This window comes from Bradyrhizobium ferriligni, from assembly GCF_056837965.1.
Window position 1 is genome coordinate 1 of the sequence record NZ_JBXEJO010000063.1, and the last position, 57,044, is coordinate 57,044.

General features: G+C 65.8%; 50 protein-coding genes and 1 tRNA gene. 22 read left to right on the forward strand and 29 right to left on the reverse strand.

The window, feature by feature from the left end; all coding sequences use genetic code 11:
• The first annotated feature begins 43 nt into the window (after positions 1-43).
• Positions 44-355 carry a hypothetical protein gene (locus AC1VNY_RS30870; protein ID WP_482407989.1) on the forward strand — a complete coding sequence of 104 codons (312 nt, stop codon included), beginning with the start codon at positions 44-46 and terminating at the stop codon, positions 353-355.
• Positions 356-431: 76 nt separating this feature from the next.
• On the opposite strand, the gene AC1VNY_RS30875 is transcribed toward AC1VNY_RS30870, so the two are convergent.
• The 5 genes from AC1VNY_RS30875 to AC1VNY_RS30895 form a co-directional block, all read right to left on the reverse strand.
• Positions 432-1,193, reverse strand: a complete 762-nt coding sequence (locus AC1VNY_RS30875; RefSeq protein WP_482407990.1) for a hypothetical protein — start codon at positions 1,191-1,193, stop codon at positions 432-434.
• Positions 1,194-1,206: 13 nt separating this feature from the next.
• Positions 1,207-1,782 carry an invasion associated locus B family protein gene (locus AC1VNY_RS30880; RefSeq protein ID WP_482407991.1) on the reverse strand — a complete coding sequence of 192 codons (576 nt, stop codon included), beginning with the start codon at positions 1,780-1,782 and terminating at the stop codon, positions 1,207-1,209.
• Positions 1,779-5,969, reverse strand: coding sequence for a beta strand repeat-containing protein (locus tag AC1VNY_RS30885; RefSeq protein ID WP_482407992.1), 4,191 nt, complete (start codon positions 5,967-5,969; stop codon positions 1,779-1,781). Before AC1VNY_RS30885 ends, AC1VNY_RS30880 begins: the two co-directional genes overlap by 4 nt.
• Positions 5,970-6,305: 336 nt before the next feature.
• Positions 6,306-7,193, reverse strand: coding sequence for a helix-turn-helix domain-containing protein (locus tag AC1VNY_RS30890; RefSeq protein WP_482407993.1), 888 nt, complete (start codon positions 7,191-7,193; stop codon positions 6,306-6,308).
• Between the two features lie 913 nt (positions 7,194-8,106).
• Positions 8,107-9,021 (reverse strand): LysR substrate-binding domain-containing protein, encoded by a 915-nt coding sequence (locus tag AC1VNY_RS30895; protein WP_482407994.1) that lies wholly within the window; start codon positions 9,019-9,021, stop codon positions 8,107-8,109.
• Positions 9,022-9,137: 116 nt separating this feature from the next.
• On the opposite strand from AC1VNY_RS30895, the gene AC1VNY_RS30900 reads away from it, so the two are divergent.
• Complete coding sequence (locus AC1VNY_RS30900; RefSeq protein ID WP_482407995.1) at positions 9,138-9,707, forward strand: GNAT family N-acetyltransferase; 570 nt, start codon at positions 9,138-9,140, stop codon at positions 9,705-9,707.
• Between the two features lie 410 nt (positions 9,708-10,117).
• Here AC1VNY_RS30900 and AC1VNY_RS30905 read toward each other — a convergent pair.
• Both AC1VNY_RS30905 and cpdR read right to left on the reverse strand, forming a co-directional pair.
• Positions 10,118-10,192 (reverse strand) — tRNA-Val (locus AC1VNY_RS30905).
• A 78-nt stretch (positions 10,193-10,270) separates the two neighbouring features.
• On the reverse strand, positions 10,271-10,630 hold the full coding sequence (cpdR, locus tag AC1VNY_RS30910) for a cell cycle two-component system response regulator CpdR (RefSeq protein WP_016843340.1): 360 nt from the start codon (positions 10,628-10,630) through the stop codon (positions 10,271-10,273).
• A 305-nt stretch (positions 10,631-10,935) separates the two neighbouring features.
• Here cpdR and AC1VNY_RS30915 point away from each other — a divergent pair, with 305 nt between their 5' ends.
• The 3 genes from AC1VNY_RS30915 (at position 10,936) to AC1VNY_RS30925 (ending at position 14,101) form a co-directional block, all read left to right on the forward strand.
• Positions 10,936-11,823 (forward strand): N-formylglutamate amidohydrolase, encoded by an 888-nt coding sequence (locus tag AC1VNY_RS30915; RefSeq protein ID WP_482407996.1) that lies wholly within the window; start codon positions 10,936-10,938, stop codon positions 11,821-11,823.
• Positions 11,824-12,393: 570 nt separating this feature from the next.
• Positions 12,394-13,173: a histidinol-phosphatase gene (gene hisN, locus AC1VNY_RS30920; RefSeq protein ID WP_482407997.1), complete on the forward strand. Its 780-nt coding sequence runs from the start codon at positions 12,394-12,396 to the stop codon at positions 13,171-13,173.
• Positions 13,174-13,255: 82 nt separating this feature from the next.
• The gene (locus AC1VNY_RS30925; protein ID WP_482408023.1) at positions 13,256-14,101 is read left to right on the forward strand and encodes a tripartite tricarboxylate transporter substrate-binding protein; all 846 of its coding nucleotides are present in this window, start codon (positions 13,256-13,258) and stop codon (positions 14,099-14,101) included.
• 8 nt (positions 14,102-14,109) lie between these two features.
• Here the strand turns inward: AC1VNY_RS30925 and AC1VNY_RS30930 are convergent, their stop codons facing one another.
• Positions 14,110-15,003, reverse strand: coding sequence for a LysR family transcriptional regulator (locus AC1VNY_RS30930; RefSeq protein WP_018269712.1), 894 nt, complete (start codon positions 15,001-15,003; stop codon positions 14,110-14,112).
• Between the two features lie 92 nt (positions 15,004-15,095).
• On the opposite strand from AC1VNY_RS30930, the gene AC1VNY_RS30935 reads away from it, so the two are divergent.
• On the forward strand, positions 15,096-15,848 hold the full coding sequence (locus tag AC1VNY_RS30935; RefSeq protein WP_482407998.1) for a sulfite exporter TauE/SafE family protein: 753 nt from the start codon (positions 15,096-15,098) through the stop codon (positions 15,846-15,848).
• Positions 15,849-15,878: 30 nt separating this feature from the next.
• Here AC1VNY_RS30935 and AC1VNY_RS30940 read toward each other — a convergent pair whose 3' ends face one another.
• Positions 15,879-16,514 (reverse strand): LysE family translocator, encoded by a 636-nt coding sequence (locus tag AC1VNY_RS30940; RefSeq protein ID WP_482407999.1) that lies wholly within the window; start codon positions 16,512-16,514, stop codon positions 15,879-15,881.
• A 237-nt stretch (positions 16,515-16,751) separates the two neighbouring features.
• Here AC1VNY_RS30940 and AC1VNY_RS30945 point away from each other — a divergent pair, with 237 nt between their 5' ends.
• Together AC1VNY_RS30945 and AC1VNY_RS30950 are read left to right on the forward strand one after the other, a co-directional pair.
• Positions 16,752-18,551: an adenylate/guanylate cyclase domain-containing protein gene (locus AC1VNY_RS30945; protein ID WP_057016253.1), complete on the forward strand. Its 1,800-nt coding sequence runs from the start codon at positions 16,752-16,754 to the stop codon at positions 18,549-18,551.
• A gap of 60 nt (positions 18,552-18,611) precedes the next feature.
• Complete coding sequence (locus AC1VNY_RS30950) at positions 18,612-19,271, forward strand: hypothetical protein (RefSeq protein ID WP_482408000.1); 660 nt, start codon at positions 18,612-18,614, stop codon at positions 19,269-19,271.
• Between the two features lie 63 nt (positions 19,272-19,334).
• Here the strand turns inward: AC1VNY_RS30950 and AC1VNY_RS30955 are convergent, their stop codons facing one another.
• On the reverse strand, positions 19,335-20,282 hold the full coding sequence (locus tag AC1VNY_RS30955; protein ID WP_038384346.1) for an alpha/beta fold hydrolase: 948 nt from the start codon (positions 20,280-20,282) through the stop codon (positions 19,335-19,337).
• Between the two features lie 221 nt (positions 20,283-20,503).
• On the opposite strand from AC1VNY_RS30955, the gene AC1VNY_RS30960 reads away from it, so the two are divergent.
• Positions 20,504-20,980 carry an Hsp20 family protein gene (locus AC1VNY_RS30960; RefSeq protein WP_038384347.1) on the forward strand — a complete coding sequence of 159 codons (477 nt, stop codon included), beginning with the start codon at positions 20,504-20,506 and terminating at the stop codon, positions 20,978-20,980.
• Positions 20,981-21,062: 82 nt separating this feature from the next.
• Here AC1VNY_RS30960 and AC1VNY_RS30965 read toward each other — a convergent pair whose 3' ends face one another.
• Positions 21,063-21,872, reverse strand: coding sequence for a hypothetical protein (locus AC1VNY_RS30965; protein ID WP_482408001.1), 810 nt, complete (start codon positions 21,870-21,872; stop codon positions 21,063-21,065).
• Positions 21,873-22,346: 474 nt separating this feature from the next.
• Here AC1VNY_RS30965 and gltB point away from each other — a divergent pair, with 474 nt between their 5' ends.
• Positions 22,347-27,083: a glutamate synthase large subunit gene (gltB, locus tag AC1VNY_RS30970; RefSeq protein WP_482408002.1), complete on the forward strand. Its 4,737-nt coding sequence runs from the start codon at positions 22,347-22,349 to the stop codon at positions 27,081-27,083.
• A gap of 159 nt (positions 27,084-27,242) precedes the next feature.
• Entirely contained in the window at positions 27,243-28,700 is a 1,458-nt protein-coding gene (locus tag AC1VNY_RS30975) for a glutamate synthase subunit beta (RefSeq protein ID WP_482408003.1), read from the forward strand.
• 178 nt (positions 28,701-28,878) lie between these two features.
• Here AC1VNY_RS30975 and AC1VNY_RS30980 read toward each other — a convergent pair whose 3' ends face one another.
• Positions 28,879-30,567, reverse strand: coding sequence for an outer membrane beta-barrel protein (locus AC1VNY_RS30980; protein WP_482408004.1), 1,689 nt, complete (start codon positions 30,565-30,567; stop codon positions 28,879-28,881).
• Positions 30,568-30,827: 260 nt separating this feature from the next.
• On the opposite strand from AC1VNY_RS30980, the gene AC1VNY_RS30985 reads away from it, so the two are divergent.
• Positions 30,828-31,838 (forward strand): KpsF/GutQ family sugar-phosphate isomerase, encoded by a 1,011-nt coding sequence (locus AC1VNY_RS30985; protein ID WP_482408005.1) that lies wholly within the window; start codon positions 30,828-30,830, stop codon positions 31,836-31,838.
• A gap of 76 nt (positions 31,839-31,914) precedes the next feature.
• Here the strand turns inward: AC1VNY_RS30985 and AC1VNY_RS30990 are convergent, their stop codons facing one another.
• Positions 31,915-32,454 (reverse strand): carboxymuconolactone decarboxylase family protein, encoded by a 540-nt coding sequence (locus AC1VNY_RS30990; protein ID WP_482408006.1) that lies wholly within the window; start codon positions 32,452-32,454, stop codon positions 31,915-31,917.
• 87 nt (positions 32,455-32,541) lie between these two features.
• On the opposite strand from AC1VNY_RS30990, the gene AC1VNY_RS30995 reads away from it, so the two are divergent.
• Entirely contained in the window at positions 32,542-32,901 is a 360-nt protein-coding gene (locus AC1VNY_RS30995) for a winged helix-turn-helix transcriptional regulator (RefSeq protein ID WP_482408007.1), read from the forward strand.
• A 164-nt stretch (positions 32,902-33,065) separates the two neighbouring features.
• Here AC1VNY_RS30995 and AC1VNY_RS31000 read toward each other — a convergent pair whose 3' ends face one another.
• The 3 genes from AC1VNY_RS31000 to hemH all read right to left on the reverse strand — a co-directional run bounded on the left by AC1VNY_RS31000 (position 33,066) and on the right by hemH (position 35,764).
• A complete protein-coding gene (locus AC1VNY_RS31000) occupies positions 33,066-33,512 on the reverse strand; it encodes an NfeD family protein (protein WP_304498608.1) in 447 nt (148 codons plus the stop codon).
• A 41-nt stretch (positions 33,513-33,553) separates the two neighbouring features.
• Positions 33,554-34,558, reverse strand: coding sequence for an SPFH domain-containing protein (locus AC1VNY_RS31005; RefSeq protein ID WP_304498607.1), 1,005 nt, complete (start codon positions 34,556-34,558; stop codon positions 33,554-33,556).
• A 168-nt stretch (positions 34,559-34,726) separates the two neighbouring features.
• A complete protein-coding gene (gene hemH / locus AC1VNY_RS31010; protein ID WP_482408008.1) occupies positions 34,727-35,764 on the reverse strand; it encodes a ferrochelatase in 1,038 nt (345 codons plus the stop codon).
• A 114-nt stretch (positions 35,765-35,878) separates the two neighbouring features.
• Here hemH and AC1VNY_RS31015 point away from each other — a divergent pair, with 114 nt between their 5' ends.
• A complete protein-coding gene (locus AC1VNY_RS31015; RefSeq protein WP_016842609.1) occupies positions 35,879-36,277 on the forward strand; it encodes an MAPEG family protein in 399 nt (132 codons plus the stop codon).
• A 175-nt stretch (positions 36,278-36,452) separates the two neighbouring features.
• On the opposite strand, the gene AC1VNY_RS31020 is transcribed toward AC1VNY_RS31015, so the two are convergent.
• The 3 genes from AC1VNY_RS31020 to AC1VNY_RS31030 are packed head-to-tail and all read right to left on the reverse strand — an operon-like array spanning position 36,453 to position 40,317.
• Entirely contained in the window at positions 36,453-37,580 is a 1,128-nt protein-coding gene (locus tag AC1VNY_RS31020) for a nickel/cobalt transporter (RefSeq protein ID WP_482408009.1), read from the reverse strand.
• Positions 37,577-38,227, reverse strand: coding sequence for a DUF1007 family protein (locus tag AC1VNY_RS31025; protein ID WP_482408010.1), 651 nt, complete (start codon positions 38,225-38,227; stop codon positions 37,577-37,579). The genes AC1VNY_RS31020 and AC1VNY_RS31025 overlap by 4 nt, the downstream gene beginning before the upstream one ends.
• A 2-nt stretch (positions 38,228-38,229) precedes the next feature.
• On the reverse strand, positions 38,230-40,317 hold the full coding sequence (locus tag AC1VNY_RS31030) for a M3 family metallopeptidase (RefSeq protein WP_482408011.1): 2,088 nt from the start codon (positions 40,315-40,317) through the stop codon (positions 38,230-38,232).
• A 130-nt stretch (positions 40,318-40,447) separates the two neighbouring features.
• Here AC1VNY_RS31030 and AC1VNY_RS31035 point away from each other — a divergent pair, with 130 nt between their 5' ends.
• The 6 genes from AC1VNY_RS31035 (at position 40,448) to AC1VNY_RS31060 (ending at position 45,414) form a co-directional block, all read left to right on the forward strand.
• Positions 40,448-40,708 carry a hypothetical protein gene (locus AC1VNY_RS31035; RefSeq protein ID WP_028341358.1) on the forward strand — a complete coding sequence of 87 codons (261 nt, stop codon included), beginning with the start codon at positions 40,448-40,450 and terminating at the stop codon, positions 40,706-40,708.
• 672 nt (positions 40,709-41,380) lie between these two features.
• On the forward strand, positions 41,381-42,523 hold the full coding sequence (locus tag AC1VNY_RS31040; protein WP_461195515.1) for a type III PLP-dependent enzyme: 1,143 nt from the start codon (positions 41,381-41,383) through the stop codon (positions 42,521-42,523).
• Positions 42,524-42,653: 130 nt separating this feature from the next.
• On the forward strand, positions 42,654-43,271 hold the full coding sequence (locus tag AC1VNY_RS31045) for a GNAT family N-acetyltransferase (protein ID WP_482408012.1): 618 nt from the start codon (positions 42,654-42,656) through the stop codon (positions 43,269-43,271).
• Between the two features lie 11 nt (positions 43,272-43,282).
• Positions 43,283-43,450, forward strand: coding sequence for a hypothetical protein (locus AC1VNY_RS31050; RefSeq protein WP_162832417.1), 168 nt, complete (start codon positions 43,283-43,285; stop codon positions 43,448-43,450).
• Positions 43,451-43,541: 91 nt separating this feature from the next.
• Positions 43,542-43,931 carry a RidA family protein gene (locus AC1VNY_RS31055; protein WP_028332860.1) on the forward strand — a complete coding sequence of 130 codons (390 nt, stop codon included), beginning with the start codon at positions 43,542-43,544 and terminating at the stop codon, positions 43,929-43,931.
• Between the two features lie 40 nt (positions 43,932-43,971).
• On the forward strand, positions 43,972-45,414 hold the full coding sequence (locus AC1VNY_RS31060; protein ID WP_212055964.1) for a homospermidine synthase: 1,443 nt from the start codon (positions 43,972-43,974) through the stop codon (positions 45,412-45,414).
• Positions 45,415-45,544: 130 nt separating this feature from the next.
• Here the strand turns inward: AC1VNY_RS31060 and AC1VNY_RS31065 are convergent, their stop codons facing one another.
• The 10 genes from AC1VNY_RS31065 to AC1VNY_RS31110 form a co-directional block, all read right to left on the reverse strand.
• The gene (locus AC1VNY_RS31065; RefSeq protein ID WP_482408013.1) at positions 45,545-46,285 is read right to left on the reverse strand and encodes an acetoacetate decarboxylase; all 741 of its coding nucleotides are present in this window, start codon (positions 46,283-46,285) and stop codon (positions 45,545-45,547) included.
• 119 nt (positions 46,286-46,404) lie between these two features.
• Entirely contained in the window at positions 46,405-46,737 is a 333-nt protein-coding gene (locus AC1VNY_RS31070) for a hypothetical protein (protein ID WP_482408014.1), read from the reverse strand.
• A gap of 81 nt (positions 46,738-46,818) precedes the next feature.
• Positions 46,819-47,535 carry an MgtC/SapB family protein gene (locus AC1VNY_RS31075; RefSeq protein WP_038384367.1) on the reverse strand — a complete coding sequence of 239 codons (717 nt, stop codon included), beginning with the start codon at positions 47,533-47,535 and terminating at the stop codon, positions 46,819-46,821.
• A 77-nt stretch (positions 47,536-47,612) separates the two neighbouring features.
• On the reverse strand, positions 47,613-48,632 hold the full coding sequence (locus AC1VNY_RS31080; protein WP_482408015.1) for a WD40 repeat domain-containing protein: 1,020 nt from the start codon (positions 48,630-48,632) through the stop codon (positions 47,613-47,615).
• A complete protein-coding gene (locus AC1VNY_RS31085) occupies positions 48,632-49,684 on the reverse strand; it encodes a CobW family GTP-binding protein (RefSeq protein WP_482408016.1) in 1,053 nt (350 codons plus the stop codon). Before AC1VNY_RS31085 ends, AC1VNY_RS31080 begins: the two co-directional genes overlap by 1 nt.
• 56 nt (positions 49,685-49,740) lie before the next feature.
• A complete protein-coding gene (locus AC1VNY_RS31090; RefSeq protein ID WP_482408017.1) occupies positions 49,741-50,613 on the reverse strand; it encodes a metal ABC transporter substrate-binding protein in 873 nt (290 codons plus the stop codon).
• A gap of 5 nt (positions 50,614-50,618) precedes the next feature.
• A complete protein-coding gene (locus AC1VNY_RS31095; protein WP_028341367.1) occupies positions 50,619-51,488 on the reverse strand; it encodes a metal ABC transporter permease in 870 nt (289 codons plus the stop codon).
• 5 nt (positions 51,489-51,493) lie between these two features.
• A complete protein-coding gene (locus AC1VNY_RS31100) occupies positions 51,494-52,249 on the reverse strand; it encodes a metal ABC transporter ATP-binding protein (protein WP_482408018.1) in 756 nt (251 codons plus the stop codon).
• 5 nt (positions 52,250-52,254) lie between these two features.
• Entirely contained in the window at positions 52,255-52,446 is a 192-nt protein-coding gene (locus tag AC1VNY_RS31105; RefSeq protein WP_482408019.1) for a hypothetical protein, read from the reverse strand.
• A 979-nt stretch (positions 52,447-53,425) separates the two neighbouring features.
• Positions 53,426-54,343: a LysR family transcriptional regulator gene (locus AC1VNY_RS31110; protein WP_482408020.1), complete on the reverse strand. Its 918-nt coding sequence runs from the start codon at positions 54,341-54,343 to the stop codon at positions 53,426-53,428.
• 166 nt (positions 54,344-54,509) lie between these two features.
• Here AC1VNY_RS31110 and AC1VNY_RS31115 point away from each other — a divergent pair, with 166 nt between their 5' ends.
• Positions 54,510-55,823, forward strand: a complete 1,314-nt coding sequence (locus tag AC1VNY_RS31115) for an MFS transporter (RefSeq protein WP_482408021.1) — start codon at positions 54,510-54,512, stop codon at positions 55,821-55,823.
• An 18-nt stretch (positions 55,824-55,841) separates the two neighbouring features.
• Positions 55,842-56,915, forward strand: coding sequence for a tartrate dehydrogenase (locus AC1VNY_RS31120; RefSeq protein ID WP_482408022.1), 1,074 nt, complete (start codon positions 55,842-55,844; stop codon positions 56,913-56,915).
• Positions 56,916-57,044: the final 129 nt, after the last annotated feature.

Here is a 57,044-nt window from a genome sequence, read left to right on the forward strand (position 1 = left end):
GGTCGTCGGCAGCGTCAGATGTGTATAAGAGTCAGCAGGCGGATTGATTGCCGGCGCAGTCGTCGGCGGCCTCGCCTCGTCAGCCTACGGCTATCCGGGCTATGCCTATGGTTACGGCTACCCCGGCTACGGCTACGGTTATGGCTATTCGCCAGCCTATTACGGCGGCAGCTATGCCTATGATGACGGCTATTACGCTGCGCCGTATCGTTGGGGCGGCGGCTACACCACGACATATTATAGCGGATACCGGCCGGCCTATTACGGCTACCGCTATCGTCACGTGGTGCGCCCGGCATACGCCTATTATCGCGGCGGCTACCCGCGCTGGCATCATCGCTGGCGTCATTGGTGAGATCGGCCGGACCGACGCGGCGCGGCCAGCCGGGCTGACCGGCGACGGCATGGGTCGACCGGGTTGAGCAGCAGCGCTACCCGGCGACCCGCAGCGCGGTCACCGCGACGCAGGCGTTGCCTAACGGAATCAGAACCACCTGTGCGCCGTTCGGCAGCGCCATCGTCGCGAGATCACCGAGCGCGCCGGTCTGTCCGTTGAGCTTGGCGAGCTCGGCGGCAACCGTCGAGCAATTCTCCGTCCGCGGCGTCACCCGCACCAGATTGCCTTCGCAGGACGATCCGACCGGCGCGGCAAACACGATGCCGGCGGCCTGCTGATTGGCGGCGGGGGTGGCCTGGCTGGGCTGGTTGGGTGCGAGCGCGACCAGCGACTGCACCGAATGCGAATTGCCGGCCTTGGCGTCCCACTGCGACTGCGCGGTGTAGTTGGAGTTCATCGCGAGGCCGCGGCCGAGCGTCCCGAACAGATTGGCGCAGGTCACGATGTTGCCCTGCCGCGCGTGCTCGTCGAACACGGTCGGTTGCTGGCCCGCCTGCTGCGGCGGAACGGACGCCGCGGCCGACGGCAGCGTCGGTGCTTCCTGCGGACGCTGCTTGTGCGGCTGCGGCTTCGCGGCGGCGGCGGGCTTCTTGGCCGGCGCGGGCGTCGCCGGCTGCAGCGGCATCGGCTGCGACTGGGCCGGCTGCATCTGCTGGGCATAGCCCACGACGCCGGCTGCACTGAGCGCCGCCACGACGACCGCCGTGAAAATCAGGATGGGGGTCTTCAATCGCATCGGCGTATTCGTCCTCTCGTCCCGCACCTCGATGCGGCGCTCCGGATTCCGGATCCGCATGCAGCTTGTCGTCTCATTTCAGTTTCGCCAGCACGCCGGATAGTCCGTCCAGCGGCGCTTCCAGCACGACCGGCCCTTGCGGCAGCTGATAGGACACGCGGCACGGCGTCGCCGCTCGGATGTGCCGCCTCAGCACGTTGCCGATCGCGACCGTGGCGAAGCAGAAATTGCCATCGCAGCGATCGGTCTGCGCGACGATGCGGTCCGGACTGTCGCCCATCGCGAGTTCGATCTGCGCGCCGACCCCGGCGGCTGCGGGAATCCGCATCGCCATCAGCGGTTTGCCGTCGGCGGTCGCGATCAGCGACCAGTTGAAGGCGATCGTGCCCTGCGCGTTGACGATCGATTGCGTGACGTTGCAGACGCGGCGCTTCGATTTGAGACTCTCGTCGCAGATCAGGGTCCAGTTCTTGAACGGCTGGATCATCCGCCTGAACTCGCCGAGCGTCTCGCCTTCCGGCACCGCGACGTCCGACGGCTTCACGGCGTAGGCGGATGGCGGCGAGCCCTGCGCGGCGGCGTTCGCCGCCGCCCCGAGCCAGATCGCCAAAGCCAGACACGCCAGCCGCCTTGTCGCCGTCAGGGTCAATTGAGGGTCAGGCTCACGCCGGCACTGACGCCCCAGTCGCTGCCGGCGGTGGTCGCCGCCAAGTTGCTGCGCAGCCGGCTGTTCTCGCTGGTGTAGCCGATGCCGAAGGCAAGCGCGCCCTGGCTGCGCCAGACGCCGCCGCCCGCCGAGGCGCTCACCTTGCCGGGCCGGTCGTCATAGCGCAGCGATGCGGCGGCCATGCCGATCGCGGCCGCCCGCCAGGCGTCCTGCCGCACCTCGCCGATCTGGCCGTTGAGCTGCTGGAAGGCACTGTTGAGCTGGTTGACGTTGACCGCGTCGGTGCCGGCGACGCCCGCCGCCACGTTGCTGATGGTCATCGGCCCGCTACTGCCGCTGTTCAGCGTCACCTTGTTGGTGGTGTTGCCGGAGGCATCGGTGTCGTAGCGGATCGAGCTCGACGCAACCGCCTGGAGCTGGCTGACATTGACCGCGTCGGTCGCTGCCGAGCCAGCGGCAACATTGGTGACGCGGCGTTCGGCGCCGGACGAGCCGACCGACACTTCGCCGGTCGCAACGCCCGCGACGCTCTTGCCGACGACAGGCGTATAGGCCGCGTCGCTCAGATTGGCCGTGGTGGTGGCGTTGGCGCCGAGCGCCAGCGAGTTGGCCGCCGTCGCCTTGGCGCCGGCACCGATCGCGACCGAGTTGTCGGCCGATGCGGCCGAGCCGTTGCCCATCGAGATCGCATTGGCGCCGCTCGCGACCGACTGCGGGCCGATCGCAACGCTCTCCGCGCCGGTCGCGATGGAATCCGCCGCGGTCGAATTGGCGTGGAAATATTTCACGCCGCCACCGCCGGTCGAGATGTTGCTCACCGTGGTGTAGAGAGCGGCAAGCGAGGTGTTGGTGGCCCAGAGCTGCGAGCCGTTGATCGCGTCGGTCGAGGTCTGGGTGATCTGGCCCGCGGCCACGTTGGTGATGGTGCGCTCCGCTCCGGCGCTGCCGACACTGACGGTCGAGGTCGGCGTCGTGCCGGCGAAGTTGTAGGTGGTGCCGCCGATCGAGGTGCTCGATGTCGCGACCACCGCCTGTGTGGTCGAATTGGCACCGAGCGCGACGTCGCCGGCCTGCGCCGTCGCCTTGGCGTTCGGACCGAGCGCGACGCTGGTCGGGTTGGTGGTCTGGGATCCGGCGCCGATCGACACCGACTGGACGCCGCTCGCCTGCGCATTGGTGCCGAACGCGATCGAATCGGCGAAGTTGGACACCGAATTCTGGCCGATCGCGATGCCGCCGGGCGCGGTCTGCGCCACGGTTGCGCCAAAGCCCATGCCGATGCCGTTGTCGCCATTGACCACGGTCGCAGGGCCCACCGCGACCGAATTGTTGCCGACCGCGAGCGAGTCGGCGAGCGTCGAGTTGGCGTGGAAGTATTTCGTCGTCGTGGTCGCGAACGACGTCAGTGCGCCGGTCAGCTGGCGCACGGTGACGGCGTCGCTGTCCTGGGTGCCGTCGGCCACGTTGGTGATCTGCCGATAGCTCGTCGCATTGCCGACCGACACCGCGCCGAGCAGCGCGAGATCGGTGGTGTTGTAGGGGATGATGGTGCCGCCGATGGTGCCGGACGCCGGCGCGAGCGCGCGACTGGAGATCGAGCCTGAGCCGAGCGCAACGCCGCCATCGACCGTCGCCTGGGTGTTGAAGCCGAGCGCGGTGGAATTCGTGGCCGATGCCGACGCCGCGACGCCCGCCGCCATCGAGTTGGTTCCGGTCGCACCGTTATTCGTGTAGTTGGCCTGCTGGGTGCCGCCGTCGTTGACGGCATAGTAGTGCGTCAGGCCGTTGCTGACGACGGTCGAGAGGCTGTCGATCGCCGAGGTGGCGGCGAACAGCTGCGAGCCGTTGATCGCATCGGTCGAGCCGTTGCTGACCCGGCCCGCCGCGACATTGGTGATGGTGCGCTCATTGCCGACCGAGCCGACGCTGACCGTCGAGGTCGGTGTCGTTCCGGCGAAGCTGTAGGTGTTGCCGCCAATGACCATGTTGGCGGTTTGAACCGCCGTGCCGGTCTGGCTGCCCGAGCCGAGCGCGATGTCGTTGGCGTTCGCGGCGTTGGCACCGTTGCCGATCGACACCGAGCCGCTGCCGGTCGCGGTCGACACCGGTCCGATCGCAACCGAATCGGTGCCCACCGCGGAGGAATCCGCCAGCGTCGAATTGGCGTGGAAATACTTGATGCCGCCGCCGGCGTTGATGTTGTTGACGGTGGTGGCGAGGCCGTCGACCGCCTGGTTGGTGGCCCAGAGCTGCGAGCCGTTGATCGCGTCGGTCGAAGAGTTGCTGATGCGGCCCGCCGCAACATTGGTGATGGTGCGCTCGGCGCCGAGCGCGCCGACGCTGACGGTCGAGGTCGCCGTCGTCCCCGCGAAGCTGTAGGTGGTGCCGTTGATCACCGTGTTCGGCGTGTTGACGGCGGCAGCGGTGACGCTGCCGGAGCCGAGCGCGACATCGCCGGAGCTTGCCGCCGCCGTGGCGCCGTTGCCCAGCGCGACGTTGCCGGCAAGGCCGGCGGCGCCCGCGGTGGAGCCATTGCCGAGCGCGACCGAGCCCTGTCCGATCGCCTTGTTGTTGTTGCCGATCGCGACTGCGCCGTTGGCCTGGTTGGCGGCGGTGGCGGTAGCGGTGCCGTCACTGTTGGCGATGTTGTTGGCGCCGCCGGTGAAGGCGCCGGTGCCGCTGGCATAGCTGGGATCGCCGATCGCCACGGCGCCGTTGCCAAAGGCGACGTTGTTCGCGCCGATCGAGACGGCCTGCCCGCCGGAAGCCGTCGCATTGGTGCCCACGGCGACAGCATTGGCGGAACTGGCCGCAGCATTGTTGCCGACGGCGATGGCGCTCGTGGCCGACGCATTGGCGCCGATGCCGAGTGCGGTACTGGCGATTCCGCTGGCGCTGGCGCTGACGCCGGCCGCGAGCGAATTGTCCCCTGTCGCGTGCGCTCCAGACCCGAATGACGAGGAATTTTGGCCGCTGGCAACGGCTGTGTTGCCAACCGCAGTGCTGGCGGCGGCACTCGCATTTGAGGCAGTGCCGATCGCCAGCGAACTTGTGCCGGCGGCACTGGCCCCAACGCCGGTCGCCAGCGAACTGATGCCGGCGGATGCCGCATTGTTGCCGATCGCGATGCCGCCTGTCGCCGCAGTGTTGACGACCGCGCCCGACCCGATCGCGACCGAGCCCCCGGTGCTGAGCGCCTGCGCTTGATTGCCCACAGCCACGGCAAAATCTGCGGCTGCGTTGCTGGAGCTGCCTCCGGCGAATGAGTTGATCCCCGACGCGGTCGCCTGCTTGCCAAGCGCAGTCGCACTGTCCGCCGAGGCAACGGATGCCCAGCCTCCGGCCCAGGAATAGTTGCCGCTCGCCAAGGAGCTGACGCCGACAGCGGTAGCATTGCCTCCGGTGGCATTGGCGAAGGTGCCCAAGGCGCTGGTGCCGGCGCCTGTGGCGATGGCTTGAACGCCGAGCGCGACCGAGTTGACGCCACTCGAGACCGTGCCCTGGCCCAGCGCCATCGCGCCGCCAGTGCCCGTTGCCTTGGCATTCAGGCCGAGGGCCACGGAGTACTGCGCTGACGCAACGGATGAACGCCCGACCGCGATGGCGTCGACCTGAGATGCTGTCACGTCCGTGCCGATGCCGATGGCACTCGTAGCAAGCGCACCGGTTCCCGCGGCCGTGCGCGAGCCGAGATAGAGCGAATTTAGCTGTGAAGCGATCGACTGAAAACCGATCGCGATGGCGTTCTGGGCGCCTGCGCTGGTGCCGGTGCCCTGGGCAACGGCATCCAAGCCGGCCGCGTTTGCTCCACTTCCGATCGCGATGGCGCGCAGGCCGCTGGCTGACGAATTGGTATCGATCGCTACGGAATCGGTGCCGGTCGCACTTCCACCACCGAGTTGCACGCTTCCCGCGCTCGCGGCCGAGGCGGTCAGCACCGCGACGGCTAACGCGAGTGCCGTCGCGACGGCCGACCCGCCGATTCCCAGTGACCCGAGGCTTAAGCGATCCCGCTTCACGCCAAGGACACGGTGCGCCTGACGCAGCACGGCCAGCAGCCGTCGCCGCAGCGAAGTGCTGCCCGCATCGCCCGATGCGACCCAGCTCCGGACGAAGCCGGCGCGCCCTCGACGCTTCAGCGATTTTGTTGAGTTGTGTGCGACAGCCATGGTGCGCCCCTTTCGCGACATCTGGTCCAGACGCCGGAGGCGACGCGCCATGGACCGGGCCGCCGCGCGGGCCCGCCGGCCGCACGCGCGAAAAAATAACGATGATCGTGCACACGATCATCGTCCCGTCCTGGCCAACGATGTGTCGAATTCAACGAGCGCATCTTGCCACCCAGCGCTCGCTCGACTGCCCCATCAATGTGCCCCGAGTCGTCATGTTGCAAAATGATAGACACAATTTTGCCAGCGTCACTCAGCAGGCCGTCCAAATAACACGCAGATCGTCTCACAAGTTGAAGGATTCGCTCGATGCACCATGAGTTGTTTTCATACATCTCAACCGGTAGTTGATCGGCGGCGCATGCGTTCGCGCATCTCGCGCGGGCTGACGCCGAATTCGCGGCGGAACGCGCGGGTGAAATCGGACGCCAGCTTGAAGCCGTGGCGATACGCGATCTCCTGCACCTGCCTCTCGGCGGACGAGACAAGTTCTGCATGTGCCGCGCGTAGCCGCTTGCGCAGGATGTAGCCGGCAACGCCGCCGACGCTCTCGAATGCACGGTAGAGGGCAGAACGCGAGATCCGCAATTGCTGCGCAATGCGGTCCGGCGTCAGGTCGAAGTCGGCGAGATGCGACTCTATATAAAGACGCGCACGCTCGAACAGCACCGACTCGATCGCGCCGCGCGCCTGCTCCAGCCGATCCGAGGAGAGCTGGATGCACGCGGCGATCATCTGCGCGGTCGCCCGCCCCGCCTGCCTCAACTCGTCCGCGGACATGAGGATGATACGCGTTTCAAGCCGGTCGAGATAATCGGCCAGCAATTCGATCAGGTTGCCTTCGAGTAGAATATTGCAGACACCGTCGAGCCGATCGGCCACATCGGCGAACGACTGGCGCGGCAAGCCCAGCACCAGGCCGTCATAGTCCGTGATGCTGCCGCGGAAATCCTCGTCGAGCGAGATCAGGAACATGGCGCCCGGCCCGGCGTGAATCCGCCGCTCTGCGGTCTCGAAGCGGGCTTCGCCGGAGCGCACCCGGTACAGCCACCAGATATCGACCGGCGTGCCATGCGACGGTTTGATGACACGGGCGAATGATTGCGCGGCGAATCGCCCCGACGTGAAGACGACATCGGCCATGTTGCAGGTCAGGTACTCCACCAGGAACCCGTGCGCAGGGTTATGACCTTCCGGTGGCGCAACGTCGACCAGCGAAGCCATCCGCGTCTTCCAAACTTCGAACTGCTCCGAGGGCGGATAGTGTCGTGTCGAGAACAGCCGCGGCGGCGCGGGGGTTATATCCCTGATGTTCCGCGGCTCGCGCGGCAGGGGAACGTGTTCCAGAAGCTGCGCTGCGTGTGCCGGCGTCTTGTCGTCTGGTTGCATGTACTTTCGTGCCCCGTTGGCGCGAACGACGAACGTTGGCTCAACGGAAGCGCATTCCCAAGGTTGCGTCGCCGGCCGCTCACAGACCGGCGAATTTCGGGGAGACAAGGAAGAGGCATTTCGGGATTCGGACATCGACGGCTTACGCCGGCCGCTCCCGATAGGGTTGACGCAGGTTCCTCTGGCAGTCGTGCTCGCACATGGCGTTCATCATTGTCGCGTCATTGCCGTGTCCGGCTCGGATGCTCCGTCACGAGCAGGCTTGACTGATCTAGAGAACAATCTGCGCGAGAACCAGAGGGGCGGCAACGCGCGGCGTGCAGAAATCCAAGATTGCATTCATGCGATGCGATCGGGCAACGCATCATCGCAGAGTCTTCAGAAAATTTTCTCGATCTCCGCGCCTGGACGAAACGCATGTCGCCGCAAAGGCGCGACTTAAGCACGGTAGATGACATATCGAGAATCCCGCGCATGATCGCATTGCGAACGCTCTTGCCCAATCATGCGGCAATCCACCGCGTGCGACGTGAATGCAATCCGTACGAATCGAACACGCGCGATACGTACATGCGCGCGCACGCTGCGGCATTCACATGTGAGCGTCGAGATGACGAAAGTCACAAGTGCCCGTCGAATTTTTCTGCGAGCACAGCGCGCTGAGCAAAGCGATTGCGTCGCAGGCGGCTCGCGCCGTCCCGCAAGATCATGCCGAGCGCAACGCGAGAGAAAGCCTTGCCGCTGTCTCTCAAGCCTGCACGCGCGCGGACTTCCTGTAATCAGCGGTTTCGGCGCGCAGCAGATCGCAGAATTGAAGTGCGAGACGGCTTCGCGGCCGCTGCGAAGGAAGCAGCAACATGGTGGCGATCTCCAGCCGTGGCACGAACGGCTTGAGTACGATTCTGGAGCTTGCAAAATCCCGGGCCACGATCGGGTCGACGATCGAGAAACCCAGTCCCTGCGCAACCAGGGCACAACGCTGCATGCTGTACTGGATCTCCGCGACCGTCTTGATCTCGATCTTGGCCTCATCGAGGATGCGCTCAAAGCGGGATCGATGCGGTGCGCTCGGGGAAGCTGCGATCATGGGCTCTCCCCGCAGATCTTGCGCTGCGATCGATCGCTTCGAGCGCAACCGGTGCTGGCGGGGCAGGACGCAGACCGCCTCCGTTGTCATGAGGAGCTCGTCGTCGACCGCGGCAAACCCCGCCTGCGGCCGCGCCAGTCCGACGTCGCATTGTCCCGAGGCCACCAGACTCCAGACGCGCTCGGGGCTGTGGACAGCCACGGATACGACGATGTCGGGATTCTTCCGCAGGAAGCTGCTGACGATCTGCGGCATCAACGAATAGGTGAACGCCGGAAGACATGCGATCCTGAGCGTCCCGCTGCCGCGCTCGCGAATGCCACGCGCGGCGCGCGCCAGATACTCGAGGCCGGCCTGGTTTCTCTCGACCTCGCGCAGGAATATCTCGCCTTCCGGCGTCAGCGTGACGCCGCCTCGCCCGCGTTCGAACAACGCAAAACCGATCTCGCGCTCGAGACGTGCGATCGCGCGGCTGATGAAAGGCTGCCCCACCCGAAGGCTCAAGGCGGCCTTTGTGATTCCGTTGTGGCGCACGACCTCTCGAAACAGGTCGATATGTCTTGGATTCAGGGGCATGACCAATTTGCATATGAACTGGCGTTCGGGTCATTTGACGGCATGCTGATCGGGTGCGTCAATAGGGCATGTACCCGTCGAGCAACCATGCGAGCCTCGCCACCGACCGCATCCTGTTGACCAGGATCACCGGCCCGCAGTCATCGCGCGCGCAGCAGCTTCGCGACGCAGCCATGCTGCGGCGGCTCGATCGCGGCACATCTGACCGCCCGAACACCGCGCGCCTGCCGGCGGCACGGGACCAGGTCGACACCGCAGCCGCGTTCGCAATCGAGGCCGCGGGATCGGGAGACCTGCTCGGCGTTTCCGGGTTCGGCGCGATCGACCGGCACGAAAAGCGGGCTACGTTCGCCCCCATCTGGAGCATCGGACGGCTGGACGAGGCCGTGCTCGTCAGTCACGTTGCACATCTCATGACGCGGTATGCGTTCGAGGTGCTCGACGTCGAGCGGACCGAGCTGCATCTGGACTGGCGCCTGAGGCACATGCTTGATCTCTACGCCGCCCTCGGCTTCCGCTGCGAAGGAAGGCTTCGCGCATATTTCGCGGCCGATGAAGGTCCGTCCGCCGATGCTGCGGTCCTGAGCATGGTTCGCTCCGAATGGCCCTCCGTTGTGCGTCGACAGCGCGGGGTTCTCGCCGGCGAAACGTGGCGCTACCGGCTTCCGTCCGACCGCCCTCCATAGCGGGGGCCAAGCTCGGACAAAAACGATGTCAGCGAATGCGGGCGTATGACTCGCCGGCAGTGCAACACACTCAGTGTCGTCCCTGCGAAAGCAGGGACCCATAGCCACCGAAGGTGATTGTTGCGCGATGACTGAACGACGAATCCCTTCAACAGCATCCGCTGCGGAGTATGGGTCCCTGCTTTCGCAGGGACGACGCCTGGAGGGAGCCGCGGCCCCTGGTTCAAACACTGCTGTCTCTGGAATACCCGCCTGCGCGGATGACATCGCGCTGTTTGACAGGTTGAAGCAGAAACCACGACTTCGTCGTTGTGACGCGTGGCCTGCCGGGCCGAAGTTCGCGGCCACAAGCCCGCCTCCGCCGGTCGGGCTTCGGCGCGGCATCCTTCTCTCGCTGCGCGAGCGAAGGATGGTGGGTGCGACAGGGATCGAACCTGTGACCCCTACCATGTCAAGGTAGTGCTCTCCCGCTGAGCTACGCACCCAAAGCGTATTTGGATCGGGTCCCTATAACGGACGGCGGCGGGGCAGGCAAGGATACAAAGTGAAGGTTTTTTGGCGAATCAGGCCGCCAGCAACTTGTTCACTTCGCTAACCAATTCCCTGAGGTGCACGGGCTTGGCCAGCACCTTGGCGTTTTTCGGCGCCTCCGAATCGGAATTCAGGGCCACCGCGGCAAAGCCGGTGATGAACATGATCTTGATATCGGGATCGAGTTCCGAGGCACGGCGCGCCAGCTCGATGCCGTCCATCTCGGGCATCACGATGTCGGTGAGCAGCATTTCGAACGGCTCCTCGCGCAGCCGCTGGTAGGCCGACATGCCGTTGTCGTGCGGCGAGACCTTGAAACCCGCGTTTTCGAGCGCCTTGACCAGGAAGCGGCGCATATCGGTGTCGTCTTCGGCGAGAAGTATTTTCGGCATGGCAGGAATCGTCGAATCCGGCTTGAGGAGCAGTCCGAACAGTTAGCCCGACAGACGGTAAATTTCGGGTGAAATTTGCGTCAAGCCAGCGGCAAATGCGCGCCACCCATTTGTGGACTGAACCGGACATCGAATCAACCGGGGGCCGCATTTGCTGCTTTTAAGACGCGTTCCAGCTGAAACCACACTCTTTTCACTTGGCAGAATGATCGCGATTACCGACAATGTCTGCCCATAAATCTCCGCTTTTCCGGCAGACTCAGTTGTTGCGGGGCGAGGCGGACGCAAGGGACGGCGCCAAGGGAATGACCGAATTTGCTGGCGAGTTGTCGCCCCCGTTCGAGATCGTTGAGCCGCAGGCCTGGCGCGCGCCCATCATCTTCAATTCCCCGCATTCGGGCTCGGTCTACCCGGCCGAATTCCTCGAGGCGTCGCGAATCGATGTGGTGTCGCTGCGCCGCTCCGAAGACTCGTTCATGGACGAGCTGATCGCGGGCCTCAGCGATCGCGGCTTTCCGATCGTGCGGGTCAACTTCCCGCGCTCCTATGTCGATGTGAACCGCGAGCCCTACGAGCTCGACCCGCGGATGTTCACCGGGCGGCTGCCAAGCTTCGCCAATACGCGCTCGATGCGGGTGGCCGGCGGCCTCGGCACCATCCCGCGCGTGGTCGGCGACGGCCAGGAGATCTATCGCGAGCGGCTCGATGTCGACGATGCACTGCGCCGGATCGAGGTGCTCTACAAGCCCTATCACCGCGCGCTGCGCCGGCTGATCAACAAGGCGCACCAGGCGTTCGGCGCGGTGATCGTGGTCGACTGCCACTCGATGCCGTCGGTCGGCGTGTCGCGTGACGAGCCGCGCCGGCCCGACGTCGTGATCGGCGACCGCTACGGCACCAGCTGCGCGCCGCTCTTGCCCGACCTCGTCGAGGAGATCATGAGTTCGCTCGGCTATTCGATCGGCCGCAACAAGCCCTATGCCGGCGGCTTCATCACCGAGCATTACGGCAACCCGGCGAGCGGCCTGCACACCGTGCAGATCGAGCTCAACCGCGCGGTCTATATGGATGAGCGGCGGCGCGAGCGCGGGCCGCGCTTCGCGCAGGTGGCCGCCGACTTCGCCGCCCTGGCGGATGCGCTCGCGAAAATCCCGTTCGGCGATCTCGGCCCGTTCCAGGCGGCTGCGGAGTAATCAATCCTTCGTCGGGCACTGCGATCCCGACGAAGTCATGAACCAGGAATTCAAGTTGGCGGCGCGATAAAGCGCCGAACTGGATTCTCAGTTCACTTGCGGAAACGACGGCCCAAGAAAAAAGGGCCGCTTGAATGAACAAGCGGCCCAAGTCTAGGGAGGAAACGCCCAAGGAGGGCAGCGATAGCGCAAGGCGCTACCGCACCGCAACAATATGCGACCGCGCTGCACAAAACGCAAGAACTTTCGAAACATTTCTTGGGTAATGTTGGAAAGTCTGGCGAAACTGCAACAGGCCGGCAGGAGCGGCTTTCCGTATGTAGGATCAATACCTTACAAGAGAAGCCCCGATCGGTCGGCGCTCCGCGCATAGCTTGTATACCAGAATTCGCAACTTCGTGATCGGGGCCGAGACCCGGTGCGCTTTCGAATCCGAAGCCAAATCGAAAGTCCGGAACCGCGTCGTCGGGCTGGATAACACTCCGTTAATCGTGCGCGCCGCGCCGGATTGAGCTAGGCAAGAACGCATCCGATTTCTACCGCGTCGTTTGCGCAGTTCAGGGACATGCCGTGACGGTCATCGACTTTACCGCCTTCATCGGCCGCCTCGCGACCGCATCCGGCGAAACCATCCTGCCCTTCTTCCGCACCTCGCTCTCGGTCGACAACAAGAGTTCGAACGATTTCGATCCGGTCACCGAGGCCGACCGGGCGGCGGAAGCCGTGATGCGGCGGCTGATCAAGTCGAACTTCCCCCAGCACGGCATCGTCGGCGAGGAGTTCGGCAATGAGCGCGAGGACGCCGACTATGTCTGGGTGCTCGATCCGATCGACGGCACGAAATCCTTCATCGCCGGCTTTCCGATCTGGGGCACACTGATCGCGCTGCTGCACAAAGGTACGCCGGTATTCGGCATGATGCACCAGCCCTATATCGGCGAGCGCTTCTCCGGCGACAATGGCTCGGCGCATTACTCCGGCCCGTCGGGCGAACGGCGGCTCTCGGTGCGGCGCTGCGCCTCGCTGAAGGAGGCAACCGTCTTCACCACGAGCCCGCTGCTGATGAATCCGGATGACCGCGCCCGCTTCGGCCGCATCGAGAACGCGGCGCGCCTGTCGCGCTATGGCGGCGACTGCTACTCCTATTGCATGCTCGCGGCCGGCCATCTCGACCTCGTGGTCGAGACCGAGCTGAAGCCTTACGACATTGCCGGCCTGATCCCGATCGTCACCGGCGCCGGCGGCATCGTCACCACCTGGGACGGCAAGCCGGCGCAAAGCGGCGGCCGCATCATCGCGGCCGGCGACCCGCGCGTGCACGAAGCGGCGATGAAGCTGCTGAACGCCTGAGTTCCTGGCCTGATTCTTGAGTTGCCGGGCGCCTGATCTACGCCCATCCTGACCGCAACCAGAAAAGTCAGGGATGGGCGACATGACGATGTGCGGCAGGCTGTTGGCGGCCCTTCTCCTGCTTCTCGCGCCCGTCACCGCTTCGGCCCAGGATTTCCCGACCAAGCCGCTCCGGCTGATCGTGCCGTTCCCGCCCGGCGGGCCGAACGACATCATCGCACGGGTGATCGGGCAGAAGCTCTCGGAGCTCGCAAGGCAACCCGTCATCGTCGACAACCGCGCCGGCCAGGGCGGCGTGCTCGGCACCGACGTAGTCGCGAAGGCCGCGCCCGACGGCTACACGGTCGCGATCGCGAGCGCGGGCGCGCTGGCGATCAGCCCGAGCATGGAGAAGGTCGCCTACGACACGCTGAAGGACCTCGCGCCGGTGACGCTGGTCGCGACGGTGCCGGAGATGCTGGTGGTCGCCGCCAACGTGCCGGCGAAGAACATGAACGAACTGGTCGCGCTCGCCAAGGCGCAGCCGGGCAAGCTCAACTTCGCCTCCTCCGGCCCCGGCAGCCTGCCGCATCTCGCCTGCGAATTGTTCAAGCTGACGGCCAAGGTCGACATCGTGCACGTGCCCCATCGCGGCGCCGCGCCGGCGGTGAACGACGTGCCGACCACCGCGGAAGCCGGCATGCCCGACCTGATTATCGAGAACTGGTACGGCATGGTCGCGCCGGGCGGAACGCCGCAGGCGATCGTCGCCAGGCTGAACCAGCTCGCCACTGCGGCGATGGCCGATCCGATCGTCAAGCAAAAGCTCGCCGAGCAAGGGCTGACGCTGGCCGGCGACACGCCGGAGCATTTCCGCGACTTCATCGCTGCCGACATCAGGAAATGGGCGAAGGTGATTCAGGACGCCGGCGTGGTGACGACGAAATGAGCCAGCCGTCAGCGCTGCGCTTCGGCGCGCAGATAGTCCACGAGCTGCTTGGCTGCCCGCGGCAGCGCCTTGAAGCTGCGCGCGCAGATCGTCAGGCGGCGGTTGGCCCAGGCGTCGCGGATCCTTATCGTCGTGATCGGCATCGACGCCGCGCAGCGGCGCGCCGCGGTCTCCGGGATCACGGCGATGCCGACATCGGCGGCGACCATCTGGCAGATCGCATCGAAGCCGCGCAGGCGGGCGCGGAAGCGCAGCCGCGCACCGAGCTTTGCGGCGTGCCGCGAGATATGAACCTGCAGCGCGGACGTTGCCGTGAGCCCGACGAAATCGCGGCCGACCACCTCCTGGAAGTCGATCTGGCGGCGGCCGCCAAGATCGCTGCGCCGCGACGCCACCAGCATCAGGCGGTCCTCGCTGAACAGGAAGCGCTCGACGCTGTCGGGCAGCGCGTGTTCCGCCGCGAAGCCGAGATCGGCGGCACCGCTGGCGATCGCGGTCGCGATATCGGTGCTCTCGCGCTCCTCGACGTCGACGCTGATGTCGGGATGCTCGTGCAGGAAGGCCGCGAGCGCGCGCGGCAGATGCTCCGACAGGCCCGAGGTGTTGGCGAGCAGCAGCACGTTGGCGCGCACGCCGCTGGCATAGGCGGCGAGATCGCTTTGCAGCGCCTCGACATTGTGGATCACGATGCGGGCGTGGCCGAGCAGGCTCTCGCCCGCCGCAGTCAGTTCGACGCCGCGGCGGCCGCGCTTGAGCAGTGCGACGCCGAGCGCCTCCTCGAGGCCCTTGATCCGCTCGCTGGCCGAAGCCAGCGCAAGGTTCGCGCGCGCCGCGCCCTGCGTGATGCTGCGCGCATCGGAAACCGCGATGAACAATTGCAAGTCGGTCAGGTCGAACCGCATGACGTTTCCCGCCCCATACCTTCGGACTACCCGAAGGCTAACTCCGTAACCTCCAGATTGTGCCGTTCGCATCGATCGGTCAATGTGCCGCCATGGTCGACCATCTCCTGATCTTCATCGCCTTCGCCTTCCTGCTCGCCGGCTTCGTCAAGGGTACGCTCGGCCTCGGCCTGCCGACGGTCGCGATGGGGCTGCTCGCAACCACGATGGCGCCGGGCCAGGCGATTGCGATCGTGATCGTGCCGGCGATCGTCACCAATATCTGGCAGACCTTCGTCGGTCCCTATCTGCGCGACATCCTCAAGCGGCTGTGGCCGCTGATGCTCGGCACCGCGGCGGGGATCTGGATCAATGCCGGGCTGCTGACCGGGCCATACGCGGCCTACGGCACCGTCGTGCTGGGCGTGCTGCTGGTGATCTACGCGATCGTCGGCCTGAGCAGGTTCAGCTTCAAGGTCGCGCGGCGCGACGAGAAATGGATCGGCGGCATCGTCGGCGTCATCACCGGGCTGATCTCGGCGGCGACCGGCGTTCAGGTCATCCCCTCGATGCCGTTCATGCAGGCGATCGGCATGGAGAAGGACGAACTGGTGCAGGCGCTCGGCGTGTTCTTCACCACCGCGACCGTGGCGCTCGCGTTCAACCTCACGGCATCGGGCCTGCTGACGGCGGCCACCGCGCTGCCCGGCGCGGTCGCGATGGCGGCGTCGTTCACCGGCATGTTCATCGGCCAGGCGGTTCGCACACGGATGCAGCCTGAGGTGTTCCGCCGCTGGTTCCTGATCTCGATGATCCTGCTCGGCATCTATCTCGCCGGCAGCGCGCTGCTCAAGATCCACGGCTAGAGCGGCACAGCCAGAGCGCCAAGGCGCGCGCTAGCGCGCCTCCAGCGTCGCGACGCGGACGCCGAGATAAATGAAGAGCGCGCCGAGCGAGCGGTTGATCCAGGCGATCACGCCGGCCGATTGCCTGATGCGGCCGGCAGCCCGCGCCGCGAAGGCCGCAAGACCAAGGCACCACAGCGTGCCGCCGGTGATGAAGATCAGCCCGAGCACCAGGAAGGCGAGCGTCTTGTGCGGCGAATCGGCCGCCACGAATTGCGGCAGGAAAGCCAGGAAGAACAGCGCCACCTTGGGGTTGAGGATATTGGTCAGCGCCCCCTGCCAGAACACACGCGAGATCGAGGTCTCGCCGCCCTGCCCCGTGATGTCAGCGATTGGCTTGGCGCGCGCCAGCAGCATCTGCAGTCCGGTCAGCACCAGATAGGCCGCGCCGACCAGCTTGACGGCCAGGAACGCGGTCGACGACGCCATCAGCAGCGCCGACAGGCCGATCGCCGCACCCAGCACATGGACCAGGCAACCGCAGCTGATTCCGATCGCCGCAGCGGCTCCGCCGCGCCATCCGAGCTGAATCGTGCGCCCGATGATATAGGCGGTATCCGGCCCCGGTGTGACGTTGAGCAGCAGCCCGGACAGGACGAACAGCCAAAGCTCGTGAATTCCCAGCATGTCAGCGACGTTAACCTATGCAAGTAACCGGCCGGAAAGGATGATCCGCCGGCCGGCGCCATCCCAGCGACACACGAATTCAGTAGAGAAACGACCGTACCATCCGTTGGTCGCGTGCCAATTCCTGCTACTTGCATTATAGGTGCCTGCAAACCGGGCTTCCGCCGGACCCGGCCTGTCTTGTAAGTATCGGATTCGGTCACCTCGGCTAAGTGGCCATTCCAGGGCACAGGAGACATGGAAAGACGGCTCGCTGCCATTCTTTGCGCTGACATCGCCGGCTATTCCCGCATGATGGGTGCCGACGAGGCGGGGACGCATGCCTCGTTCAAGGCGCACCGCAGCGCGATCTACCCGATCATCCTCAACCATGGCGGCCGAATCGTCAAAAACACCGGCGACGGCTTCCTGCTGGAATTTCCGAGCATCATCGGCGCGATCGAGGCCGCCGTCGCGATGCAGACCCTGATGGCCGAGCGCAATGAACATCTGCCGGCCGACCGCGCCATGCACTTCCGGATGGGCGTCCACATGGGCGACGTCATGGCCGACGAGGACGAGGTGTTCGGCGACGACGTCAACATCGCGGTCCGTCTCGAGACAGTCGCAACGCCGGGCGGCATCGCGGTGTCGGACAAGGCCCGCACCGAAGCGGGACGGCGGCTTGCCGTCACCCTCGTCGACGCCGGCCCGCACCGCTTCAAGAACATCGCCGAGCCGGTCAATGTCTGGACCTGGGCGCCGGCCGGGTCCGATGCCCAGGAGCAGGTTCCGGACGACGGCCCGCATCTGCCGGGGCAATACCGGACCGCAATCGTCGGCGTGCTGCCGTTCGACAATCTCAGCGGCGGCGCCGACGAATATTTCTCGGACGGCCTGACCGAGGACCTGATCCACGCGCTGTCGCTGCAGTCCTTCTATCGCGTGCTGAGCCGCAACTCGACCTTCGCCTACAAGGGCAAGAACGTCTCGACGCGGCTGATCGCGCGCGAGATCGACGCAACCTATCTGATCCAGGGTTCGGTACGGCGCGCCGGCAACAAGATCCGCGTCTCCGCCGAACTGATCGCGCCCGAGAAGGGCGAGCAGCTGTGGACCGGCCGCTACGACCGCGACATGGGCGACCTGTTCGCGATGCAGGACGAGATCACCGCGAATCTCTCCGCCGCCGTCGCGCAGGAGATCTATCGCGCCGAGGCCTCGGCACCGGCGCGCTCGCCGAACGCCGAGCTGACGGCGTGGGATCGCTTCCTGAAGGGTCTGTCGCACTACTATCAGCAGACCAAGGACGATTGCGAGACCGCGATCGCGCTGTTCAAGGAGGCGATCGAGCTCGACCCCGCGCTGTCGATCGCGCGCGCCTATCTCGCGCTGATCCAGATCCAGAGCATCCAGTTCGGCTGGATTCCGAGCACGCGCGAATTGTGGGCCTCGTCGGTCAGCCTGGCCGAGAGCAGCGTGCGGCTCGACCCGCGCTCCTCGTTCGCGTTTTCGCTGCTGGCCTACCTGCACGCGATGCAGGGCCACTACGAAGCCGCGATGGACGCCATCAAGCGGGCGATCGAGCTCAACCCCTACGACATGGGCGCGCGCGGCGTGCTGGGAATCTGCCACATGGTGATCGGCGACCATCGCAAGGCGGTCGATCTGTTCTCGACGGCGGTCCAGCGCGGCAACAGCGACCCGCGCTACCAATGGGCGGCGCTGAACGCGTTCAGCCATTATCTGCTCGGGCAATATGACGCGTCGCTGTCGTGGTCGCGCGAGGGGCTGTATCTGAACCCGAACCATCTGCAGTGCCTTGCGGTGCGCACCGCAGCGCTCGCCCAACTCGGCCGCGCCGACGAGGCCGCGCAGGCAGCCGAGGCCCTGCTCGCCAACCATCCGGAGCTGACGGTCGAACGTCACTTGCGCAATTTCCACTGGAAGAACCCGGCCGACATCGCGCATTATCGCGACGGCCTCTTGAAAGCCGGCCTTCCGTTCGGCAAACTCGCTCTGGTTGCGTCCACATCGAAATTCGCCGTCGACTCCTGAGCGAATTCATCCACCGGTAATGGATGCTTTTTAAGCTGACGCTTTTCAGGATGTGGTTTGATGTCCGATACGGCTGCAAGCACGGCGCCCGCCCCGCAGATTTCCCCTGACAATCCCTGCCCGTTCCTGCGGGCGCTCGTCGCCGGCAACTATGTCGGCGGCCATATCGTGCCGCTGCCCGAACTGACCGGCACCATCGGACGCGCAACCGGCAAGACCGGGTTCGAGGGGTTCACCGCACGGGCGAAGATCTTCATGGTGGCGCAGATCGCCAACGGCCTCGGTCCTTTCAGCCAGCTGCGCAGCCTGTTCCAGGGCGCCATTCTCGACGCGTTGCGCAACGGCCCACTCGACAAGCACGGCGCCGGCTCGCGCATCCTCGACCAGCACGCGGTGGTCCATGAGGACGAGATCGCGCGGCTCGCGACCTTCGGCAAGGATTACAAGGCCCCCGACGGCAGCGTCGAACGCGGGCTGTCGGCCGCCGAGATCAAGACTTTCATGACGGCGAACTTCCGGCGCGCCAAGGACGAGCATCCGCCGTCTTACGGCATCGTGCACTGCTACTATCCGCTCCTGATGCTCGGCGAGTGGCCGGTGCTGCTCGACATCATGGGCAAGGGCGAAGGCAAGGACCGCTATCTCAGCGTCGCCGAGGTCAGGACGCTGTTCGTGGACAAGCGCTTTCCCGATCGGATCGTCGCGCTGCTACAGCGCTAGATTGTTGTTTGACGCGTTTTCTTCACGCGAACCAGTGTCCACTTCGCGCGGAAACGCCATGCCTCACTTGAACAGCGGCGTGCCGGGCACGAACGCGTCGAACGCCGCCCAGAATTGACCGCGGTAGCGGTCCTGCTCCTGCAGGATTTCGTGCTTGGAGCCGGCGATCACGAGATGCGAGCCGGCGCGCAAGTGATAGGCGAACTCCTCGATCGCGGCCGTCGACACCACCTCGTCATTGCTCGCAGCCAGCATCAGGATCGGCTGGCGGATTTCGGACGGATACGACATGCCGCGGAAGGTGCGCATCGCGGTGAACGCGGTGTCGGCCCAGGCGATCGTCGGCGCCGCGATGCCGAGCGTCGGATCTTCTTCCAGGATCGCCGCGTTGCGGGCGTGGCGCACCGGATCGCTGGTCACGGGATTGCCGATGAAGGGCGCGAGGCCGACCAGTTCGTCGCCGCCGCCGGGAACGTAGCGGCCGCCCTGCCCGGCCAGCCGCATGATCCGAAGCAGCGCGCTCGGGAAGAACGACACGCGGCGGCGCGGCAGGTCGATCATCGGCGCCGACAGCACCATGCGATCGAACCAGCGCTTGCCGGCATGCGCGAGGCGCAGCATCACCGCACCGCCCATCGAATGCGCCAACGCGAAATAGGGCGGCGGGCAATCCGGCAGCACCACCTGCTGCACGAAGGTCTCGACGTCGACCTCGTAGTCGGCGAAGTCGCGCACATAGCCCTTGCGGGGATCGCGCAGCCGCCGCGACGAGTGGCCCTGCCCGCGCCAGTCGATCATCGCCACCGCAAAGCCGCGGTCGCGCAGATCGCGCACGGTCTCGAAATATTTTTCGATCATCTCGCCGCGCCCGCCGAACACGCAGACCGTGCCCTTGCGGCCGGGCGGCGGCGCCCAGCGTGCAAAGCGCAACTCGGCGCCGTCTGGTGTCTTGATGGTGCCACTGACAACGTCGTCCGGAACCGGGTTGGCGGGAATCGAGACGAGCGTCATGAAGGGGACCGGAGTGGTGAGACAGGGTGGAGATCAAGGACGCCGGCGCCGAAAAATGCGACGCGGTTTCCGCCTCTTGAACGCGACGTGACCCCTCCCATATCACCTCCGTGCAGGCCGCTACCAGTGTTTCGGAACCGAAACATCAGGCTGCACACATCTAAGCCCGGCCCGATGGCGGGCGGGTAACTGAAACAGTCGCTCAATGGAGGACTATTCCTATGCGTAGCTACGACCTGACTCCGTTTTATCGTTCCACCGTCGGCTTCGACCGCCTCTTCAACCTGCTCGATCAGGTGACCTCGGACGGCAGCCCCGGCTATCCCCCCTACAACATCGAGCGCACCGGCGAGAATGCTTACCGGATCAGCGTCGCGGTCTCCGGCTTCTCGCAGGCCGAGCTTTCGATCGTCGCGAAGGAGAACACGCTGACGATCAAGGGCGAGAAGAGCGCCAACGAGAACTCCGGCAACGGCTCCGAAGTGCTCTATCGCGGCATCGCCTCCCGCGCCTTCGAGCGCGTCTTCCAGCTTGCCGACTTCGTGCAGGTGAAGAACGCCTCGCTCGAGAACGGTCTGCTCCACGTCGATCTCGTCCGCGAGATTCCCGAGGCCAAGAAGCCGCGCAGCATTCCGATCGGCGGCGGCGAGAAGGCCCCGCAGGTCGTTGACGGCTCGGCCGGCAAGGTCGCCGCCTAAGCAACAAACCCCGCGTCAGCAGATATTGGCTGATCGCGAAAACGCCCCGGGAAACCGGGGCGTTTTTTGTTGCCGGTAACCGCTACTCCAATCCCTGCACCTTGGGCATTGCCTGGGTCGGCAGGATCGCGGGCGCAGGCGCCGGCGGCGGAGCCCCCTGACCGACGGTCGGAGCCTCGGCTTGCTGGACGGCTTGCGGCACAGCCTGGGCCTCGGCCGGCTTTGGGGCTGCGGCCTGCTCAGCCGGCGCGGGTGCGGCTGCCTGGGCAGGCTGCGGCGTGGCCGCCTGCGGGACGGCGGCCTGAGCCGCCGGGGCGGGAGCCTGGGCTGCCGCCGCCGGAACCTGGGCAGCCGGGGCTGGAGCCTGGGCCTTGGCTGAGAGCGGGCTCCGTTTGGGCACCGGCACGCGGCTGGCGACATGCGGGATCGGGAGTGGCGGGCGCGGCACCCGGGCCTGGATTGGCCGCGGCATCGGCCCGGCGGGACCGTCGGTCGCGCTCATTTCCTCTTCGTAATTGTCCCCGAGCCGAGAGGCCGGCGTGAAGCGGATGATGTGGCCGTCGCGGGCATCGATCACCAGCCGGCCGTCGTCGCCGCCCTGGTCGATCACCGAGATCGTGTAGACGAACCCGCGCTGCCGGGGCGCGCCAAGCGGCAGATAGCCGTTCTCGCGCAGCACGGTGTAGACCTCGACTGGCGGCAACAGGCTCGGCACACGGCCGTAGCGCGGCGGCGGCGGAACCTCGGGCATGGCGGCATAGGGCCCGTCCATGTCGGATACCCTGACCAGAAGCGGGCTGCCGATCCGGGCGGGCGTCGCCAGCTGGGCCTCGGCCGCGGCTGCGCTGAGCGCGAGGGCCGCGGCAGCAACCGAACCTGTGAACAACTTCATCGCCGTAACTCCTGTCTGCCCGCCCTTGGGAGCGTTCCCGCTCTCTTGCCGGCTTGCCCCGGGGCAAAATTTCAGTTTCAAATTCGGCGGTCCTTGGTCGCTCCTTGGGCCAGATCACGGCGTGTTTGCTTCGAATCAGGGGCGGCGGCGCGGCCCGCCGAGCCGTTCGATCCGAGCATGCGGGCGAGGACTTCCTCGCGCTTGTGTGATAGACAAAAATTTGGCAAGGTCGTGGTTAGGACAGCAAAGCTGTCTCAATTTCGCGGCCATCCCGGCATAGGGATTGCAACGAGACCTCGGCGCCCCGAGCTCCGAGAATGCTGCAGGCAGGGCCGTCCCTCAGGGGACGTTGAAACGCCCGTCGTCTGAATTTAGGAAAATGCGGCTCGCGGCGGACGAGCGGTGGCCCGGTGGGTGCCGCAACGTCCAAGGTGCGCCAAATATGGTGGGGCCCTTACGAAAGGGAGAGGACACATGAGCGGGTCGGAATTCGAGCGCGAAAACATCGTGGCAGGAACGCTGTCGGCGACCGCGGACTCGAAAGCCGCCGAGCCCGCGCGTGAGTTGCATACTTGGCGCCCGGAAGCCGAAGGCCTGTTTGATCCGAGCCTGGAAAAGGATTCCTGCGGCGTCGGCTTCATCGCCAACATCAAGGGCCAGAAGTCGCACCAGATCGTCTCCGACGCGCTGAACATCCTGTGCAACCTCGAGCATCGCGGCGCCGTCGGCGCCGATCCGCGCGCCGGTGACGGCGCCGGCATCCTGGTGCAGATCCCGCACGCCTTCTTCGCGCGCAAGACCGCGGAGCTCGGCTTCAAGCTGCCGCAGCCCGGCGAATACGCCATCGGCGCGCTGTTCATGCCGCGCGATGCCGCCTGGCGTAACGTGATCAAGAGCATCATCGCCGACGAGATCAAGAACGAGGGCTTCAAGCTGCTCGGCTGGCGAGACGTACCGTCAGACAATTCCTCGCTCGGCGTCACCGTGAAGCCGACCGAGCCCTACCACATGCAGGTCTTCATCGGCCGCAATGGTGCGGCCAAGACCGAGGACGATTTCGAGCGCCACCTCTACATCCTGCGCAAGTCGATCTCGCAGGCGATCTATCAGCGCCGCGACCGCGGCATGGCGGGCTATTATCCGTGCTCGCTGTCGTGCCGCACCGTGATCTACAAGGGCATGTTCCTCGCCGACCAGCTCGGCAAGTACTATCCCGACCTGCACGAGGCCGACTTCGACAGCGCGCTGGCGCTGGTGCATCAACGCTTCTCGACCAACACCTTCCCGACCTGGTCGCTGGCGCATCCGTACCGGATGATCGCCCATAACGGCGAAATCAACACGCTGCGCGGCAACGTCAACTGGATGGCGGCGCGGCAGGCTTCCGTGCATTCGGAGCTCTACGGCAAGGACATCAGCCGCCTCTGGCCGATCTCCTATGAAGGCCAGAGCGACACCGCCTGCTTCGACAACGCGCTCGAATTCCTGGTGCAGGGCGGTTACTCGCTGCCGCACGCCGTGATGATGATGATTCCGGAAGCGTGGGCCGGCAATCCCCTGATGGATGAGCAGCGCCGTGCGTTCTACGAATATCATGCCGCGCTGATGGAGCCGTGGGACGGCCCGGCCGCGATCGCTTTCACCGACGGCCGCAAGATCGGCGCCACGCTCGATCGCAACGGCCTGCGCCCGGCGCGCTATCTCGTCACCAAGGACGACCGCATCGTGATGGCGTCCGAAATGGGCGTGCTGAAGATTCCGGAGGACCAGATCGTCACCAAGTGGCGGCTGCAGCCCGGCAAGATGCTGCTCGTCGACCTCGAGCAGGGCCGCCTGATTCCCGACGACGAGATCAAGGCCGACCTCGCCAAGAGCCATCCCTACAGCGACTGGCTGCATCGCACCCAGATCCAGCTCGAGGAGCTGCCGGATGCGCCGGCCAAGGGCGTGCGCTCCAACCTGCCGCTGCTCGATCGGCAGCAGGCGTTCGGCTACAGCCAGGAAGACATCGCGATCCTGATGACGCCGATGGCCGCCACCGGCGAGGAAGCCGCCGGCTCGATGGGCAACGACACGCCGATCTCGGCGCTGTCCGACAAGCCGAAGCAGCTGTTCACCTACTTCAAGCAGAACTTCGCGCAGGTGACGAACCCGCCGATCGATCCGATCCGCGAGGAAATCGTCATGAGCCTCGTCTCGATCATCGGGCCGCGGCCGAACCTGTTCGACCTGCAGGGCGTCGCCTCGACCAAGCGCCTCGAGGTGCGGCAGCCGATCCTGACCGACGCGGATCTGGAAAAGATCCGTTCGATCTCCGACGTCGCCGAGACCCACTTCAAGTCGCGCACGCTCGACACCACCTTCCACGCCGGCTTCGGCGCGGCGGGCATGGAGCAGGTGCTCGACGAGCTCTGCGCGCGCGCCGAGGGCGCGGTGCGCGAGGGCATCAACATCATCATCCTGTCGGACCGCATGACCGGCACCGACCGGATTCCGATCCCGTCGCTGCTGGCCTGCGCCGCCGTGCATCATCACCTGATCCGCACCGGCCTGCGCACCTCGGTCGGCCTCGTCGTGGAATCCGGCGAGCCGCGCGAGGTGCATCATTTCGCCTGCCTCGCCGGCTACGGCGCCGAAGCGATCAATCCCTATCTCGCGTTCGAAACCATCCTCGCGATGAAGGACCGGCTGCCCGGCGCGCTCGACGACTACGAGATCGTCAAGCGCTACATCAAGTCGATCGGCAAGGGCCTGCTCAAGGTGATGTCCAAGATGGGCATCTCGACCTACCAATCCTATTGCGGCGCGCAGATCTTCGACGCGGTCGGCCTGAAGGCGGACTTCGTCGCCAAGTATTTTGCCGGCACCCACACAAGGATTGAGGGCGTCGGCCTCGGTGAGATCGCCGAGGAGACGGTGCGGCGCCACACCGACGCGTTCGGTGACGGCCAGATCTACAAGAGCGCGCTCGATGTCGGCGGCGAATATGCCTACCGCACCCGCGGCGAGGACCACGCCTGGACCGCGGAATCGGTCTCGACGCTGCAGCACGCCGTGCGCGGCAATTCGCAGGAGCGCTACCGGGCGTTCGCCAAGATCCTCAACGAGCAGTCCGAGCGTCTGTTGACGCTGCGCGGCCTGTTCCGGATCAAGAGCGCCGAGGACGACAAGCGCAAGCCGGTCAAGCTCGAGGACGTCGAGCCGGCCAAGGATATCGTCAAGCGGTTCTCGACCGGCGCAATGTCGTTCGGCTCGATCTCGCGCGAGGCGCACACCACGCTCGCGATCGCGATGAACCGGATCGGCGGCAAGTCGAACACCGGCGAAGGCGGCGAGGAGTCCGACCGCTTCAAGCCGATGCCCAACGGCGACAGCATGCGCTCGGCGATCAAGCAGGTCGCCTCGGGCCGGTTCGGCGTGACGACGGAATACCTCGTCAACTCCGACATGATGCAGATCAAGATGGCGCAGGGTGCCAAGCCCGGCGAAGGCGGCCAGTTGCCCGGCCACAAGGTCGACGCGACGATCGCACGCGTCCGGCATTCGACGCCGGGCGTCGGCCTGATCTCGCCGCCGCCGCACCACGACATCTACTCGATCGAAGACCTCGCCCAGCTGATCTACGACCTCAAGAACGTCAATCCGGACGGCCAGGTCTCGGTGAAGCTGGTGTCGGAAGTCGGCGTCGGCACGGTTGCCGCCGGCGTCGCCAAGGCGCGCGCCGACCATGTCACCATCGCGGGCTTCGAGGGCGGCACCGGTGCCTCGCCGCTGACCTCGATCAAGCATGCCGGCTCGCCGTGGGAGATCGGTCTTGCCGAGACCCATCAGACGCTGGTGCGCCAGCAGCTGCGCAGCCGCATCGCGGTTCAGGTCGACGGCGGCTTCCGCACCGGCCGTGACGTCGTGATCGGCGCGCTGCTCGGGGCCGACGAGTTCGGCTTCGCCACCGCGCCCCTGATCGCGGCAGGCTGCATCATGATGCGCAAGTGCCACCTCAACACCTGCCCGGTCGGCGTCGCGACCCAGGATCCGGTGCTGCGCAAGCGCTTCACCGGCCAGCCCGAGCACGTCATCAACTACTTCTTCTTCGTCGCCGAGGAAGTCCGTGAGATCATGGCGCAGCTCGGCTACAAGACGTTCGACGAGATGGTCGGCCAGGTCCAGATGCTGGACCAGACCGCGCTGGTCTCGCACTGGAAGGCCAAGGGCCTCGATTTCTCCAAGCTGTTCGTGCGGCAGAAGGAGGAGAAGGGCCAGACGATCTATCACTCGGAGAGCCAGAACCACCATCTGGAAGCCGTGCTCGACCGCCGGCTGATCGGGAAGGCGCAGGCCGCGCTCGATCGCGGCGCGCCGGTCAAGATCGAGGAAGAGATCAACAACACCGACCGTTCCGCCGGCGCGATGCTGTCGGGCGCGGTCGCCAAGATCTACGGCCATGCCGGCCTGCCGCTCGACACCATCCATGTCGGCCTGAAGGGCACGGCGGGACAGGCGTTCGGCGCCTGGCTCGCCAATGGCGTCACCTTCGAGCTCGAGGGTGAAGGCAACGACTATGTCGGCAAGGGCCTCTCGGGCGGCTGCATCATCGTCAAGCCGCCGAAGAACTCCGGCATCGTGCCGGAAGAGTCGATCATCGTCGGCAACACCGTGATGTACGGCGCGATCGCGGGCGAGTGCTACTTCCGCGGCATCGCCGGCGAGCGCTTCGCGGTGCGCAATTCCGGCGCGGTCGCGGTCGTCGAAGGCGCCGGCGATCATTGCTGCGAATACATGACCGGCGGCATCGTCGTGGTGCTCGGCAAGACCGGACGCAACTTCGCGGCCGGCATGTCCGGCGGCATCGCCTATGTGCTGGACGAGGCCGGCGACTTCGACAAGCTCTGCAATCTTTCGATGGTCGAGCTCGAGCCGGTGCTGTCGGAGGAGATGATCAACGCCGACACCTACCACCACTCCGGCGATCTCGAGGCGCATGGCCGGGTCGACGTGTTCCAGAACCTGCTCGAGTCCGATGTGGAGCGGCTGCACGTCCTGATCACGCGTCACGCCAAGCTGACGGGTTCGAAGAAGGCGGCAGAGATCCTCGCCGACTGGAAGAGCTGGCTGCCGAAATTCCGCAAGGTGATGCCGGTCGAGTACCGCCGCGCGCTGAAGGAAATGAAGGCCAACGCCGACGCCGAGCCGAAGATCGCGATCGGCGCGTAAGCCTGAAAGACCCTCATGGTGAGGAGGCGCGCAGCGCCGTCTCGAACCATGAGGCCGCCACACGGGCCTCCATCCTTCGAGACGCGGCGCACGCGCCGCTCCTCAGGATGAGGGTCAAACAGAACAGACGAACACATGATGCAGGGGCATCGGGTTTCAATGGGCAAGATCACAGGTTTTCTCGAGATCGAGCGGCATGACCGCAAGTACGAGCCGGTCGCCGATCGACTCAAGAACTTCAGGGAATTCGTCATTCCGCTGAGCGAGAAGGACACGCGCGACCAGGCTGCGCGCTGCATGAATTGCGGCATCCCCTATTGCCACGGCACCGGCTCGACCGCGCCGGGCACGCCGGGCTGCCCGGTCAACAACCAGATCCCCGATTTCAACGACCTCGTCTATCAGGGCAATTGGGAAGAAGCCTCGCGCAACCTGCACTCGACCAACAATTTTCCCGAATTCACCGGCCGCATCTGCCCGGCGCCGTGCGAGGCGTCCTGCACGCTCAACATCGACGACAACCCGGTCACCATCAAGACCATCGAATGCGCGATCGTCGACCGCGCCTGGGACAATGGCTGGCTGAAGCCGGAGATCGCAGCCGTCAAGACCGGCAAGAAGGTCGCCGTGATCGGCTCGGGTCCCGCCGGCATGGCCGCCGCGCAGCAGCTCGCGCGCGCCGGCCACGAGGTGCATGTCTACGAGAAGTTCGCCAAGGCCGGCGGCCTGCTGCGCTACGGCATTCCCGACTTCAAGATGGAGAAGGGCATCATCGACCGCCGCGTGGCGCAGATGGAAGCCGAGGGCGTCACCTTCCATTACGGCAAGGCCGTCGGCGGCTCGACGCCGGGCGCGATCGATCCGCAGGAGCTCGCCAAGCAGTATGACGCCGTGGCGCTGACCGGCGGCGCGGAAGCCCCGCGCGACCTGCCGATTCCCGGCCGCGAGCTTTCCGGCATCCACTTCGCGATGGACTTCCTGCCGCAGCAGAACCGCCGTGTTTCCGGCGAGCCGCTGAACGGCGCCGCCGACATCCTCGCCGACGGCAAGCATGTCGTCGTGATCGGCGGCGGCGACACCGGCTCGGACTGCATCGGCACCTCGTTCCGGCAAGGCGCCAAGTCGGTGACCCAGCTCGAGATCATGCCGGCGCCGCCCGAGCACGAGAACAAGGGCGTGACCTGGCCGAACTGGCCGCTGAAGATGCGCACGTCGTCGAGTCAGGCCGAAGGCGCGGTGCGCGAATTCGCCGTGCTGACGACGAAGTTCGAAGGCGTCGACGGCAAGGTGACCAAACTGCATTGCGTCAAGGTCGACGACAAGTTCAAGCCGCTGCCCGGCACCGAGTTCACGCTCGACGCCGAGCTCGTGCTGCTGGCGATGGGCTTCGTCCATCCGGTGCACGAGGGCCTGCTCAAGACGCTGGGTGTCGAGCTCGACCAGCGGGGCAATGTCCGCGCCTCCCTGCAGGACTACCAGACCTCGCGCGCGAAGATCTTCTCCGCCGGCGACATGCGCCGCGGCCAGTCGCTCGTGGTCTGGGCGATCCGCGAAGGCCGCCAGTGCGCGCGCTCGATCGACACCTTCCTGATGGGGAAGACGGACCTGCCGGGGTAAGACCCCGGCCGCCACGCCGAGCTGCATCACACAAACTCAGCTGTCATCGCCCGCGAAAGCGGGCGATGACGTATTCCAGAGACGTCAGAGCTTGAACGGACAGGCCACGGCGTACCGGGTCCCCCGCCTTTGCGGGGCACGACACCTCATTCGAGATGGGACTTGCGCATCCTCGCCGCTAATTCTGCACCCGCACGCCCAGCATCACCACCGTCGACGCCGAGCTCTGTCCCGCCAAATTCGAATCCAGCCAGTCGCGGCGCACGGTGCCCTTGATCCAGAGGCTGCGGGTCATCTTGTAGATCAGGTCGGCGGACACCGAGTAGATCGTGTCGTTGCGGTTGTCGCCCTGGTAATCGAGCGTGCCGTAGGTGAACTTGCCGATGCCGGTCAGCCAGCGGCGGAAGTCGTGGTCGACCTCGACAGTGTAGGTGCGCGACAGCACGCCCGAGGTGCCGGGCAGCGTGGTCTCGCCGATCTGGGTGTCGGAATAGAATTTCGCGGTGGTCAGCGGCGTCGCGGTCCAGGTCAGCGAGGCGGTGGTGAGCAGGCCTTCGAGACGGTTGAGCCGCGTGTCGGCGTAATCGCGCATCGCGTAGCCGATCGAGACCTCGCCGAACAGCAGCCGCGTGAACTCGAACGAGGTGCCGGCCTTGACGTAGCCGCCCGAGGAGTTGCGCGCGTAACCATTGCGGTCGAGATAGAGATCGTGGAAGCGGCTGTCGCCCTGCACTTCGACGAACGGCTTCACCGCCGGGTTGAGCTCGTAGCTCACCCGGCCGACGCCGCCATATTGCGTGAAGTTGCGATCATCGTTCGACGACGAGGTGCCGTCGGTGAGCTTCGACCATTGGTAATCGGTGCGGTCGACCGTGGCGCCGAGCGAGACCTGCATGCGGTTGAAATTCTGGTCGATGCCGAAGGTGCCGCCGACGGTGGTGTAGATCGGATATCTGGCGAGGCCGGCCTGCACGTTCGGGCTGCCGGGATTGTCGGTCGAGACAAGCAGGCGGGCCTGCCCCAGGAGATGCGTATCCCGTGAGACGTCGAGACGGCCGTCGATGTGACCAATGAAGTTCGGACGGTCGATGTCGAGCGGCGCCGACAGCGGCGTGCCGTCGGCGTTCGGCGTCAGCCCGGAGCCATAGCCGGTGAAGGAGCCGCGCAAATCGGCGACGACGGCGTGACGCTCCCAGTCGGAGACCGCGAGGAATTCCGGCGCGACCATGTAGAAAGCCCTGCCCTGCGGCGAGTAGAGCCGGCCCGGATTGGTGTCGTAGCCGGCCATCGCCTCGACCGCGGTCTTGACCATGAACGAGCCGGCGTAGTCGCCAACCGCGCCGAACGGATCGTCGTCGATCTTGAGCCGCTTGCGCGGCGGCTGGCCGACGATGGTGCCGGCCATCGCCGGCGGCAGCGGTGTCTTGTTGGCGGTCTCCGAGGGCGGGATCGACAGCCGCAGCTGCCCCGTGGCGTTCAATGGCGCCGGCGTCGGCTGCGGCGAGCCGGGTCCCGCCGGCGGCTTCGGTTTGGCCTGGCCCGGGTAGTATTTCGGCTTCTGGCGTTTGCGGTTGAGCGAGTCATAGCCTGACGTCGAGGCGCCGTTCGCCGCGGGGAGCCCGTAGGTCGGGACCTGCCCGATCCGCGTCGTCGATGTCGATGTCGATGCAGACGAGGAGGAACGGCGATCGCGATCGGCGTCGGGCAGCTTCAGGCCGTTGAGCGGATCCATGGCGTCGGCCGTGGTCCGGCGCAGCGGCGAATCCTGGGTGATCACCTGGCTCTGGCGATTGGGGCTGAACAGATCGGGCGTCACGGTCTGGGCCTGGGCGAGCCCGGCGGTCACGGTCAGCGCCACAGCAGTCATGGCAAGACATGGCAAAACCGCGCGGACAACGCATCCACGCCGGTCTGGGCCGCTTGCTGGCCGCCGCAACACGATGGGAAAACTCCAACGAATTCAAATACTTGTCGGACGCACTCCGCCGGGCGGCGGAAAACGTCGTTAATGGAGTTAAAACAATTATGGTTAATGAGCCGTTGAGGATCGGCCGCCGCGCGTCGCATCGCGGAATCGAACGTGCTAAGGGAGACGCCCGGGTGCAAAACCCTCCCCTGGATTCCGTAATGGCCAAACCGAAACCGCTGATGACCAAATCATCCGGCCCCGATGACGGCGCCGTTCAATCGGCGCTCCGCACCCTCGATGCCGAAGCAAGCGGCGTCGCAGCCCTTTCCGCGGCACTGAAGTCCGACCTCGGCGCGCCGTTCGCGGCAGCGTCCGAGCTGATCGGCAATGCCAAGGGACGGCTGATCGTCACCGGGCTCGGCAAGTCCGGCCATATCGGGCGCAAGATCGCCGCGACCTTTGCCTCGACCGGCACGCCGGCGTTCTTCGTGCACGCCGCCGAAGCGAGCCATGGCGACCTCGGCATGATCACGATCGATGACGTGATCCTGGCGCTGTCATGGTCCGGCGAGCAGCCGGAGATGCGCAACCTGATCGCCTATGCCGCGCGCTTCGGCATTCCGCTGATCGCGATGACGGCCGACAAGGATTCGACGCTGAGCAAGGCCGCCGACGTACAGCTGACGCTGCCGAAGGCCCGCGAGGCCTGCCCGCACAATCTGGCGCCGACCACCTCCTCACTGATGATGCTGGCGCTCGGCGATGCGCTGGCGATCGCGCTGCTTGAGGGCCGCGGCTTCACCTCGACCGATTTCAGCGTGCTGCATCCGGGCGGCAAGCTCGGCGCGCTCCTGAAATATGCCCGCGACCTCATGCATGGCGGCGACGCGCTGCCGCTGAAGCCGCTCGGCACCAAGATGTCGGACGCGCTGGTCGAGATGACCTCCAAGGGTTTTGGCTGCGTCGGCATCGTCGACCGCCACGGCCATCTCGTCGGCATCGTCACCGACGGCGATCTGCGCCGGCAGCTGCGCCGCCCCGACCTTCTGATGCTGTCGGTCGAGGAGGTCATGACCAGGACGCCGAAGACGATCAGCCGCGACACGCTGGCCGGCGAAGTGCTGGAGCTGCTCAACGCCTCGAAGATCACGACGCTGATCGTGACCGATGCGAAGAAGCCGGTCGGCATCATCCATCTGCACGATCTGCTGCGCGCGGGTGTGGCGTAGGTCCTTTGTCATTCCCCGATGCGCAATGGCGCATCTGAGGGCGCGCCTGTTGGCGCGAACCCCGGAATGACAGCGGTTACTTGGGAAATCTTGCCGCGGTCGGCTCCAGCGGCAGAGCCAACGCGTTGGCGAGGTAGGAGACCGTGCGGTAGAAGCCGCACAACAGGATGATCTCCAGGATCTGGTCCTCATCGTAATGCGCCGACAGCGCCGCGAATTCCGCGTCATCCAGCGTCGCGCGGGCATGCAGCGCGTCGACCGCCGCGATCATCGCCTGTTCGGCCGGCGACCAGCAGTCGGCATCGGCCGCACCGCGCACGGTGGCCTGGACCTGCTGCTCCGTCAGTTCGGCGGCCGCGCCGAACGCCGTGACATGGACGCCCCATTCATATTCGCAGGCATTGAGCGCGCAGGTGCGGTCGATCACGATCTCCCGCTCCCTGAGCGACAACGGCCCACGATCCAGTAAGCTGCCGCCGCGGAACTTCTCCCAGGCGCGCGGATGGCCGGCCATCACGCGGAACAGCACCAGCGGCGGCTTGCCGCGCATGATGCGATCAAAATGCTGTTGAACGTCCGCCGGATAGGGCGGATCGAGCGGCGCGAGGCGTGACATGGGCTGATCCCGTTGCTACATTTAATGTAGCAACACGCTACAATATCTGTAGCGATCCGCAAGAGAGATTCGAAAGGAATTCGCGACATGCCGAAGCAGGGCCCAGTCACAAGACCCGCCGTCCGCGGCTCGCGGACCGGCCGCCCGATCATGGCGCTGCTCGATCTCTTGGGACGGCGCTGGACCTTGCGCATCATCTGGGAGCTGCGGGAGGGCGCGCTGACCTCGCGCGCGCTGCGCGCTGCCTGCGACGAGGCGTCGCCGACCATCCTGCAGACGCGATTGACGGAGCTGCGCGAGGCCGGCTTCGTCGAGCTGACGGAGGATGGTTACGGCCTCACCGCGCTCGGGCGGGAGCTGTTCCAGACCTTCACGCCGCTCCATCGTTTCGCCGAGCGCTGGAGCAAGCGGGGCGGCAGCAAGACCTCGGCGACCGTCAGTGTGTAGCCCGCATGAGCGGAGCGATATGCGGGAGCGGTTTCCCCGGGTATCGCGGAGCCTGTCATCGGGCGCGCATTCGCGCGACCCGTTGGCTCACCCGGGCTACGGATTACTCGTCCGAAGCAGCATTCGACGCTCGGGCCAAGTCGTCGTCGATGGCTCAGGTCAAACTAAGCGATCGCCACCGTCAGGCTGGCGCCGTCGGCGCGCACCACCTTCACCCGGCTGCCGGCCGGCGCATCGGGGCCGGCGACGCGCCACACCGTGTCATCGATCCGCACCGTGCCCGATCCGTCGATGATCGGCTTCTCCAGGGTGAATTCGCGGCCGACCAGGGCTTCGTTGCGGCGGTTGAGGAACGGGTTGGTCTTGCTCGCTGCTGTCGCGCCCTTGGCAAAATGCCGCCAGGCCGGCACCGCCAACGCGGCGAACACCGCGAACATCAGGAGCTGCGTTTGCCAGGACGGCGTGAAAGCGAACGACAGCAGGCCCACAAGGAGCGCCGCGAGCCCGAGCCAGAACAAGAATACCCCGGGCGCTGCGAGCTCCAGCGCCATCAGGATGAAGCCGAAGATCAGCCAGTTCCAGGTACCCAATGTCGAAAACATCTCGGCCATGACAGGACCTCTACCATTGCGGGCGCGACGCCGTCACGCCCTCACCGCTGCGGCGGCACCGGCGGCGGCGCAGTCGGGCCGGCCGGCGGCACCGAGCCGCCGCGCCGTGCTGCGGCCGTAGCGGACGCCGCGCTCTCGCCGAAGGTGGCGCGGGCGATCTCGCCGATGCCGGCCAGCGAGCCCAGCACGCTCGAGGTCTCGATCGGCAGCATCAAGACCTTCTGGTTCGGCGATTCCGCGAGCTGGCCGAACGCCTTGATGTACTTGTCGGCGATGAAATAGTTCAGCGCCGCGACGTCGCCCTTGGCGATCGATTCCGACACCATCTGGGTCGCCTTGGCTTCGGCCTCGGCGAGCCGCTCGCGCGCCTCGGCGTCGCGGAAGGCGGCTTCGCGGCGGCCCTCGGCCTGCAGGATCTGACCCTGCTTGGCGCCCTCGGCGCGCAGGATTTCGGATTGGCGCTGGCCCTCGGCCTGCAAGATGTCGGCGCGCTTGACGCGCTCGGCCTTCATCTGCCGGCCCATCGCCTCGACGAGGTCGGCCGGCGGCACGATGTCCTTGATCTCGATGCGGTTGACCTTGACGCCCCAGGGCGACACCGCGGCGTCGACCACGCGCAGCAGCCGCTCGTTGATTTCGTCGCGATGCGACAGCACCTGGTCGAGATCCATCGAGCCCATCACCGAGCGGATGTTGGTCATGGTCAGGACGGTGATCGCCTGGTTGAGATTGGCGACCTCGTAGCTCGCCTTGGCGGCATCGAACACCTGGTAGAACGCGACGCCGTCCACCGTCACAGTGGCGTTGTCCTTGGTGATCACCTCCTGCTCGGGGATGTCGATCACCTGCTCCATCATGTTGATCTTGCGACCGATGCGATCGAAATAGGGCACGATCAGATTGAGGCCGGGCGACAGCGTGCGGGTGTATTTGCCGAACCGCTCGATGGTCCAGTCATAACCCTGCGGAACGGTCTTGATCCCGGCGAACAGCGTAACGATGACGAGAAGAACAAACGCGATCGCGAAGACGTCGAAGCCAGTCATAAATTCCTCCAGGGCCGGCGAGACCGTCGCCAGTCACGGTCGTGCATTGGTCGGCAGGACCGCTCCGCCGGTTCAGCCGGCTGTTGTTCTCCCTAGCACATCGGAAGCTGCCGTCCGACTACCAGATGCAAATGAATAGCCGTGTCCGGTGTCACTGATCGTTAACAATCAGATCCAGCCCTGCAGCTCGCGCAGCACGAGCTGGCGGATCACGTCCATGCCGCCGTCGCTGTCGTTGAGGCAGGGGATCGCCGCGAACTGCTCGCCGCCATTGTGCCGGAAGATCTCGGCATTCTCCTGCGCGATCTCCTCCAGCGTCTCCAGGCAATCGGCGGAGAAGCCGGGCGTCACCACGGCAATGCGCCGCACGCCGTCCTTGGCCAGCTTCTCGACCGTCTTGTCGGTATAGGGCTGCAGCCACTCGGCGTTGCCGAAGCGCGACTGGAAGGTGAGGATCAGCCCGTTGGCATCGAGCCCGAGCCGCTTGCGCAGCGCGTTGGTCGTGGCGATGCATTGCGCCTGATAGGGATCGCCCTTGTCGACATATTCCTTCGGCATGCCGTGGAACGACGCGACGATGATCTCGGGCTGGAACGGCAAGGTCGCAAGATGCGCATTGATCGAGACCGCGAGCGCCTCGATGTAATCGGGGTCGTCGTAGTAAGGCGGCGTCACCCGCAGGATCGGCTGCGCGCGCATGCCGGCCAGCACGCGAAACGCCTCGTCGCAGACGGTCGCCGACGTCGCGGCGGAATATTGCGGATAGAGCGGCACCACCAGGAGCCGGCCGCAGCCCTGCGCCGCCAGCGCCTCGATGCGCTCCTTGATCGAAGGGTTGCCGTAGCGCATCGCCCAGTCGACCACGACGTGGTCGTGATCGGCGATCGCCTCCGCCAGCTTGTCGGCCTGCGAGCGCGTGATGGTCTTCAGCGGCGACTCGTTCTTCTCGGTGTTCCAGATCTTCAGATAGTCGCGCGCCTTGCGGGCCGGACGGACGCGCAGGATGATGCCGTTGAGGATCAGCTTCCAGAGCAGGCCCTGATCCTCGATCACCCGGGGATCGGACAGGAATTCCTTGAGATAGACCCGCACGCCGGCGGCATCCGCCGTATCGGGCGTGCCGAGATTGACCAGGAGCACGCCGACGCGTTCCGGCTTCGGCGCCGCGGCAGGCTTCGCGCTCTCGAAGGGGATCACCGTGCTCATGATAGCCTTGCGCTAGATATCCTTCGCTTGGGAGCTTTGGGCTTCGCGCGTTGTTCCAACCTTGTCAAGCCGAGTGCGGGTTGGCTACGTTCCCGTGCGGAATAAGGGGGAACCATGACGATCGCCGAATGGTGCGTCTTCGGGACGCTGATGCTCTCGCTGCTGACGATCGTATCGGTGAAGTGGACCGGCTTCCGCAGCTTCGACAATGCCAGGCCGCGCGATCCCGACTTCTACGACGATCCGATCCGCTCGCGGGCGCTTGGCGCGCACCAGAACGGCATCGAGGCCTTCCCGTTCTTCGCCTTCGCCGTGCTGCTCGCCGAATTCCGCGTCGGCCCGCTGCGGCTGATCGACGAGCTCGCCGTGCTGTTCCTGATCGTGCGGATCGCCTACGTCTTCACCTATATCGGCAACCGCCCGACGCTGCGCTCGATCCTCTGGAGCATCGGCTTCGCGATCAACATCGCGATCTTCCTGCTGCCGGCGATCCGGGGATATCTGACGAGTTGAATTCGAGTTCGCTTTCCTCCCCGTCATCCTGAGGTGCGAGCGGAGCGAGCCTCGAAGGATGCACGGCCCGGCCGGTGGCCGTCGACCCTTCGAGGCTCGCCCAGCGGTGCAAGTGCACCGCAAGGCTCGCACCTCAGGGTGACGGATCACAGGACAGCAAGCGGGACCAAGCACCCTACAAGCACGTCGCCCGCTCGGCGGCGACGTAGCCGAACAGCAGGCCGAGCCCGAACAGCAGCACGAGGCCCGCGGCGGCGAACTCCAGGCCGCGCATGATCACCATGCCGCCGCCGTCGCGCGCCGCGCTCAGCCGCTCGGCCACGCCGCGCGCCGACACCGCGACGAGCGCGATCGCCGCCACCGTGATGGCGGTGCCGAGCCCCATCACGAAGGTCGCGGCAATGCCGGCCCAGAACAGGCCCTGCGCCAGCGCGAACACCAGCACCAGGATCGCGCCCGAGCACGGCCGGATCCCGACGGTCAGGATCGCGCCAAGCCCCCGCCGCCAGCCGCCAGGACCGGCGAGCTCGGCCGGCGTCGGGCCGTGCGAATGGCCGCAATGCTCGTCATGGACGTGCTGCGCGTCGTGACCGTGCTCGTGGCCATGGTCATGATGATGCCCGTGATCGTCGTGCGCGTGACGATGATGGTGATCATGGCCGTGGTCGTGGTGATCGTGGTCATGCTGGCCGTGATCGTGATCGTGCTGATGCGCGCCGGCCATCGCCAGCGCCGGGCGCGGCATCTGCAGCGCGCGGAAGAAGCCACCGCCCTTGACCCACACCAGCCGGGCGCCGAACGCCGCGATCAGCGCATAGCTTGCGATCTCGATCGCCTTCTCCGCCCCGCACATGGTCTTCGCGGTCGCGTTGAGCAGCCAGGCGCAGACGCCCACGATGAGAACGGCGACCACCGACTGCATCAGCGCCGAGGCAAACGACAGCACGATGCCGCGCCGCGCGGTCTCGCGGTTGGCGACCATGTAGGAGGAAATCACCGCCTTGCCGTGGCCGGGGCCGGCGGCATGGAAAATCCCGTAGGCAAAGGAGATCGCGAGCAGCGTCCAGACCGCCGAGCCGTCGGATTTCGCGGCACGGATGGTCTGCGATATCTCGCGGTAAAACTCCGACTGCTTCGCCAGCAGCCAGCCGACCAGCCCGCCCTGCGGCTCCGCCGCGCGCGGCGCGCCGAACGGATTTTGCGCCAGCAGCGCATGAACGGCGCCATCGAGCAGCGCAAATGCCGCCAGCGCGGCAGCGGACACGGCGAGGCCGCGCGTCATGCGCGAGACGATCGGCGTCATGGGCACTCCACCGAGACCTTGTTGGCGAACATCATGCCGAAATTACCGTTGCCACCGTCGAGAAAGGTCTGCTCGCCGAGTTTCTGCGCGGCGGCGGTGCCGTCACTGTTCGGCCGTTCGAACTGCATCTTGCAGTCCGCCGCGGCGCCGACCAGCTTGACCGGCTCCTTCGCGGCATACTGGAAGTCGATGAAATAGGTCGGGTCGAACACTTCGAGCGAGAGCTGCCTCGCCTTGAACGGCGTCTTCAGCGGCAAGGTGAAGTGCAGCGTCAGCGCCGAATCCTTGTATTCGAGGAAGTAGTCGACCGGTTCGGTGAACTTCTGCTTCTTGCCGTCGCCTTTGGCGAAGGTGAAGTAGGCGTATTCCTTCAGCGACTCGACGTTGGTCTGCGCCAGCGGCGCCAGCTCCTCGCGGCTATAGGCGCCCTTCACCTTGGTCTCGATGCCCTGCAGCGCGTAGGTCGAGAACATGTCGTCAAAGGTCCAGGCGTGGCGGACCCCCGTGATGGTGCCGTCGGGCGCGTAGATCAGCTCGCTCTTGGCGACGATCCAGACATGCGGATGGGCCTCGGCGGCCGCCGTGCCGAGCACGACGGACACCGCAAGCACGAGCCCAGCGATCAGGCGCTTCAACGACTGCCGCACCTTCAGGCCGCCTCAGGCGTCTCGAGGAGGCCGCGACGGCGCAAAAGCGCGTCCGGCTCGGGCTCGCGGCCGCGGAAGGCGACATAGGCCTCCTCGGGATCGCGCGAGCCGCCCGACGAATAGATGTCGTCATGCAGCCGCTTGGCGGTCGCGGGATCGAAGATGTCGCCGGCCTCCTCGAAGGCGCCGAAGGCGTCGGCATCCATCACCTCCGACCACATGTAGCTGTAATAGCCGGAGGCATAGTGGTCGCCGGAGAAGATGTGGCCGAACTGGGTCGGCCGGTGCCGCAGCGAGATTTCGGCGGGCATGCCGATCTTCTCCAGCTCCTTCTGTTCGAAGGCGCGGACGTCCCAGCTCGCCGCCGCCGGCTGGGTGTGGAATTCGAGGTCGACCAGCGCGGAGGAGACGAACTCCACGGTGGCAAAGCCCTGGTTGAACTTGCGCGCGGCGAGGAAGCGCTTGAGCAGGTCGTCCGGCAGCGCCTCCCCGGTCTGGTAGTGGCGGGCGAAGCGCTGCAGCACCTCGGGCCGCTCCTGCCAGTGCTCGTAGAGCTGCGAGGGCAGCTCGACGAAGTCGGTGAACACGCTGGTTCCGGACAGCGACGGATAGGTCACGTTGGACAGCATGCCGTGCAGGCCATGGCCGAACTCGTGGAACAGGGTCCGCGCATCGTCGGGCGACAGCAGCGACGGCGCGCCGTCGGCGCCCTTGGCGAAGTTGCACACATTGATGACCAACGGCGCGACGGCGCCGTCGAGCTTCTGCTGGTCGCGCAGCGAGGTCATCCAGGCACCGGAGCGCTTCGAGGGCCGCGCGAAGTAGTCGCCGTAGAACAGCGCCTTGTGCTGGCCGTCGCGGCCCTTGACCTCCCAGACCCGGACATCCGGATGCCAGACCGGGACATCCTTGCGCTCCTCGAAGGTGACGCCGAACAGGCGGGTGGCGCAGTCGAACGCGGCCTCGATCATGTGGTCGAGCACCAGATAGGGCTTGATCGCGGAATCGTCGAAATTGGCGCGGCGCTGGCGCAGCTTCTCGGCGTAGTAGCGCCAGTCCCAGGACGCCAGGGTGAAATTGCCGCCCTCCTCCGCGATCAGCGCCTGCAGCGCGTCGCGGTCGGCGAGCGCCCGCGCCCGCGCCGGCTTCCAGACCCGGTCCAAGAGGCCGCGCACGGCCTCCGGCGTCTTCGCCATGGAATCCTCGAGGCGGTAGGCGGCGTAGGTCGGGAAGCCCAGTATCTTGGCGGTCTCCTCGCGGAGTCTCAGGATCTCCACGATGGTCGCGTTGTTGTCGTTGGCGTTGCCATTGTCGCCGCGCGCCGTGAAGGCCTTGTAGACCTTCTCGCGCAGATCGCGCCGCGACGAGCTTTGCAGGAACGGCTCGACCGAGGAGCGCGACAGCGTCACGATCGCCTTGCCGGGCATGCCGCGCTCTTCCGCCGCAGCCTTGGCAGCCGCCACAAATGTGTCGGAGAGACCGGCGCGGTCGTCCGCGCCGAGCTCCATGGACCACTCCTGCTCGTCGCCGAGCAGATGGTGGCTGAACGAGGTGCCGAGATGGGCGAGGCGCTCGTTGATCTCGGCCATGCGGGCCTTTGCCGCATCGTCGAGGCCGGCGCCGGAGCGGCGGAAGCGGGTGTAGGTGCGTTCCAGCAGCCGCATCTGCTCGCCGGTCAGGCCGAGCGAGGCGCGCTTCTCGTGCAGCATGGCGATGCGGCCAAACAGCACAGCGTTCATCATGATCGGATTCCAGTGCCGCGCCATTCGGGGCGACACTTCCTTGTCGATCTCCAGAATCGCCGGGCTCGAATGCGCCGAGACCAGGTCGTAGAACACCGCCGATACCTTCGACAGCAGCTTGCCGGAGCGCTCCAGCGCCGTGATGGTGTTGTCGAAGTCGGGCAGCGCCGGATCGTGGGTGATCGCAGTCACTTCCGCCGAATGATCGGCGAAGGCCTGCTCGAAGGCGGGCAGGAAATGCTCCGGCTTGATCTCGGCGAAGGGCGGCGTCTCGAGCGGCGTCTGCCATGCCTTCAGGAGGGGGTTGGCCAAAGTCTCGACCTTGGCGTCTGCGCTGGTTCCTGACATCGAATGTCCCGTTTTTCGCCTTGAAAATGCTGCCCAATCTATATCACGCGGTACGGCATTTTTGGGCCTTTTGCGCTTGATAGATGGGCACTTTTCGGAGAGATTGCGCCCCCTGAACAGGACCTATTCCATGACCATGCAGCCCTCCACCTCAGGCAACCGCACCATCGTCTGGCCGAGCGTCATCACTGTGATCTCGGCGGCGATCCTGATCGGCGCGGAAGTGTTCGGCGCGGCGTTCGCCGGCGGCTGGGCGCTCGCGATCCTGCTTGGGCTCGACGATGTCGCCGCGCACATCCTGCAGGCGGTGCTGTTCGGCATCGGCGTCTTGATCATGATCGCCTTCATCCGCGCCGCGCAGCGCGTCGAGCCGTTCACGCGTCGCGCGTGAGCTTTGAGCGATTCAAGAAAGCGCTGCGGCACAGGGCTAAAACGCACACACGCTTCGTTAGTCATTCTTAACAGCCGTTCATTTTCAGCGCCTCCGACGCGTGCTGCGCGCGACATCGCAAGCACGCGTTAGGGAAATTTGCCGCTATCGCAAAAAAATTCTTGCGCCGCGAAGTCAAAAGACTTATTTCCTGCCTTGCCCAATTTCGCACGTGCCTGTGGTCGTGTGTCAGTCGGTAGGTATCCGGACAAGAGGCCGGACAGCCGCCAAGGGGTGGAAGAACCGAGGGTCGCTTACGTCCGTCAGGACACGAGGCGGCCAGCATCTCTCTCCAGGGATGCCGTTGAAGGTCTCACCACTCTTTGCAACCGTGACTGGCAGCCGGAGGCGAACCGGCGCACCCCGCTCTCAACGGGGGACGCGACTTAAAGCAACGACGGATCGGGCTTTTTTGGTCTCTACCGGCGGTCCAACGCCGGCCCGGGCTACTGAAAAGGCTTGTCCTTCATTGCCAGGTGAGCGGGCGGGAAACTCTCCCAACCAATCCACGGCAGCACAGTCTGGTTTGAGTCTCTTGGCCTCAACGCGCCTCCATCGCGCGATGTGGCCGAAGCGCTCTTACCCGACGTCACGTTGATGCGGATCCCGTCGCTGGGGCCGTTGGAGAGTGCCATGACTGAACGTATCCAGGAATTCCTGCGCAACCGCCGCCAGGATGGTCTCGACACCGAGCCGTGCCTCGTCGTCGACCTCGAAGTCGTGCGCGACAATTACCAGACCTTCGCGAAGGCGCTGCCGGACAGCCGCGTGTTCTACGCGGTGAAGGCTAATCCTGCGCCCGAAGTGCTCTCGCTGCTGGCCTCGCTCGGCTCCTGCTTCGACACCGCGACGGTCGCGGAGATCGAGATGGCGCTGGCCGCCGGTGCGACGCCGGACCGCATCTCCTATGGCAATACGATCAAGAAGGAGCGCGACATCGCGCGCGCCTTCGCGCTCGGCATTCGCCTGTTCGCGGTCGACTGCGCCGCCGAGGTCGAGAAGGTCGCCCGTGCCGCCCCCGGCGCCAAGGTGTTCTGCCGCATCCTCTATGACTGCGCCGGCGCCGAGTGGCCGCTGTCGCGCAAGTTCGGCTGCGACCCGGAGATGGCGGTCGAGGTGCTCGACCTCGCCAAGCGCCTGGGTCTGGAGCCGTGCGGCATCTCGTTCCATGTCGGCTCGCAGCAGCGCAAGGTGAAGGCGTGGGACCGCGCGCTCGCGATGGCGTCGACCGTGTTCCGTGACTGCGCCGAGCGCGGGATCAACCTCACCATGGTCAACATGGGCGGTGGCTTCCCGACCAAGTACCTCAAGGACGTTCCGCCGGTCGTGCAATATGGCCGGTCGATCTTCCGCGCGCTGCGCAAGCATTTCGGCAACCAGATCCCGGAGACGATCATCGAGCCGGGCCGCGGCATGGTCGGCAATGCCGGAATCATCGAGACCGAAGTCGTTCTGATCTCGAAGAAGAGCGACGAGGACGAGGTCCGCTGGGTCTATCTCGACATCGGCAAGTTCGGCGGTCTCGCCGAGACGATGGACGAGTCGATCCGCTACGCCATCCGCACCCCGCATGACGGGGCGGACATGACGCCGTGCGTTCTCGCGGGCCCGACCTGCGACAGCGCCGACGTGCTGTACGAGAAGCTGCCGTATCCGCTTCCGGTGACGCTCGAGATCGGCGACAAGCTGCTGATCGAAGGCACCGGCGCCTATACGTCGACCTACTCGTCGGTGGCGTTCAACGGCATTCCGCCGCTGAAGACCTACCACATCTGACCCGCCTCCTTATCGAGGCTCGATAAACCGGGAGCCGGCCCCGCCGGCTCCTCCCCGATCATTTTTGATTTTCCTGAACGACGCTTGCCGCGGCGTACGACATGCCGTTGCAAGCGGGGACTGACGTGCCATGACTGCAAAACGGAACACCCCCGTTGCCCTCATCCGAGATGCCGCCCCGTTCGCGATCCGTGCGGAGCGTGGCTCGGACGTCGTTGCACGCGAAGCGCTGCTGGATGCCTGCTTTGGCTGCAATCGCCATACGCGCACCTGCCAGCGCCTGCGCGACGGACGCGCGCCCGCCGAAGGCCTGAGCCTTGCGGCCGTGCGCCAGGACGGCCGGCTGGTTGGAACCGTGCGGTTGTGGCACGTCAGCGCGGGGGGCCGCAGCGCGCTGATGCTGGGGCCGCTGGCAGTCGACGACGACTGCCGCGGCCTCGGCGTCGGCGCCGCGCTGATGCAGCGCGCGCTGGCGGTCGCCAAGGCGCGCGGCCACGGCGCCGTGATCCTGCTTGGCGATGCGCCCTACTACGCCCGCTTCGGCTTCACCGCGGCCAAGACCGGCGAGCTGTCGCTGCCGGGCACGTTCGAGCGCGAGCGGCTGCTCGGCCTCGAGCTTGGCGCCGGCGCGCTGGACGGCGCCTGGGGCATGATCACGCCGACCGGCGCGCCGCTGCCCGAGGCCAAGGCATCGCGGACGCGATCCCGGACCCGGAAGGCACCGCTTGCCGTGCCGCACGCGGCGTAAGGTGGGCCGTCATGTCGGAGCACCTTCCCATCACCGATGGCGCGCGCCCGCGTTGGCGCGGCCTCGTCACCACGGTCATGCTGATCCTGATCTCGGTGATGATCGTCAGGGATATCCTGGTCCGGCGCTGGACCGGCACGCCGCCATCGCCGCCCGACACCACGCTGCAGTCCCACTAGTGCCGGCCGCACCAGGCCTGAACCAAGGGGTTGCGCGGGCGGCAAAAATGCCCGTAAACCCCGCGCAAAGCCATTTTTCGTCGAGGTCCAGATGTCCCGCCGCCTGATTTCCACCGGCTCGCCCTTTGAGAAGACCGCCGGCTACAGCCGCGCCGTGATCGACGGCGACTTCGCCTTCGTCGCGGGAACCACCGGCTATGACTACGCCACGATGACCATGCCGTCGGATGTCACGAGCCAGTCACGGAACTGCTTCAAGACCATCGAGGCCGCCCTCAAGGAGGGAGGCTTTGCGATGGCCGACATCGTCCGCGCGACCTACTACCTCACCGATGCCCGTGACGTGGATGCCCATTTCGCGGTCTGCGGCGAGGTCCTCGGCGACATCCGCCCGGCCGCAACGATGCTGATCGTCGCGGGGCTCTACAAGCCCGAGATGAAGGTCGAGATCGAAGTCACCGCGAAGCGTCGCAACCCCTGATCCACTCTATCCGCCGCTAGGCACTCTCCTGGAGAAAATGATGAGCCCCGCCTCGCAGATCTACGCGAAGATCACAGGTCCCATTGTCATGATCGGCTTCGGCTCGATCGGCAAAGGCACGCTGCCTTTGATCGAGCGGCATCTCGATTACGACAAGTCGCGCGTCACCGTGATCGACCCCAAGGACGAGGGCCGCAAGGCGCATTGCGAGAAGCACAACGTCAAATTCATCCAGAAGGCCGTGACCAAGGACAATTATCGCGACCTGCTGAGCCCGCTGCTCACTGAAGGCGGCGGCCAGGGCTTTTGCGTCAATCTGTCGGTCGATACCGGCTCGACCGACATCATGGAGCTCTGCAACGAACTCGGCGCTCTCTACATCGACACCGTCAACGAGCCCTGGCTCGGCTTCTATTTCGATTCGTCGAAGGGCCCCGAAGCGCGCTCCAACTACGCCCTTCGCGAAGTGACGCTGGCCGCCAAGAAGGCGCGCCCCGCTGGCTCGACGACCGCCGTCTCCTGCTGTGGCGCCAATCCCGGCATGGTCTCGTTCTTCGTCAAGCAGGCGCTGCTCAATGTCGCCGCGGATCTGAAGCTCAATGCCCCGAAGCCGAAGACCAAGGCCGAATGGGCGGACTTGATGCGACAGGCCGGTGTGAAGGGCATCCACATCGCCGAACGCGACACCCAGCGCTCCAAGTCGCCGAAAGAGCCTGACGTCTTCGTCAACACCTGGTCGGTGGAAGGTTTCCTGTCGGAAGGCGTGCAGCCGTCCGAACTCGGCTGGGGCACCCATGAGAAGTGGATGCCCCAGAATGCGCATACCCACGAAGCCGGCTGCGGCGCAGCCATCTATCTGATGCAGCCCGGCGCCGACACGCGCGTGCGCACCTGGTGCCCGACCCGCGGCGCGCAGTATGGCTTCCTCGTCACCCACAACGAGTCGATCTCGATCGCCGATTACTTCACGGTGCGTGACGCAGCGGGCACGGCGATCTATCGGCCGACCTGCCACTATGCCTATCACCCGGCCGACGACGCCGTGCTGTCGCTGCATGAAATGTTCGGCCGCGCAGCGAAGATGCAGGAGAAGCACCACATCCTCGACGAGAACGAAATCGTCGATGGCATCGACGAGCTCGGCGTCCTGCTGTTCGGCCATGACAACAATGCCTACTGGTACGGCTCGCAGCTCTCCATCGAGGAGACCCGCAAGCTCGCGCCCTATCAGAACGCCACCGGCCTGCAGGTGACGTCCGCCGTGCTCGGCGGCATGGTGTGGGCGCTGGAAAACCCGAACGAAGGCATCGTCGAGGCCGACGAGATGGACTTCGATCGTCTCCTGGAAATCCAGCTGCCGTATCTCGGCCCCGTGAAGGGCTTCTACACCGACTGGACCCCGCTGACGGATCGTCCGGGACTGTTCCCGGAAGATATCGACACCAGCGATCCCTGGCAGTTCAAGAATATTCTGGTGCGCTGACCCGAAGGGTCATCCCGGGATGCGCGCTTATGCGCGCAGACCCGGGATCTCGAAATTGTTGCGCGAGATTCTCCAGTGCGCGAGTGCGCACGATGGTTCATCGCTGACGCGATGCCCCGGAATGACTTCGTCATCTCGCCATGTAGTCGAACGCGACCGAGCCGAGGCCGAGCGTCAAGTCCGCCTTGAAATGCAGCGCCGAGACCACCTCGCGCACCGGCAGGCGGGCGACGTCGCACAGCGCGTGCGGAAACAGCCCGAGAGCGGCGGGACCGGTCCAGGCCTCCTTCAGCGTGATGTCTTCCAGATGAAACCGCACCAGCTCGCAGATCCGCGGGCTGCCATCGACATGCGGGATGATCTTCAGGATGAAGTTCGGCGCCGCCATCGATTTCAAGACGGTGTCGAGGTCGACCTTGCGGTGCTTGTAGCCCATGGTGGCGGAGGCGCAGAGCACCGAGCCGTAATGCAGCGAGCCGACCAGCACGTCGCTCTCGACCTCGATCCTGGGCTTTGCCAGCTTCTTCGGAAATCCCCACAGCTCGCGGCCGCCGGCGATCGGACCTTCATCGTCGAGATACATCGCGTGGGTGTAGGCACCCTCCTCGCCCCTGAAGCGAACCGGGATCACCTGCCCGGTCTCGGTGTAGTCGCCGAAGCCGGTCGAGTCCGGCATGCGGATGAACTCGTACTTCACCACCGGCTCGGCGACCTCGAGCGGCTCCGGCACCACGGCGGCGAGCGCTTCCGGGTCGGTCTTGTAGGTGATGATGAAATATTCGCGGTCGAAGAACCGGTAGGGCCCCGGCGGAAACGACGGGTTGGTGAGCGGCATCGAATAGGCGGTGCGCCGGACGTCCTCGATCTTCATGGCAGGCCCCATCTGTCGTTGGCAAGACGACAGATTATGGAGGGCGTCGGCGGCGGAGGCGAGACCGTATAATCGGCAGCGTCCGTCAAATCCGCGTCACAATGCGGGCCGCCGCGCGCTTACTTTTTCTCGATCGGCGGCGCGGTCTTCTCCGCGGGCGCGGGCGGCAGCAACGGCTTGGCGCCGGACTTCTGTGCCTCGTCGTCGGGACGCGCGGGCTGCGGCGCCGGCGTGGTCGGCCGCTCGCCGCCCGGCTTCGACTCGGCCGGCGGCGCCGTCTTCTGCGGCTCGGGCGTCGGCGTCGGTTGCAGCGGCTGGGTCGCCTGGGCGATCTCCTGCGGCGGGGCGGCATTGATCGCGTGCAGCGAAAGCACCGCGATCGCAACACCGGCCGCCACCAGCGTCGAGGCGATCATCATGTCGATTCGCAACCTGGTCCGATCCACAGCCATCTCGTTCACCTGCGCCTTGTCCGCGGGGTCAACGATCCCGCCACGGCATGGTTCCGAAGCGGTGCCTGCGGGAACCTCGGTTCAATCCGTGGTGCTGACCTCCCAGGTCGCGTGCCGCACGCCGGGTTGATGCTGCAGGTCGACCACCACGGCATTCAATTCGTTGGGCTCGACCGCGGTCGAGACCAGCGTCGCCACGATCTCCAGGAAGTCGTCGCCGGCCTCGACCACGTCGACATCGGCGACCGGATAGTTCGCGGCCTCCAGCTTCTCGACCAGGCGGTCGCGCATGTCGGGCAGTGCCTCGGGAGTCACGGCGAGCTTGAAGTAGTAGGTCGCCTCCGAGGCCTTTTCGTTCAGAGGGATGCGGTTGATGGCGTTGACCAGCGGACGCAGCAGCGTGTTGCCGGCGATCACGAACACGGTCAGCGCCGCCGCCTGCGCCACGAGGTCGGCACCGGCGCAGGAGCCGACCGCGGCCGAGGCCCACAGCGTCGCCGCGGTGTTGAGGCCGCGCACGTCCATGCCCTGCTTCATGATGACGCCGGCGCCGAGGAAGCCGATCCCCGACACCACATAGGCGATCACCCGGACCGCGCCGTCGGCGCCGGCCAGATGCATCGCGAGGTCGACGAAGGCGGCAGCGCCGACCGCGACCAGCACGTTGGTGCGCAGACCCGCGGTGCGCTGCCGGTACTGCCGCTCGGCGCCGATCAGGGTGCCAAACACAAAGGCCGTGGTCAGGCTGACCAGCGTGTCGATGAAGTCGGCGAGCTGGAACGTGGTGAGAAATCGCATGACGCTGCGGCCCCGGCGCGAGCTTCGTCTTTTGACGCGTTTTCTTCGCTCGAAAACGCCTCGTCTGCCGCGATCTCTTACATTTCCACGATGCCCGCGTCACCATCTTCCGTGCCGAAGGCGAGCAGCGTGCCCTTGGCATTCCATCCGAGCGCGGACACCGCCGTGCCGGCGTTCCGGCGCACCAGGATCTCGGCGCCGTCCTCTAGGCGGACCATCAGCACGGTACCGTCGGCATAGCCGACCGCCATGATGTCGTTCTTCGGATGGCAGGCGACCACCGCGACCCGCGCCGGCATCGGCGCCAGCATCGCCGGCTCCTTGCCCATCGGGCCGTCCTTGCTGGTGAACGGCCAGACGATCACGGTATCGGCGCCCGAGGTCGCGAGCCCCTTGCCGCCGGCGCTCCATGACATCGAGCGGACGCGGCCGGGATAGCCGCTCATCCGCATGTGCCGGTTGTCGGCGAGGCGCCAGCCATGCATCGCGGGTTCGTGCATCGCGGTGACGAGGAATTTGTTGTCCGGGCTGAACATGACGGCGAGATGCGAGCCGGCCCATTCCAGAAACTCCGGATTGGCCGCCATGTTGGGAAACCACAAGGTCACGCCGTTGTAATGCGCGATCGCGAGCCGCAGGCCCTTCGGCGCAAAGGCAAGTCCGCCGACTGTCGACGGCACCTCGAAGGTTTTCTCTTCGCCCTTGGGATTGCGCACGAAGGCGGTCTTGCCCGCCGACCATGCCACCGTGCCGTCGCTGTGCAGCGCGACGTTGTCGATCCAGCGCCGCTTGGCGTCGGTCGCAATGACAGAAGTCTCGCCCTTGGCATCGATCGCGATCAGCTTGCCGTCGTCACCGCCGGTGACGAGCCGCTTGCCGTCGGAGGCGACGCACAGGATGGCGCCGAAATGCGTCTCCGTCCGTGTGATCTCGCCGTCGGCGGTCGCGATCGCAACACCCTCCTCGGCGCCGACGAAGAACGCGCGGTCGCCGAGGAAATGCACCGACCCCACCGCCGCGCCGAGCGGCAGCGGCTTGACGCGGTCGGTGATCGAAACGATGGAAGAAGGGGCCTCGCCCGGATCGAACTCTTTCATCACGTGGTGATGCACTGCTCGAAGCCGTCGCGGATCGCCTGCTCGGGCAGTTCGCGACCGATGAACACGACACGGCTCTCGCGCTTCTCGTCGTCCTTCCATTTCCGCTGATGATCGCCCTCCAGCATCATGTGGACGCCCTGGAACACATAGCGGTCGTCATCGCCGGTGAAGGCGAGAATGCCCTTCGAGCGCAGGATCTTCTGGCCCTCGGTGGCGACGAGCTGCTGCAGCCATGGCATGAACTTGGTCGGGTCGAGCGGCTTCTCCGAGCGCAGCGACAGCGATTGCATGTCCTCGTCGTGATAGTGCTTCAACCCGCCATGGCCATGGTCGTGATTATGGTGGTGGTGATGATCATGGTCATGATGATCGTGATCATGGTCGTGATCGTCGCCGGCCTCGAGGAAATCCGGCTCGATCTCCAGGATGCGGTCGAGATCGAACGCGCCGCGCTCCAGCACGTCGGTCAGCCCGACCTGGCAACGCTCGGTGCGGTGCAGCTTGGCATAGGGATTGATGCCGCGGATGCGGGCTTCGACCTCGGCGAGCTCGGGCTTGGAGACCAGGTCGGTCTTGTTCAGCACGATGACGTCGGCGAACGCGATCTGGTTCTTGGCCTCCGGCGCGTCCTTGAGCCGGTCGCTCAGCCATTTGGCGTCGGCGACGGTCACGACCGCGTCGAGCCGGGCGTTCTTCTGCACGTCCTCGTCGACGAAGAAGGTCTGTGCGACCGGCGCCGGATCGGCAAGGCCGGTGGTCTCGACGATGATGGCGTCGAACTTGCCCTTGCGCTTCATCAGGCCGTCCATGATGCGGACGAGGTCGCCGCGCACGGTGCAGCACACGCAGCCATTGTTCATCTCGAACACTTCCTCATCGGCGCCGATGATGAGGTCGTTGTCGATGCCGATCTCGCCGAATTCGTTGACGATGACGGCGTATTTCTTGCCGTGGTTTTCCGACAGGATGCGGTTCAACAGCGTGGTCTTGCCGGCGCCGAGATAGCCCGTCAGCACGGTCACAGGAATTTTTTGCGAAGCTTCAGCCATAACAACTCCGAAGGAACTTGAATCACGGCACTCAACCCGGCAAGGAGGCCCCTGCCCTACTCGGCGAGCGCGCTGGTCAGGGCCTTTATATTGTGCCTGACCATATCAATGTAAGTGGGTGCATCGCCCTTTTCGGCCGTCAAACCGTCCGAATACAGGGTGCCGCCGACCCGGGCGCCGGTCTCGGCCGCGATCCGCTCGATCAGGCGGGGATCGCTGATATTTTCGAGAAAAACTGCCGGAATTTTCGCAAGCTTGATCTGGGCGATGATCGCGGCGATATCGCGCGCGCTGGGCTCGGAATCGGTGGACACGCTGAGCGGCGAGAAGAACGTGACCCCGTAGGCATCGGCGAAATAGCCGAAGGCGCCGTGGGTCGAGATCACCTTGCGCCGCGCCTCCGGCACTTTCGCCACCGCTTCGTGTACCTCGCGGTCGAGCGCCTCGAGCTTGGCCAGATAGGCGTCGGCATTGGCCTTGAAGATCGTCGCCTGGTCGGGGGCCACGGCGATCAGCCCGTCGCGAATATTGACGACATAGATCTTCGCATTGGCCACGGATTGCCAGGCATGCGGGTCGTCATGGCCGCCCATTTTCCGTGGCATGATCCCCTTGGTCGCCACCGCGACCAACGCCTTGCTGCCCGAGGCCTGCAGCAGCCGCGGCATCCAGCCCTCGAAGCCGAGGCCGTTGATGACCACGAGCTTGGCGTCGGCGACCTTCCTGGCATCCGCCGGCGTCGGCGCGTAGACATGCGCGTCGCCGTCGGGCCCGACCAGCGCGGTCACGTCGACATTATTACCGCCGACATTGCGCACCATGTCGGCGAGGATCGAGAAGCTTGCGACGACGTTGATGCGCTCCGCGGCGCGCGCCGGTCCGCTCGCCAGCAGCAGCGCCAGACCAATCAAACCGAACAATCGCCGCATCGTACTCACGCCTCGAGATGGCGGCCGGGAAACAGCTGCCGCACCAGGCCGCTGACATTGCCGAAAAGCAGCGACACAATATAGAGCCCCGCCGCGACCAGGATGATCGCGGGGCCGGAAGGAATCCGGGTCTGGTACGACAGCACCAGCCCGGCATAACCAGACACAATCGCGCTCGCGACCGCGATGCAGATCATGGTGGTGATGTCGCGCGACCAGAACCGCGCGATGCCCGCGGGCAGGATCATCAGCCCGACGCCGAGCAGCGTGCCCAGCGCGTGGAAGCCGTTGACGAGGTTAACCACGACGAGTGCGAGGAAGGCGAGATGCGCCGGCGCGCCGGCCCGGCTCACGGTGCGCAAAAAGACCGGATCGACGCATTCGATCACCAGCGGGCGATAGATCACCGCGAGCACCAAGAGCGTAAGGGTGGCGTTGAACGCGATCACCAGCAGCGTCTGATCGTCCATCGCCAGGATGTTGCCGAACAGGACATGCAGCAGGTCGATATTGGTGCCCTTGATCGAAACAATCGTGACGCCGAGCGCAAGCGAGACCAGATAGAAGGTCGCCAGTGAGGCGTCCTCCTTCAATTCGGTGGTACGGGCGACAAGGCCCGCGAGCAGCGCCACCGCAAAGCCGGCGATCAGGCCGCCGGTCGTCATCGCGAACAGATTGAGCCCGGACAGCAGGAAGCCGATCGCAGCCCCCGGCAGGATCGCATGCGCCATGGCGTCGCCGACCAGGCTCATCCGCCGCAGCATCAGGAACACGCCGATCGGCGCACCGCCGAGCGACAATGCGATCACCGCCGCCAGCGCGCGGCGCATGAACTCGAATTCGGTGAAGGGCGTGACCAGCGCGTCGGATAGCATCGGCGTCAGGCAGCCCGCGAGCGTGGATCGGCGGCGCAGGCCGCGGCGCTGTCGTCGAACGCCTCGCACATCCGCATCGCGACCATCAGATTGTCCGCCGTCAGCGCCTCGGCGGTCGGTCCCCATTCCACCGGGCCGCGCGCCAGCAGCAGCGTCTCCGGGAAATTGTTGCGCACCATGTCGAGGTCGTGCAACGCCGCCAGCACCGTGCGCCCCTCGCCGTTCCAGCGCTTCACCAGCGCCAGCAAATCGGCTGATGTCTTGGCATCGATGGCGTTGAACGGCTCGTCGAGCACGATCAGACGGGCGTCCTGCAACAGCACGCGCGCGAACAGCATGCGCTGGGTCTGGCCGCCGGACAGCGTGCCGATCGGGCGGTTCTCGAACCCGTTGAGGCCGACCGCGGCGAGTGCCGCCAAAATTTTCTCGCGCGCGGCCTTGCCGATGCCGACGAAGAATCCGGTCGAGCGCCACAGCCCGGTGCCGACAAAGTCGAACACCGAGATCGGGAAGCTGCGGTCGATGTCGGCAGACTGCGGCAGATAGGCGATGTCGCGATGATCCAGCCCGTCGAGATCGATCACGCCGGACAGCGGCTTGAGCACGCCGGCGATGCCGCGCAGCAGGGTCGACTTGCCGGCGCCGTTCGGGCCGATCACGGCGAGCAGCGCACCCGCCTCGACGGCACCATTGAGATGATGCACCGCCGGGTGGCGGTCGTAGCCGAGCGTGACGTCGCGGAAGGTAACAAGAGCAGCCACGGGTCTCACCTCATCGCCAGCCAGACGACCGCCCACAGGCCGGCGCTGACCGCCAGCGCCGCGAGCAGCCGGGCCGGCACGGGCATGCGCAGGATCGACCAGTGCGCGGCCTGCGCCGGATGCGCGTGCGGGCCGTGGCTGTGCCCGTGGGGGGCGTGGCCGTGATGGTGGTGGTCGTGGGTGTGCATATGCGCCATGGAACGACTGTTATATTATAACATAACGCGAGTCTACAAACGAGGAACTCATGGCCGATCCGCAAAACCGTGGATTTGAGCTGCGGCGGCCGAGTGACCCCGGTCGACGGCTTTGCCGGAAACCTGCCTCGACGGGAACCGTTGGCTACCTGCGCCGGAGCGAAGGCAGACCCGTGCGCAGTTCTCTCCGGCGTCGTCCTGGCGAAGGCCGAGACAACGGCGAATCCGTGGTGCAGATTGTGAGGCACACCCGCGCGTCTCAGATTCAGTGTCGTAACCACCGATCGGCGGGTGAGGAAAATACCGGCGGACGGCCTTCGGCGACGGAGAGACAGCCCCTATGCGACCAGCACATAGACTAGCACGGCAGCGGTGATCGCCATCCAGACGAGCGAGAGACGGAAATACAGCAGGTCCCGATTCATGGGCGGGAGCGTACACGCCCGCGCTGACACCAACCTTTCACCAGGTTAAGGCATCTCGGATTTGTTCACTAAGCACGCCAGCGGAATGGATTAGTGGTCGGCACGCCGAAAGACACAGCCCCGGCCCTCAATACATGAACATGGCAATCGCCATGAGGATGACCGGGCTTAGCCCCATCAGCACGACAAACACGCTGTAAAGTAGGTTGCCCATAACGCCGCCCTACGTTGGAAGGGGAGGCTATGCCGGGAGGAACTCGGCAAGCCAGTGCAGTTTGTGCCAGCGGTGTTCGGGCTTCTGGAATTATCGAGTTATCTCCAGCACTTAGCTGGGCGCTCCCGTAATACTACGGGGGCGACATGGCTCAGGCAGAGAAGAGGGCGACGAGCGCCACCACCGCCAAAGCGGTAGCAACGCACCCTGCGATCATGACCCAGTCCTGACGCTTCGCCATGCCGGACAGGCTCATCCCCGCCGTCGCTGGCCGCGTTGACCTAGGTCAACCGGCCAAAATCATTCGTCGGCCGTCGAGGCATCACGCAACGAGGCAGCCTCACGCCTCGCGCGCGTAACTTTTCAACCTTGCCTCGAGCACCGCGATCACCTGGTCGCGGACCGGATCGCGGGAGCCTTTCAGCCAGGCGGCGGCGAGCGGCAGGCGGCCGGCGCTGCTGCCGCGCTTCAGGCGGAGCGGCACAAAGCGGACGCCGGGGATCGCCATCCGCGCGGTCCAGCGCGGCACGATGGCAACGCCGAGCCTTGCTGCGACCATGTTGACGATGGTCTGCTTCTCGTCGGCGATCTCCTGGATGCGCGGCGTCAGCCCGGCCTCGTCGAACAGTTTTGTCGTCAGATCGTGGCTGTGCGGCCGCGAGCGGCGCTCCGGCACGATCAAGGGCTGATCCGCGATGTCGGGCAGCACGATCTGCTTGCGCCGCGCCAGTGCGTGCTTGTGCGACAGCGCCACCACGGCGGTCTCCTGCAACAGCGGGACAAACTCGATGCGCCGGTCGGGCCGCTCCGGCGGGCGCACGAACGCAAGGTCGAGCGCGCCCGACAAGAGCTTCGGCAGCAGGCGGATGGTCTTCTCCTCGAGCAGTTGCACCGCGACGTCCGGATGCGCGGCACGGAGGTCGCGCAGCAACGGCGGCAAGAGGCCGGCCGCGGCGCTGTCGATCGCGCCGATCCGGAACCGCCGCGCCTGTGGCTTGCGCAGGCGGCGACGAAAGCCGTTCTCGATCGCTTCGGCGCGGCCGAGCAGCGCGCGGCCCTCGCGCAGCAGCAAAGAGCCGTCCTCGGTCAACGACACCGCGCGCGTGGTGCGCGCGAACAGCCGCACCCCGAGATCCTCTTCCAAGAGCTTGATGTGGCGGCCCAGCGCCGACGGCATCATCTGCAGGCGCTGCGCGGCGCGGCCGAAATGCAGCTCCTCGGCAGCCGCGACGAAGCAGCGAAGCTGGTGCAGTTCCAAGCTGATTCCTGTGCGTTCCGAGCCGCCGTTGCCGACTGCGGGGATTATATCATTTTTTTGTATAAACCGGCGCGGGTTGAAGCGAAAGGGCGCGAGCTTCTAGGCTTTCCGATGGCGCGCTACAGGCGCCGTCCCAACAAACAAGACGAACCCGGGGAAGAAGCCCATGGAAAGCGAGCTTGGCACGCGCGTATTGCGCAAGATCTCACTGCGCATCGTGCCGTTCATCATGCTGCTGTACTTCGTGGCCTTCATCGACCGCGTCAATATCGGCTTCGCCTCGCTGACCATGAACAAGGACATCGGCCTGTCGCCGACCGTCTATGGCTTCGGGGCCGGTATCTTCTTCTGGGGCTACTTCCTGTTCGAGGTGCCCTCCAACATCATCCTGCACAAGATCGGCGCGCGGATCTGGATCGCGCGGGTGATGATCACCTGGGGCCTGGTCTCCGCGGCGATGGCGCTGGTGCAGGGCGCGACCAGCTTCTACGTGCTGCGCTTCCTGCTCGGCGCTGCGGAGGCCGGCTTCTTCCCCGGCATCATCCTCTATCTCTCCTATTGGTTCCCGGCGCGGCAGCGCGCCGCCGTCACCGCGCTGTTCATGGCGGCGGCGCCGCTCTCGACCGTGCTCGGCTCGCCGCTCTCAGGTGCGCTGCTGGAGATGGACGGAATGCTCGGCTTCAAGGGCTGGCAATGGCTGTTCGTGCTGGAGGCGGTGCCCGCCGTGCTGCTCGGCTTCGTCGTGCTGGGCTTCCTGACCGACCGTCCGGAGCAGGCCAGATGGCTTGCCGACGACGAGCGCGCCTGGCTGGTCAAGACCATGAAGGCCGAGACCGACGGCAAGGCCTCAACCGCGAGCCACAGCATCTGGCGCGGCCTCGCCGACCCGCGCGTGCTGGCGCTGGCGCTGGTCTATTTCGGCACCTCGGCGGGGCTCTACACACTTGGGGTGTGGGCGCCGCAGATCATCAAGGCGTTCGGCCTGTCGTCGATCCAGGTCGGCTTCCTCAATGCGGTACCGGCGACGGTTGCCGTGATCGCGATGGTGTTGTGGGCGCGGCATTCCGACCGCACCGGCGAGCGCACCTGGCACGTGGTGCTGGCCTGCCTGATGGCCGCGGCGGGACTTGCGCTTGCCGGGCTGTGGACCGGCCTTGCCGCCGTGATCGCGGCGCTGACGCTGGTCAATATCGGCATCTCCTCATCGAAGCCGCCGCTATGGAGCATGCCGACCACGTTCCTGTCGGGCTCGGCCGCGGCGGCCGGGATTGCCACCATCAACTCGATAGGCAATCTCGGCGGCTTCGTCGGGCCGGCGATGATCGGCTGGATCAAGGAACGCACCGGCAGTTTCGAAGGCGGCCTCTATTTCGTCGCCGGCCTCCTGGTGCTCTCGGCCGTGCTCACGCTGCTGCTGTCGCGCGCGCAGAGCGCACCGGCACAATCCGAACCGCAACCCAATCCCGTGCGAACTCACTAACTGATCCGGAGACAACCCATGCGTACCCATTCCATCGCCGCCATCCCCGCCGACGGCATCGGCCCCGAAGTGATCTCCGCGGGCGTCCGCGTGCTGGAGGCTCTCGCAAAACGCAGCGGCGACATCAGCTTCAACGTCAAAACCTTCGACTGGGGCTCGGCCTATTACAAGAAGCACGGCGTGATGATGCCGGCCGACGGGCTCGCGGAGCTGAAGAACTTCGACGCGATCTATTTCGGTGCGGTCGGCGCGCCTGATGTGCCGGACCACATCACGCTGTGGGGCCTTCGCCTGCCGATCTGCCAGGGCTTTGACCAATACGCCAATGTGCGGCCGACAAAGATCCTGCCCGGCGTCGCCTCGCCGCTGCGCAATGTCGGCGTCGGCGATCTCGACTGGGTGATCGTGCGCGAGAATTCCGAAGGCGAATATGCCGGCATGGGCGGCCGCGCACACAAGGGCCTGCCGGAAGAGGTCGGCACCGAAGTCGCCGTCTTCACCCGCGTCGGCGTCACGCGGATCATGCGCTATGCGTTCCAGCTGGCGCAGTCGCGGCCGCGCAAATTCCTCACCGTGGTGACCAAGTCGAACGCGCAGCGCCACGGCATGGTGATGTGGGACGAGATCGCCGCCGAGGTGGCGAAGGACTTCCCCGACGTCACCTGGGACAAGATGCTGGTCGACGCCATGACGGTGCGGATGACGCTCAATCCGAAGAGCCTCGACACCATCGTCGCGACCAATCTGCACGCCGATATTCTCTCCGACCTTGCCGGCGCGCTGGCCGGCAGCCTCGGCGTCGCGCCGACCGGCAACATCGACCCGCAGCGCCGCTACCCCTCGATGTTCGAGCCGATCCACGGCTCGGCCTTCGACATCACCGGCAAGGGCATCGCCAACCCGGTCGCGACCTTCTGGACCGGTGCGCAGATGCTGGAGCATCTCGGCGAGAAGGACGCCGCGGCCCGCCTGATGGCGGCGGTGGAGAAGGTGTGCGCCGCCGGCGTGCTGACGCCCGACGTCGGCGGCAAGGCGACAACCAAGGAAGTGACCGATGCGGTGATCGACGCGATCCATGGATCGAATGTGTGAGGGGGCGGTCGCCATCCGCGAACTCCGTCCGCCTCTCCCGCTTGCGGGGGAGGCCGACGCGCAACGCGCGACGCGAAGCGTCGTCCGGAGCGCGGCGGGTGGGGGCTCTCTCCACAGCGTGACTCGCGG

Bases quoted from the DNA above. Each gene is read 5' to 3' on its own strand.
- AC1VNY_RS30875 (WP_482407990.1), bottom strand. From the start codon at position 1,193: ATGCGGATCCGGAATCCGGAGCGCCGCATCGAGGTGCGGGACGAGAGG.
- AC1VNY_RS30885 (WP_482407992.1), bottom strand. From the start codon at position 5,969: ATGGCTGTCGCACACAACTCAACAAAATCGCTGAAGCGTCGAGGGCGC.
- AC1VNY_RS30890 (WP_482407993.1), bottom strand. From the start codon at position 7,193: ATGGCTTCGCTGGTCGACGTTGCGCCACCGGAAGGTCATAACCCTGCG.
- AC1VNY_RS30895 (WP_482407994.1), bottom strand. From the start codon at position 9,021: ATGCCCCTGAATCCAAGACATATCGACCTGTTTCGAGAGGTCGTGCGC.
- cpdR (WP_016843340.1), bottom strand. From the start codon at position 10,630: ATGCCGAAAATACTTCTCGCCGAAGACGACACCGATATGCGCCGCTTC.
- AC1VNY_RS30915 (WP_482407996.1), top strand. From the start codon at position 10,936: ATGACCGAATTTGCTGGCGAGTTGTCGCCCCCGTTCGAGATCGTTGAG.
- AC1VNY_RS30925 (WP_482408023.1), top strand. From the start codon at position 13,256: ATGACGATGTGCGGCAGGCTGTTGGCGGCCCTTCTCCTGCTTCTCGCG.
- AC1VNY_RS30930 (WP_018269712.1), bottom strand. From the start codon at position 15,003: ATGCGGTTCGACCTGACCGACTTGCAATTGTTCATCGCGGTTTCCGAT.
- AC1VNY_RS30935 (WP_482407998.1), top strand. From the start codon at position 15,096: ATGGTCGACCATCTCCTGATCTTCATCGCCTTCGCCTTCCTGCTCGCC.
- AC1VNY_RS30940 (WP_482407999.1), bottom strand. From the start codon at position 16,514: ATGCTGGGAATTCACGAGCTTTGGCTGTTCGTCCTGTCCGGGCTGCTG.
- AC1VNY_RS30945 (WP_057016253.1), top strand. From the start codon at position 16,752: ATGGAAAGACGGCTCGCTGCCATTCTTTGCGCTGACATCGCCGGCTAT.
- AC1VNY_RS30950 (WP_482408000.1), top strand. From the start codon at position 18,612: ATGTCCGATACGGCTGCAAGCACGGCGCCCGCCCCGCAGATTTCCCCT.
- AC1VNY_RS30955 (WP_038384346.1), bottom strand. From the start codon at position 20,282: ATGACGCTCGTCTCGATTCCCGCCAACCCGGTTCCGGACGACGTTGTC.
- AC1VNY_RS30960 (WP_038384347.1), top strand. From the start codon at position 20,504: ATGCGTAGCTACGACCTGACTCCGTTTTATCGTTCCACCGTCGGCTTC.
- AC1VNY_RS30965 (WP_482408001.1), bottom strand. From the start codon at position 21,872: ATGAAGTTGTTCACAGGTTCGGTTGCTGCCGCGGCCCTCGCGCTCAGC.
- gltB (WP_482408002.1), top strand. From the start codon at position 22,347: ATGAGCGGGTCGGAATTCGAGCGCGAAAACATCGTGGCAGGAACGCTG.
- AC1VNY_RS30975 (WP_482408003.1), top strand. From the start codon at position 27,243: ATGGGCAAGATCACAGGTTTTCTCGAGATCGAGCGGCATGACCGCAAG.
- AC1VNY_RS30980 (WP_482408004.1), bottom strand. From the start codon at position 30,567: ATGACTGCTGTGGCGCTGACCGTGACCGCCGGGCTCGCCCAGGCCCAG.
- AC1VNY_RS30985 (WP_482408005.1), top strand. From the start codon at position 30,828: ATGGCCAAACCGAAACCGCTGATGACCAAATCATCCGGCCCCGATGAC.
- AC1VNY_RS30990 (WP_482408006.1), bottom strand. From the start codon at position 32,454: ATGTCACGCCTCGCGCCGCTCGATCCGCCCTATCCGGCGGACGTTCAA.
- AC1VNY_RS30995 (WP_482408007.1), top strand. From the start codon at position 32,542: ATGCCGAAGCAGGGCCCAGTCACAAGACCCGCCGTCCGCGGCTCGCGG.
- AC1VNY_RS31000 (WP_304498608.1), bottom strand. From the start codon at position 33,512: ATGGCCGAGATGTTTTCGACATTGGGTACCTGGAACTGGCTGATCTTC.
- AC1VNY_RS31005 (WP_304498607.1), bottom strand. From the start codon at position 34,558: ATGACTGGCTTCGACGTCTTCGCGATCGCGTTTGTTCTTCTCGTCATC.
- hemH (WP_482408008.1), bottom strand. From the start codon at position 35,764: ATGAGCACGGTGATCCCCTTCGAGAGCGCGAAGCCTGCCGCGGCGCCG.
- AC1VNY_RS31015 (WP_016842609.1), top strand. From the start codon at position 35,879: ATGACGATCGCCGAATGGTGCGTCTTCGGGACGCTGATGCTCTCGCTG.
- AC1VNY_RS31020 (WP_482408009.1), bottom strand. From the start codon at position 37,580: ATGACGCCGATCGTCTCGCGCATGACGCGCGGCCTCGCCGTGTCCGCT.
- AC1VNY_RS31030 (WP_482408011.1), bottom strand. From the start codon at position 40,317: ATGTCAGGAACCAGCGCAGACGCCAAGGTCGAGACTTTGGCCAACCCC.
- AC1VNY_RS31035 (WP_028341358.1), top strand. From the start codon at position 40,448: ATGACCATGCAGCCCTCCACCTCAGGCAACCGCACCATCGTCTGGCCG.
- AC1VNY_RS31040 (WP_461195515.1), top strand. From the start codon at position 41,381: ATGACTGAACGTATCCAGGAATTCCTGCGCAACCGCCGCCAGGATGGT.
- AC1VNY_RS31045 (WP_482408012.1), top strand. From the start codon at position 42,654: ATGACTGCAAAACGGAACACCCCCGTTGCCCTCATCCGAGATGCCGCC.
- AC1VNY_RS31050 (WP_162832417.1), top strand. From the start codon at position 43,283: ATGTCGGAGCACCTTCCCATCACCGATGGCGCGCGCCCGCGTTGGCGC.
- AC1VNY_RS31055 (WP_028332860.1), top strand. From the start codon at position 43,542: ATGTCCCGCCGCCTGATTTCCACCGGCTCGCCCTTTGAGAAGACCGCC.
- AC1VNY_RS31060 (WP_212055964.1), top strand. From the start codon at position 43,972: ATGAGCCCCGCCTCGCAGATCTACGCGAAGATCACAGGTCCCATTGTC.
- AC1VNY_RS31065 (WP_482408013.1), bottom strand. From the start codon at position 46,285: ATGAAGATCGAGGACGTCCGGCGCACCGCCTATTCGATGCCGCTCACC.
- AC1VNY_RS31070 (WP_482408014.1), bottom strand. From the start codon at position 46,737: ATGGCTGTGGATCGGACCAGGTTGCGAATCGACATGATGATCGCCTCG.
- AC1VNY_RS31075 (WP_038384367.1), bottom strand. From the start codon at position 47,535: ATGCGATTTCTCACCACGTTCCAGCTCGCCGACTTCATCGACACGCTG.
- AC1VNY_RS31080 (WP_482408015.1), bottom strand. From the start codon at position 48,632: ATGAAAGAGTTCGATCCGGGCGAGGCCCCTTCTTCCATCGTTTCGATC.
- AC1VNY_RS31085 (WP_482408016.1), bottom strand. From the start codon at position 49,684: ATGGCTGAAGCTTCGCAAAAAATTCCTGTGACCGTGCTGACGGGCTAT.
- AC1VNY_RS31090 (WP_482408017.1), bottom strand. From the start codon at position 50,613: ATGCGGCGATTGTTCGGTTTGATTGGTCTGGCGCTGCTGCTGGCGAGC.
- AC1VNY_RS31095 (WP_028341367.1), bottom strand. From the start codon at position 51,488: ATGCTATCCGACGCGCTGGTCACGCCCTTCACCGAATTCGAGTTCATG.
- AC1VNY_RS31105 (WP_482408019.1), bottom strand. From the start codon at position 52,446: ATGGCGCATATGCACACCCACGACCACCACCATCACGGCCACGCCCCC.
- AC1VNY_RS31115 (WP_482408021.1), top strand. From the start codon at position 54,510: ATGGAAAGCGAGCTTGGCACGCGCGTATTGCGCAAGATCTCACTGCGC.
- AC1VNY_RS31120 (WP_482408022.1), top strand. From the start codon at position 55,842: ATGCGTACCCATTCCATCGCCGCCATCCCCGCCGACGGCATCGGCCCC.